This is a genomic window from Azospirillum sp. UENF 112521 (genome assembly GCF_058780665.1).
Genome location: NZ_JBSNCI010000002.1, coordinates 2,461,730 through 2,517,595, shown reverse-complemented (window position 1 = coordinate 2,517,595; position 55,866 = coordinate 2,461,730). Strand labels below are relative to the sequence as shown.

At 67.8% G+C, this 55,866-nt stretch carries 49 protein-coding genes, 1 other RNA gene and 2 pseudogenes (2 of these 52 only partly in view); 18 read left to right on the top strand and 34 right to left on the bottom strand.

What is annotated here, in order from left to right:
* Both ACWPN8_RS14310 and ACWPN8_RS14305 read left to right on the top strand, forming a co-directional pair.
* A protein-coding gene (locus ACWPN8_RS14310) for an ABC transporter permease (RefSeq protein WP_492241196.1) crosses the window boundary here: on the top strand, nt 1–622 show its 3' portion. 263 nt of this gene lie to the left of the window's left edge; 622 of the gene's 885 nt are visible here — the last part of the coding sequence; its start codon lies off the left edge, out of view; the stop codon is at nt 620–622.
* A gap of 25 nt (nt 623–647) precedes the next feature.
* Nucleotides 648–1,475: an ABC transporter permease gene (locus ACWPN8_RS14305; RefSeq protein WP_109448630.1), complete on the top strand. Its 828-nt coding sequence runs from the start codon at nt 648–650 to the stop codon at nt 1,473–1,475.
* Nucleotides 1,476–1,478: 3 nt separating this feature from the next.
* Here the strand turns inward: ACWPN8_RS14305 and ACWPN8_RS14300 are convergent, their stop codons facing one another.
* On the bottom strand, nt 1,479–1,724 hold the full coding sequence (locus ACWPN8_RS14300) for a hypothetical protein (RefSeq protein WP_014248877.1): 246 nt from the start codon (nt 1,722–1,724) through the stop codon (nt 1,479–1,481).
* A 192-nt stretch (nt 1,725–1,916) separates the two neighbouring features.
* Between ACWPN8_RS14300 and ACWPN8_RS14295 the strand changes: the two genes are divergently transcribed.
* Both ACWPN8_RS14295 and ACWPN8_RS14290 read left to right on the top strand, forming a co-directional pair.
* Complete coding sequence (locus ACWPN8_RS14295) at nt 1,917–2,384, top strand: acyl-CoA thioesterase (protein WP_492241195.1); 468 nt, start codon at nt 1,917–1,919, stop codon at nt 2,382–2,384.
* Between the two features lie 40 nt (nt 2,385–2,424).
* Nucleotides 2,425–3,756, top strand: a complete 1,332-nt coding sequence (locus ACWPN8_RS14290; RefSeq protein ID WP_492241194.1) for a class I SAM-dependent RNA methyltransferase — start codon at nt 2,425–2,427, stop codon at nt 3,754–3,756.
* A gap of 4 nt (nt 3,757–3,760) precedes the next feature.
* Here the strand turns inward: ACWPN8_RS14290 and recR are convergent, their stop codons facing one another.
* The 4 genes from recR to ffs form a co-directional block, all read right to left on the bottom strand.
* The gene (gene recR / locus ACWPN8_RS14285) at nt 3,761–4,354 is read right to left on the bottom strand and encodes a recombination mediator RecR (RefSeq protein ID WP_109448636.1); all 594 of its coding nucleotides are present in this window, start codon (nt 4,352–4,354) and stop codon (nt 3,761–3,763) included.
* 78 nt (nt 4,355–4,432) lie between these two features.
* Nucleotides 4,433–4,756, bottom strand: a complete 324-nt coding sequence (locus ACWPN8_RS14280) for a YbaB/EbfC family nucleoid-associated protein (RefSeq protein ID WP_063635355.1) — start codon at nt 4,754–4,756, stop codon at nt 4,433–4,435.
* 3 nt (nt 4,757–4,759) lie between these two features.
* On the bottom strand, nt 4,760–6,634 hold the full coding sequence (locus ACWPN8_RS14275) for a DNA polymerase III subunit gamma/tau (protein ID WP_492241193.1): 1,875 nt from the start codon (nt 6,632–6,634) through the stop codon (nt 4,760–4,762).
* A 104-nt stretch (nt 6,635–6,738) separates the two neighbouring features.
* An RNA gene (ffs, locus tag ACWPN8_RS14270) (signal recognition particle sRNA small type) lies at nt 6,739–6,836 on the bottom strand.
* Nucleotides 6,837–6,986: 150 nt separating this feature from the next.
* On the opposite strand from ffs, the gene ACWPN8_RS14265 reads away from it, so the two are divergent.
* A complete protein-coding gene (locus ACWPN8_RS14265) occupies nt 6,987–8,165 on the top strand; it encodes an AAA family ATPase (RefSeq protein WP_492241192.1) in 1,179 nt (392 codons plus the stop codon).
* Between the two features lie 63 nt (nt 8,166–8,228).
* Here the strand turns inward: ACWPN8_RS14265 and ACWPN8_RS14260 are convergent, their stop codons facing one another.
* On the bottom strand, nt 8,229–9,422 hold the full coding sequence (locus ACWPN8_RS14260) for a phosphoglycerate kinase (RefSeq protein WP_109448642.1): 1,194 nt from the start codon (nt 9,420–9,422) through the stop codon (nt 8,229–8,231).
* A 302-nt stretch (nt 9,423–9,724) separates the two neighbouring features.
* On the opposite strand from ACWPN8_RS14260, the gene ACWPN8_RS14255 reads away from it, so the two are divergent.
* Together ACWPN8_RS14255 and ACWPN8_RS14250 are read left to right on the top strand one after the other, a co-directional pair.
* On the top strand, nt 9,725–11,329 hold the full coding sequence (locus ACWPN8_RS14255; RefSeq protein WP_492241191.1) for a CYTH and CHAD domain-containing protein: 1,605 nt from the start codon (nt 9,725–9,727) through the stop codon (nt 11,327–11,329).
* 11 nt (nt 11,330–11,340) lie between these two features.
* The gene (locus ACWPN8_RS14250; RefSeq protein ID WP_109448646.1) at nt 11,341–11,964 is read left to right on the top strand and encodes a nucleotide-binding protein; all 624 of its coding nucleotides are present in this window, start codon (nt 11,341–11,343) and stop codon (nt 11,962–11,964) included.
* Nucleotides 11,965–11,971: 7 nt separating this feature from the next.
* On the opposite strand, the gene ACWPN8_RS14245 is transcribed toward ACWPN8_RS14250, so the two are convergent.
* From ACWPN8_RS14245 to ACWPN8_RS14220, 6 genes are all read right to left on the bottom strand, one after another.
* Entirely contained in the window at nt 11,972–12,667 is a 696-nt protein-coding gene (locus ACWPN8_RS14245) for a helix-turn-helix transcriptional regulator (protein ID WP_492241190.1), read from the bottom strand.
* A 27-nt stretch (nt 12,668–12,694) separates the two neighbouring features.
* Nucleotides 12,695–13,072, bottom strand: a complete 378-nt coding sequence (locus ACWPN8_RS14240; protein ID WP_109448650.1) for a VOC family protein — start codon at nt 13,070–13,072, stop codon at nt 12,695–12,697.
* Between the two features lie 109 nt (nt 13,073–13,181).
* Nucleotides 13,182–16,316 (bottom strand): error-prone DNA polymerase, encoded by a 3,135-nt coding sequence (locus tag ACWPN8_RS14235; RefSeq protein ID WP_492241189.1) that lies wholly within the window; start codon nt 16,314–16,316, stop codon nt 13,182–13,184.
* Between the two features lie 104 nt (nt 16,317–16,420).
* On the bottom strand, nt 16,421–16,942 hold the full coding sequence (locus ACWPN8_RS14230; protein ID WP_492241188.1) for a hypothetical protein: 522 nt from the start codon (nt 16,940–16,942) through the stop codon (nt 16,421–16,423).
* Nucleotides 16,943–16,969: 27 nt separating this feature from the next.
* Nucleotides 16,970–17,563, bottom strand: coding sequence for a hypothetical protein (locus tag ACWPN8_RS14225; protein ID WP_492241187.1), 594 nt, complete (start codon nt 17,561–17,563; stop codon nt 16,970–16,972).
* A gap of 128 nt (nt 17,564–17,691) precedes the next feature.
* Nucleotides 17,692–18,624 (bottom strand): GGDEF domain-containing protein, encoded by a 933-nt coding sequence (locus ACWPN8_RS14220; protein ID WP_492241186.1) that lies wholly within the window; start codon nt 18,622–18,624, stop codon nt 17,692–17,694.
* A gap of 364 nt (nt 18,625–18,988) precedes the next feature.
* Here ACWPN8_RS14220 and ACWPN8_RS14215 point away from each other — a divergent pair, with 364 nt between their 5' ends.
* Nucleotides 18,989–20,881, top strand: coding sequence for a potassium transporter Kup (locus tag ACWPN8_RS14215; protein WP_109448656.1), 1,893 nt, complete (start codon nt 18,989–18,991; stop codon nt 20,879–20,881).
* Between the two features lie 146 nt (nt 20,882–21,027).
* Here the strand turns inward: ACWPN8_RS14215 and ACWPN8_RS14210 are convergent, their stop codons facing one another.
* From ACWPN8_RS14210 to ACWPN8_RS14185, 6 genes are all read right to left on the bottom strand, one after another.
* Nucleotides 21,028–21,282 carry a hypothetical protein gene (locus ACWPN8_RS14210; protein ID WP_109448658.1) on the bottom strand — a complete coding sequence of 85 codons (255 nt, stop codon included), beginning with the start codon at nt 21,280–21,282 and terminating at the stop codon, nt 21,028–21,030.
* A gap of 87 nt (nt 21,283–21,369) precedes the next feature.
* Nucleotides 21,370–21,966 carry a hypothetical protein gene (locus ACWPN8_RS14205; RefSeq protein WP_492241185.1) on the bottom strand — a complete coding sequence of 199 codons (597 nt, stop codon included), beginning with the start codon at nt 21,964–21,966 and terminating at the stop codon, nt 21,370–21,372.
* Between the two features lie 113 nt (nt 21,967–22,079).
* Nucleotides 22,080–23,021: an Hsp33 family molecular chaperone gene (locus ACWPN8_RS14200; protein WP_492241184.1), complete on the bottom strand. Its 942-nt coding sequence runs from the start codon at nt 23,019–23,021 to the stop codon at nt 22,080–22,082.
* A gap of 168 nt (nt 23,022–23,189) precedes the next feature.
* Nucleotides 23,190–24,131, bottom strand: a complete 942-nt coding sequence (gene argF / locus ACWPN8_RS14195; protein ID WP_109448664.1) for an ornithine carbamoyltransferase — start codon at nt 24,129–24,131, stop codon at nt 23,190–23,192.
* Nucleotides 24,128–25,300, bottom strand: a complete 1,173-nt coding sequence (locus ACWPN8_RS14190; protein ID WP_109448666.1) for an aspartate aminotransferase family protein — start codon at nt 25,298–25,300, stop codon at nt 24,128–24,130. The genes argF and ACWPN8_RS14190 overlap by 4 nt, the downstream gene beginning before the upstream one ends.
* Nucleotides 25,301–25,426: 126 nt before the next feature.
* Nucleotides 25,427–26,230 (bottom strand): ABC transporter permease, encoded by an 804-nt coding sequence (locus ACWPN8_RS14185; protein ID WP_109051954.1) that lies wholly within the window; start codon nt 26,228–26,230, stop codon nt 25,427–25,429.
* A 183-nt stretch (nt 26,231–26,413) separates the two neighbouring features.
* Here ACWPN8_RS14185 and ACWPN8_RS14180 point away from each other — a divergent pair, with 183 nt between their 5' ends.
* Complete coding sequence (locus ACWPN8_RS14180; RefSeq protein WP_109448668.1) at nt 26,414–27,004, top strand: regulatory protein RecX; 591 nt, start codon at nt 26,414–26,416, stop codon at nt 27,002–27,004.
* Between the two features lie 259 nt (nt 27,005–27,263).
* Here the strand turns inward: ACWPN8_RS14180 and rpmB are convergent, their stop codons facing one another.
* The 10 genes and pseudogenes from rpmB to hisN all read right to left on the bottom strand — a co-directional run bounded on the left by rpmB (nt 27,264) and on the right by hisN (nt 39,125).
* Nucleotides 27,264–27,563 carry a 50S ribosomal protein L28 gene (gene rpmB / locus ACWPN8_RS14175; RefSeq protein ID WP_012973047.1) on the bottom strand — a complete coding sequence of 100 codons (300 nt, stop codon included), beginning with the start codon at nt 27,561–27,563 and terminating at the stop codon, nt 27,264–27,266.
* A 230-nt stretch (nt 27,564–27,793) separates the two neighbouring features.
* A complete protein-coding gene (locus tag ACWPN8_RS14170; protein WP_492241183.1) occupies nt 27,794–28,483 on the bottom strand; it encodes a hypothetical protein in 690 nt (229 codons plus the stop codon).
* 228 nt (nt 28,484–28,711) lie between these two features.
* Nucleotides 28,712–29,710, bottom strand: coding sequence for a methylmalonyl Co-A mutase-associated GTPase MeaB (meaB, locus tag ACWPN8_RS14165; RefSeq protein ID WP_492241182.1), 999 nt, complete (start codon nt 29,708–29,710; stop codon nt 28,712–28,714).
* 297 nt (nt 29,711–30,007) lie between these two features.
* Nucleotides 30,008–31,648, bottom strand: coding sequence for an ABC transporter ATP-binding protein (locus ACWPN8_RS14160; protein ID WP_492241181.1), 1,641 nt, complete (start codon nt 31,646–31,648; stop codon nt 30,008–30,010).
* Nucleotides 31,649–31,673: 25 nt separating this feature from the next.
* Nucleotides 31,674–32,759: an ABC transporter permease gene (locus ACWPN8_RS14155; RefSeq protein WP_109051958.1), complete on the bottom strand. Its 1,086-nt coding sequence runs from the start codon at nt 32,757–32,759 to the stop codon at nt 31,674–31,676.
* Complete coding sequence (locus ACWPN8_RS14150; protein ID WP_109445388.1) at nt 32,759–33,868, bottom strand: microcin C ABC transporter permease YejB; 1,110 nt, start codon at nt 33,866–33,868, stop codon at nt 32,759–32,761. Before ACWPN8_RS14150 ends, ACWPN8_RS14155 begins: the two co-directional genes overlap by 1 nt.
* Nucleotides 33,869–33,928: 60 nt before the next feature.
* Nucleotides 33,929–35,800: an extracellular solute-binding protein gene (locus tag ACWPN8_RS14145; protein ID WP_492241392.1), complete on the bottom strand. Its 1,872-nt coding sequence runs from the start codon at nt 35,798–35,800 to the stop codon at nt 33,929–33,931.
* 447 nt (nt 35,801–36,247) lie between these two features.
* Nucleotides 36,248–37,402 (bottom strand): annotated as a pseudogene (locus ACWPN8_RS14140) (extracellular solute-binding protein); the annotation flags it as partial.
* 417 nt (nt 37,403–37,819) lie between these two features.
* Nucleotides 37,820–38,332: a hypothetical protein gene (locus tag ACWPN8_RS14135; protein WP_492241180.1), complete on the bottom strand. Its 513-nt coding sequence runs from the start codon at nt 38,330–38,332 to the stop codon at nt 37,820–37,822.
* 10 nt (nt 38,333–38,342) lie between these two features.
* Nucleotides 38,343–39,125 (bottom strand): histidinol-phosphatase, encoded by a 783-nt coding sequence (gene hisN / locus ACWPN8_RS14130; protein WP_492241179.1) that lies wholly within the window; start codon nt 39,123–39,125, stop codon nt 38,343–38,345.
* 175 nt (nt 39,126–39,300) lie between these two features.
* On the opposite strand from hisN, the gene nudC reads away from it, so the two are divergent.
* On the top strand, nt 39,301–40,206 hold the full coding sequence (gene nudC, locus ACWPN8_RS14125; RefSeq protein WP_492241178.1) for an NAD(+) diphosphatase: 906 nt from the start codon (nt 39,301–39,303) through the stop codon (nt 40,204–40,206).
* Between the two features lie 119 nt (nt 40,207–40,325).
* Here the strand turns inward: nudC and ACWPN8_RS14120 are convergent, their stop codons facing one another.
* The 4 genes from ACWPN8_RS14120 to ACWPN8_RS14105 all read right to left on the bottom strand — a co-directional run bounded on the left by ACWPN8_RS14120 (nt 40,326) and on the right by ACWPN8_RS14105 (nt 43,204).
* On the bottom strand, nt 40,326–40,862 hold the full coding sequence (locus ACWPN8_RS14120; protein WP_492241177.1) for a DUF29 domain-containing protein: 537 nt from the start codon (nt 40,860–40,862) through the stop codon (nt 40,326–40,328).
* Nucleotides 40,863–40,953: 91 nt separating this feature from the next.
* Complete coding sequence (locus ACWPN8_RS14115) at nt 40,954–41,262, bottom strand: hypothetical protein (RefSeq protein ID WP_492241176.1); 309 nt, start codon at nt 41,260–41,262, stop codon at nt 40,954–40,956.
* Between the two features lie 238 nt (nt 41,263–41,500).
* Nucleotides 41,501–42,367 carry a prephenate dehydratase gene (locus tag ACWPN8_RS14110; protein WP_098739012.1) on the bottom strand — a complete coding sequence of 289 codons (867 nt, stop codon included), beginning with the start codon at nt 42,365–42,367 and terminating at the stop codon, nt 41,501–41,503.
* A 51-nt stretch (nt 42,368–42,418) separates the two neighbouring features.
* A complete protein-coding gene (locus tag ACWPN8_RS14105) occupies nt 42,419–43,204 on the bottom strand; it encodes a 3-deoxy-manno-octulosonate cytidylyltransferase (RefSeq protein WP_109445394.1) in 786 nt (261 codons plus the stop codon).
* A gap of 373 nt (nt 43,205–43,577) precedes the next feature.
* Here ACWPN8_RS14105 and ACWPN8_RS14100 point away from each other — a divergent pair, with 373 nt between their 5' ends.
* Nucleotides 43,578–44,117 (top strand): c-type cytochrome, encoded by a 540-nt coding sequence (locus ACWPN8_RS14100; RefSeq protein WP_109445395.1) that lies wholly within the window; start codon nt 43,578–43,580, stop codon nt 44,115–44,117.
* A gap of 119 nt (nt 44,118–44,236) precedes the next feature.
* Here the strand turns inward: ACWPN8_RS14100 and ACWPN8_RS14095 are convergent, their stop codons facing one another.
* Nucleotides 44,237–45,103: an NUDIX hydrolase gene (locus ACWPN8_RS14095; RefSeq protein WP_492241175.1), complete on the bottom strand. Its 867-nt coding sequence runs from the start codon at nt 45,101–45,103 to the stop codon at nt 44,237–44,239.
* A gap of 201 nt (nt 45,104–45,304) precedes the next feature.
* On the opposite strand from ACWPN8_RS14095, the gene ACWPN8_RS14090 reads away from it, so the two are divergent.
* From ACWPN8_RS14090 to ACWPN8_RS14070, 5 genes and pseudogenes are all read left to right on the top strand, one after another.
* Nucleotides 45,305–45,760: a response regulator gene (locus ACWPN8_RS14090; protein WP_247872910.1), complete on the top strand. Its 456-nt coding sequence runs from the start codon at nt 45,305–45,307 to the stop codon at nt 45,758–45,760.
* 955 nt (nt 45,761–46,715) lie between these two features.
* Entirely contained in the window at nt 46,716–48,662 is a 1,947-nt protein-coding gene (locus tag ACWPN8_RS14085; protein WP_098739016.1) for a PrkA family serine protein kinase, read from the top strand.
* Nucleotides 48,663–48,811: 149 nt separating this feature from the next.
* Nucleotides 48,812–50,105 (top strand): annotated as a pseudogene (locus ACWPN8_RS14080) (YeaH/YhbH family protein).
* A 79-nt stretch (nt 50,106–50,184) separates the two neighbouring features.
* Entirely contained in the window at nt 50,185–51,738 is a 1,554-nt protein-coding gene (locus tag ACWPN8_RS14075; RefSeq protein ID WP_109445398.1) for a SpoVR family protein, read from the top strand.
* A gap of 120 nt (nt 51,739–51,858) precedes the next feature.
* Nucleotides 51,859–52,746 carry an FkbM family methyltransferase gene (locus ACWPN8_RS14070; RefSeq protein ID WP_492241174.1) on the top strand — a complete coding sequence of 296 codons (888 nt, stop codon included), beginning with the start codon at nt 51,859–51,861 and terminating at the stop codon, nt 52,744–52,746.
* 30 nt (nt 52,747–52,776) lie between these two features.
* On the opposite strand, the gene ACWPN8_RS14065 is transcribed toward ACWPN8_RS14070, so the two are convergent.
* The gene (locus ACWPN8_RS14065) at nt 52,777–53,643 is read right to left on the bottom strand and encodes a hypothetical protein (protein ID WP_492241173.1); all 867 of its coding nucleotides are present in this window, start codon (nt 53,641–53,643) and stop codon (nt 52,777–52,779) included.
* A gap of 187 nt (nt 53,644–53,830) precedes the next feature.
* On the opposite strand from ACWPN8_RS14065, the gene ACWPN8_RS14060 reads away from it, so the two are divergent.
* Together ACWPN8_RS14060 and ACWPN8_RS14055 are read left to right on the top strand one after the other, a co-directional pair.
* Nucleotides 53,831–54,931 (top strand): serine hydrolase domain-containing protein, encoded by a 1,101-nt coding sequence (locus ACWPN8_RS14060; protein ID WP_492241172.1) that lies wholly within the window; start codon nt 53,831–53,833, stop codon nt 54,929–54,931.
* A gap of 174 nt (nt 54,932–55,105) precedes the next feature.
* Nucleotides 55,106–55,866, top strand: the 5' end (the start) of a protein-coding gene (locus ACWPN8_RS14055; RefSeq protein ID WP_109445402.1) for a long-chain-fatty-acid--CoA ligase. It continues 985 nt past the right edge of the window; the window shows 761 of its 1,746 coding nt (coding positions 1–761); the start codon lies at nt 55,106–55,108; its stop codon lies beyond the right edge, outside the window.

Genomic DNA, 55,866 nt, shown 5'->3' with positions numbered 1-55,866 from the left:
GCTGGCCGTCTGCTATCCGGTCGCCTACTATCTGGCGCAGGTGGCGCCGAAGCGGCGGCTGCCGCTGCTGATCCTGATGCTGGTCGTGCCCTTCTGGATCAACGAGCTGCTGCGCACCTTCTCCTGGTACATCATCCTGGCCTTCAACGGGCCGCTGAACGCGATCCTGCTGGGGCTGGGCATCATCGACGAGCCGCAGCAATTCCTGGGCGGCGACGCCGGGGTGATCGTCGGCATGGTCTATGTCTACATCCTGTTCATGGTCTTCCCGCTGTACAACGCCATCGAATCGCTGGACCGCAACCAGATCGAGGCGGCGCGGGATCTCGGCGCCGGCTGGCTGCGCATCCACCGCCGCATCGTGCTGCCGCACGCCAAGCCGGGCATCGCCGTCGGCTGCATCATGACCTTCATGCTGGCTGCCGGCAGCTATGCGGTGCCGGCCCTGCTGGGCGGGCCGAACAGCCGCTGGTTCACCGAGATCATCTACAACTGGTTCTTTGAAGGCGGGAACTGGAACCAAGGGGCGGCCTACGCCTTCATCCTGCTGGTGCTGTGCATCGGCTTCATCCTCGGCGCGATGCGGCTGTTCCGCGTCGGGCTGGCGGATATTGCGAAATGAGCCACCGCGAAGTGAGCCCGAAGCCATGACCGCTGCCCGCCTCCGCCGCCTGCTGACCGGCGCCTATCTGGTCCTGTTCTTCGGCTATCTGTTCCTGCCGCTGGGCATCATGGCGGCGGCGACCTTCAACAGCAGCCGTTTTCCCACCGTGACGCCCTGGATGGGCTTCACGCTCGGCTGGTTCCAGGCGCTGTGGGAGGATCAGCGCATGTGGGCGGCGCTGGGCACCAGCCTGATCGTCGGGGCGGGGGTGATCGCGCTGGCCGTGCCGCTGGGGCTGGCGGCGGCCCTGCTGCTCGACCGGCTGCACAGCCGGGCCAAGACCTTCCTCTACGCGCTGATGGTGTCGCCGCTGCTGACGCCGGGGGTGATCGTCGGCATCTCGACGCTGGTGTTCTGGCGGGAGTGGTTCGGGGTCAGCGGCGGGCTGTTCCTGACCGTGGTGGCGCAATCCAGCTTCATCGCCGCCTATGCCATGCTGCTGTTTTCGGCAAGGCTGGAGCGGTTCGACCCGGCGCTGGAGGAGGCCGCACTCGACCTCGGCGCCACCCATGGGCAGGTGTTCCGGCGCATCACGCTGCCGTACCTGACGCCGGCGATCCTGTCGGCGGCCCTGCTGGCCTTCCTGCAGAGTTTCGAGAACTACAACACCACGCTGTTCGTGCGCGGGCTGGACACCACACTGACCGTCTACATCGCGACCAAGGTGCGCACCGGCCTGACGCCGGCGGTCAACGCGCTGTCGCTGGTGCTGATCGCCCTGACCATCCTGGGCGCCGTCGCCTACGAGATCCTGCGCCGGCGCGAGGCGCGCCGGCAGGCAGGGTCCGCAGTGGCGTTGACGACGGCCTAGGCTTCAGTCCTCTTCCGCCTCGTCGGCGTCCGCCTCGATCTGGGCGGCGAGATCGCGCAGCATGTCGATGACGTCTTCGTGGCTGGTCTCGTCCACGGCGGCGTTCACGGCAGCCTCGATCATGGCGACGGCGATGTAGGGGCCGAGCGGGCCACCTTCCTTGATCGCCTCATCCAAGTGCTTTTCGGCGATCGACAGCGCCTTTTCGAACAGCGCCTCGGCCGTCTGGTTGGTGGTGTCCTTGCTCATCGTCCGGTCCGTTGCGGAGGGTTGGTCCGACTCCAATAACACGGCCAATCGGGGATTGGCGCGGGAATTCGCGGGCGACCCTGGAAATATGGCTGCGAACCGGGGCCGCAGGGCGCGAAGCCGGGCTTGCGCCGTTCCGGACCATACGCCACAGTCCGGAGATGCATTGACCTATACGGCAAGGAAGACGGCATGACCGGCACGCCCGACCTGAGCAAACCCGACCTGAGCAAACCCGACCTGAGCAAACCCGACCTGACGAGCCCCGATCTCTACCGCTTCTGGTGGGAAGAGCGCGTGCGCTTCAACGACCTGGATGCCGTCGGGCACGTCAACAACAACGCCCTCGGCGTCTATTTCGAACAGGCGCGCGTCGCCTTGATTCATCAGGTCGGCGGCTTCACCGATGAGGTTCCCTGGACCGTCGTCCTGGCGCGCAGCCTGATCGAATACAAGGCGGAGCTGCTCTATCCCAACACGGTGCGTATCGGCGCACGGATGCTGCGGCTGGGCACCAGCTCGATCACGCTGGGCTGCGCCATCTTCCTGGGCGACCGCTGCATCGCGACCCAGGAAGCGGTGGCGGTGATCGTCGACAAGGCTGCCCATCGCCCGACGCCGATTCCGGAACCGTTGCGCGCCAAGCTGCTGGAGGCGTAAAGGGAGGTCGCTCCAGACCCGCATCCAACGGACCCCCGACATGACGCGTCCCGCCAAGCGCCCCTTTGCCAAGGGGCGCCAGCCGACCCGCAAGACCGCCCCGCCGCCCCGTGACGTGCAGGAGATGGAGGTGTCCATCGCCGATGTCGGTGCGCGCGGTGACGGGATCGCCTTTGCCGAGGGGCTGCGCCTGTTCGTGCCCTACACGGTGACGGGTGACCGCGTGCGTGTCCGTGCCGCCGACGGCGATGGGAAGGGGGAGGGCGTACGGGCCGAACCGCTTGAGGTGCTCGAGCCCGGCCCCGGCCGCCAAACTCCGCCCTGCCGCCATTTCGGCCGCTGCGGCGGCTGTACGCTCCAGCAGATGGACGATCCGACCTACGCCGCCTGGACCGTCGGGATGGTGCGCGGGGCGCTGGAGCGGGTCGGGCTCGGCGATGTGCCGATGGAGCCGCTGGCGCGGACGCCCGCCGGTGCCCGCCGCCGCGCCCAATTCGCGGCGCTGAAGCGCGGCAAGCGGGTCTGGTTCGGCTTCAACGAGCGGCAGAGCCACCGGCTGGTCGATCTGGAGGAATGCCCGGTCCTGTCGCCCCGCCTGTTCGCGCTGGTGGAGCCTTTGCGGACCCTGCTGGCCGACCTGCTGCCGGACGGCGGCGATGCCGACGTGGTGCTGACCGATCTGGAGGGCGGGGTCGATCTGCTGCTGGTCGGGCCGCGCAGCCTGGACCGCGCGGCGCGCGAGGTGCTGGTCGGATTCGAGTTGGAGCGCATCGCCCGTATCGCCTGGCAGCCGACCGATCGCGCGGCAGCGGAGCCGGTGGCGAACCGCCGGCCGGCCTTCATCCGTTTCGCAGGCGTTCCGATCCAGCCGCCGCCCGGTGCCTTCCTCCAGGCGAGTGCGGAGGGCGAAGCCGCCCTGGTGGCGGCGGTGCGTGAGGGGGTGGGGCAGGCAGGCCGCATCGCCGACCTGTTCGCCGGCGTCGGCACCTTCTCCATTCCGCTTGCGCAACAGGCGGCGGTTCATGCGGTGGAGGGCGACGAGGCGGCGGTGGCGGCACTCGGCCGTTCGGTGCAGGGGCTGCGGCTGACGGCGGAGCGGCGCGACCTGTTCGAGAACCCTCTGAGCGCCAAGGATCTCAATCGTTACGATGCCGTGGTGTTCGACCCGCCGCGCGCCGGTGCCGCGGCCCAGGCGGCGGCGCTCGCCGGCAGCAAAGTGCCGCGGGTGGTGGGCGTGTCCTGCAATCCCGCCAGCTTCGCCCGCGACGCGCGGGTCTTGGTGGATGGCGGCTATCGTCTGGTGAAGATCTGGCCGGTCGACCAGTTCCTGTGGTCGGCCCATGTGGAACTGGTCGGGCTGTTCGAGCGGTAAAAGACTACAGCGGCCGCCGTGCCTTCAGCGCGGCGGTCAGGGTGCCGTCGTCGAGATAGTCCAGCTCGCCGCCGACCGGGACGCCGTGGGCGAGACGGGAGATCGACACGTCGGACTCGGTCAGGCGGTCGGTCACCACATGGGCGGTGGTCTGGCCGTCGACGGTGGCGTTCAGCGCCAGGATGATCTCGCGCACCGCCGGATCCTTGGCACGCTCGGCGAGGCCGGCGATGTTAAGGTCGTCGGGGCCGACGCCCTGGAGTGCCGACAGCAGGCCGCCCAGCACATGATAGGTGCCGCGGAAGGCGCGGGTGCGTTCCAGCGCCCACAGGTCGCCGGCATCCTCCACCACGCAGATGACCGAGCGGTCGCGGGTGGGATCGGAGCAGACGGTGCAAGGGTCGCGGCTGTCGAGGTTGCCGCAGACGGAGCAGGCGCGGATCGATTCGCCGGCCGCCGCCATCGCTTCCGACAGCGGGATCAGCAGGCTGTCCCGCCGCTTCATCAGATGCAGCGCCGCCCGCCGCGCCGACCGGGGGCCTAGTCCCGGCAGCTTGGACAGCAGCTGGATCAGGCGTTCGATTTCAGGTCCGATCATCGATGTGCAAATCCGCCTCTCCCCTCCGGGGAGAGGGGACTTTCACAAAAGACTGTCAGGCACAAAAGACTGTCAGAATCAGAACGGCAGCTTGATGCCCGGCGGCAGCTTCAGGCCGCCCATCATCTTCGAGGTTTCCTCGGCGACGTGCTGCTCGACCTTCTTCTTGGCGTCGTTGAAGGCGGCGACGATCAGGTCCTCCAGAACCTCGACGTCCTCGGGATCGACGACGGACTTGTCGAGCTTGACCTTCTTCATCTCGCTCTTGCCGTTGACGGTCACGACGACCATGCCGGCGGCGCTCTGGCCGGTCACTTCGACCTGCTCCAGGCTCGCCTGCATTTCCTGCATCTTGGCCTGCATCTGCTGGGCCTGCTTCATCATGTTGCCGATATTCTTCATCGGTCAGTACTCTCCTTCGTCGTCGAGGGGGTAATAGACCCCGTCGTCCTGCTGCTGAATCATGAAATCGGGTGTCTCGCCGTCATCCGCAACCGCTGCACTCTCCGCCGCGGCAACTTCGGCAAGATCGCGGATGTCGATGATCTTCGCTCCGCTGAAGGTGTCGAGCACGGCGCGCACCACCGGGTTGGCTTCCGCCTCCGCCCAGGCACGGTGCTTTTCGGCCTTGTCCTGTTCGGCCAGCGTCGGCTGGGCCGGACCTTCGGAGAGCGCGACGATCCAGCGCTGGCCGGTCCATTCGGTCAGGAGTTGCCCGACCTTGGCCGGCAGGGTCGGCGGGGCGGCCGGGCGGAGTTTCAGCTCCAGCGTGCCCGGCTCCATGCGGACCAGCTGAACCGTTTCCATCAGATAGCCGTAGAGCGCGCCTTCGCGCCGGTCGGAGAACAGCTGCACCAGCGCACGGAAGTCGTGCGGCATCGGCGACAGTTCCTCGCCATCCGGGATGGCGGCCGGGGCGGCCATGGGGGCGGGTGCCGCCTGCGCCACCGGGGCGCTCTGCGGCTGAGCGGAGCCCATCGAACGGGCAACGGCGTGAGTGGACTGGCTGGCGACCGCGACCGGTCCGCCACCGCCGCCGGGACCGCGGCCCATCGGCGCGCCGGCCCCGCCACCATTCGCCTGCTGGGCCTGGAACTGGCGGATCAGCTCGCCCGGGGTCGGCAGGTCGGCGGCGTAGGACAGGCGGACGATCACCATCTCCAGCGCCTGTTGCGGCACCGGGGCGGCCTGCACCTCGTTCAGCCCCTTCAGCAGAAGCTGCCAGGCGCGGGTCAGCGCCGGCATGCCGAGCTTGGAAGACAGGCTGGCGCCGCGTGTGCGCTCGGCCTCGGGCAGTGAGGGATCATTGGCGCTGTCGGGCACCACCTTCAGGCGGGTCAAATTGTGGACGAGGTCGAGCAGATCCTGGAGGATCACCACCGGATCGGCGCCGACCCGGTGCAGGTCGGACAGGATGTCCATCGCCTCTGCCGGCTTGGCGGAGACGGCGGCCTCGAACAGGTCGATGACGCGGGTGCGGTCGGCCAGACCCAGCATGTCGCGCACCTGCTGCGCGGTGACGGTGCCGGCGGCCAGCGCGATGGCCTGATCGAGCAGCGACAGCCCGTCGCGCACCGACCCGTCGGCGGCGCGCGCGATCAGCGAGGCGGCGTCGCCTTCGATATTGGCGCCTTCCATGGCGGTGACGCGGGTGAAATGCTCTTTCAGCACCTGGGCGTCGACGCGGCGCAGGTCGAAACGCTGGCAGCGCGACAGCACCGTCACCGGCACCTTGCGGATCTCGGTGGTGGCGAAGACGAACTTCACATGGCTCGGCGGTTCCTCCAGCGTCTTCAGGAGCGCGTTGAACGCGCTCTTGGACAGCATGTGGACCTCGTCGATGATGTAGAGCTTGTAGCGGGCCGAGACAGGCGAGTAGCGCACGCCGTCGATGATCTCGCGGATGTCGTCGACGCCGGTGTGGCTGGCGGCGTCCATCTCCATCACGTCGACGTGGCGGTCCTCGGCGATGGCGCGGCAATTGTCGCAGACGCCGCAGGGGCTGACCGTCGGCCCGCCGGTGCCGTCCGGTCCGGTGCAGTTCAGTGCGCGGGCGATGATGCGGGCGGTGGTGGTCTTGCCGACGCCGCGCACGCCGGTCAGCATGAAGGCCTGGGCGATGCGGCCGGACTGGATGGCATTGGTCAAGGTGCGGACCAGCGCGTCCTGGCCGATCAGCTCGTCGAAGGTCTTCGGCCGGTATTTGCGCGCCAGCACCCGGTAAGCCTGCCCGGTGGCAGGAGCGGAAGCGGCGGTGATTTCGGCGGTTGTATCGGTCACGCGGCTGGCCTGTCGAAACGACGGGAGGGGAGTTTCGGGCCGCAGGATAGCGTCCCGGCACCGCGCTGTCGCCGTCTGTTTCGTGCTGGCAATTTTTGCTGAGGGTGGGAGACTGGACGAACGACCCGAGCCGTAACTCGTTGCGGCTGCTTCCTTCCGGACCTGACCGGGTTGGCGAGGGACTCGTCCGACGCCAGTCTCCCGCCGCTTTTATGACCATTCGTGTGGGCGGATGCAAGGGGAAACGGTTGGTGCGCACGGGTCGTTGCGCAGTCCGCAGCGGACTATTGACGATTATTTTTCAGGACATAAATTATGGTTCATTCCATAATTGGTCCTAATGAGGCCGCCCGTGCCGTCCCACCCTGCCTCCACGCCTGCACAGAAGTTCCTGTTTCACCGCCCGAAGCTGGCGGCGGCGCTGGCCGACATCGTGACGGGGGACGCGCCGATCGGGGCGGAGCCGACGCTCTGTCTGGCAGCACCGCGGCGGACCGGCAAAAGCACCTTCCTGCGCCACGATCTGGGGCCGGAGCTTGAAGGGCGCGGCGTCCTGTCGGTCTATGTCGATCTGTGGTCGGACATGGCGGCCGATCCGGCCCATCTGATCACGGAGGCGTTGAAGGCCGAGCTTCGCCGGGCCGATAGCCTGCCGGTCAAGGCGGCGCGGGCGGTCGGACTCAGCAAGCTGGGCATGGGCGGCGTCTCGGTCGACATCGACCGGATCGGGCAGGCGCAGGGAGCCACGCTGGCCGACGCGCTGGAGGCCCTGCTGGAGCGCACGCACAAGCGGATCGCCCTGCTGGTGGATGAGGCGCAGCACGCCCTGACGACGGAGGCCGGGCTGAACGCCATGTTCGCGCTGAAGGCGGCGCGCGACCGGCTGAACACCCGCGACGATGCCCGCGACGGGCCGAACCTGATGATCGTGCTGACCGGATCTCACCGCGACAAGCTGAGCCGACTGGTGCTGAACCGTGACCAGCCCTTCTTCGGAACCAGCGTCCGCAGCTTTCCACTCCTGGACCGCGCCTATACCGACGCCTACACCACTTGGATCAACGAGCGGCTGGCCGAGGGCAACCGGTTCGACGCGGACGATGTCTTCACGGCCTTCGACGCGGTAGGGCGGCGGCCCGAGGCCCTGATGCGGATCCTGTCGGATGCGGCGCTGCTGGTCGGCGATGCCGGCGATCTGAAACGTACGTTGGCGGACGGCGCGACCGAGCTTCGCCAGCGGGTGTGGGAAGACTACGAGTCCGCATGGTCGGGGCTGACGCCGTTGCAGCAGGCGGTGGTCGAACGGCTGGCGCTGGAGGGGCCGCAATCCGCTCCCTTCTCCGCCCCGGCTCTGCAAGCCTATGCCGATGCGGTCGGGGAGACGGTGGAGCCGCCGGCCGTGCAGGCGGCCATCGAGGCGCTGCGGCAGAAGAACATCCTGTGGCGGTCGGCACGCGGACAATATGCATTGGACGATCAGGGCTTGGCGGAGTGGCTGAAGATGAGGGCGGAACGGGTTGGACAGGGGTGAGACGGCAAAAAGGCTCCGGGCCGAAATCCGGAGCCTTTCGCGTCTGCGATCCTGCGGAGCTGCTTACTTTTTCAGCGCCGCCACACCCGGCAGCTCCTTGCCTTCCAGCCATTCCAGGAAGGCGCCGCCGGCGGCGGAGACGTAGGTGAACTTGTCCTCGACCCCGGCATGGGCCATCGCCGCGACGGTGTCGCCGCCGCCGGCCACCGACAGCAGGCCGCCGGCTTCGGTGCGGGCGGCGACCAGACCGGCCACCGCGTTGGTGCCGGCGTCGAAGGGCTGGATTTCGAAGGCGCCGAGCGGGCCGTTCCAGACGACGGTCTTGGCGCCCTGCAGCTTCACGCCGAGGAACTCGACGGTGGCCGGGCCGACGTCCAGCGCCATCTCGTCAGCACCGATGGCGTCGAAGGCGACGACGCGGTTGGCCGCACCGGCCTTGAACTCCTTGGCGACGACGAAGTCCTTCGGCAGCAGGATCTCGCAGTTGGAGTCCTTGGCGGTCGCCATGATGGCGCGGGCCTGGTCGGCCATGTCCTTCTCGCACAGCGAGGCGCCGACATCGGTGCCCTGGGCGAACAGGAAGGTGTTGGCCATGCCGCCGCCCAGCACCAGCAGGTCGACCTTGCGGACCATGTTGCCGAGCAGTTCCAGCTTGGTGGAGATCTTCGCACCGCCGACGACGGCGGCGACCGGGCGCTCCGGCTTCTCCAGCGCCAGCGTCAGGGCCTTCAGCTCGGCTTCCATCAGGCGGCCGGCGGCGTTCGGCAGCAGGCGGGCGACACCCTCGGTCGAGGCATGGGCACGGTGCGCGGCGGAAAAGGCGTCGTTGACGTAGATGTCGCCCAGCGCGGCCATTTCCTTGGCAAAAGCCGGGTCGTTCTTTTCCTCTTCAGCGTGGAAGCGGGTGTTCTCCAGCAGCACGATGGCGCCGTCATGCACCTTGGCGATGGCGTCCTTGGCCTTCTCGCCGACGCAATCCTCGGCGAAGGCCACCTTCTGGCCGACGGCGGCGCTGAGGGCGTCCAGCACGTTGCGCAGGGAGTTCTTGGCGTCCGGACCGTTTTTCGGGCGACCGAAATGCGACAGGACCACGACCTTGGCACCCTTGGAGGACAGCTCCTTCAGGGTGGGGGCGAGGCGGTCGATGCGGGTGGTGTCGGACACTTTGCCGTCCTGCATCGGAACGTTCAGGTCGGCGCGCACCAGCACCGTCTTGCCGCTCACCTCAAGGTCGTCGATCGTGTTGAAATCGGTCATCGTCGCACTTCCCCAATGATGGCCGGTCCCAACGGGACAGGCCGTTTCAGTTTGCGGGAACCCAACCACAGGCCTGCACGCTTTGCAACGCCCCAAGGGTGGGGTGAAATGGGGCATAATGACCCTGCAACGTCCTGGTTAAAGCCATGGCCGAACGCCAGGAACCGGCGGCGGACGTACAGCCGGCGGGTGCCGCAACCGCAGGCTTCTGCAACATTTCCGTAACTTGACCCTGTCCATTGGCTGTGCAAACACCCAACTGTAGGCCAATGGGCCGCAAAACGGGGGTTGAAGCGCAGGCGATGGCTGAGGCCGAGATCAACCGCGAGACGGAACTGAAGCTGGCAGCGAAGCCGGAAGACTTCGACAGGCTGCGCGCCGCTTCCGCCATCGCAGACCGGGCCACCGGTCCGGCGGCGACACGCACCCTGGAAAGCACCTATTACGACACCGAGGAGCGCCGGCTTGCCGCGCGCAAGGTGACGCTGCGGGTGCGCAAGACCGGCGACGGCTTCGTCCAGACGGTCAAGTCGGCCCCCGACGAGGATGGGCTGGGCCGCGGCGAGTGGGAATGCGCGGTGACCTCCGCCGCCCCCGACCTGACGCTGATCGCCGATGCCGAGGCCATCGAGCTGCTGGGATCGCTCAGCGACTCGGAACTCCGGCCGATCTTCACCTCCATCGTCGAGCGCACCACGCAGGACGTGACGCTGGGCGAGGGCGACGGTGCCGCCGTGATCGAGGTCGCCTTCGACCGTGGCCGGATCGAGCTGCCCGACGGGCGGTCCACCGACCTCTGCGAGGTGGAGCTGGAGCTGAAGAGCGGTACGCCCGCGGCACTCTACGATCTGGCGCAGGAACTGACGCAGGCCGCCCCGCTGCGGCTGGAGATGCGCACCAAGGCGGAGCGCGGCCATGCGCTGGCCAACGGCACGGCCGACAAGGCGCTGAAGGCCGAAAAGCTGGTGCTCGACCCTGAGACGACGGTCGAGGGGGCGGTGGCGCGCATCGTGCGCGCCTGCATCGCCCACATGGTGGCGAACGAGGCGGTGACGCTGGCTGGCGAGGATCCGGAGGGCGTGCACCAGATGCGCGTCGCGCTGCGCCGGCTGCGCTCGGCCACCGCGCTGTTCCGGCCCTTCATCCCGGCCGCGCAATATCTGTGGCTGGTCGGCGAGATCAAGTGGCTGGCCGGCAGCCTGGGGCCGGCGCGCGACTGGGACGTGTTCGGCGAGGAGCTGCTGGCGCCGGTGCGCGACGCCTTCCACAAGGCCGACGGCCATGGCCGCTCGGCGGTGGAGGATCTGGACGCGCTGGCGGCGGCGGCCGAGGCCAAGCGGCTGCGCGCCTATGAGGGCGTGCGCGAGGCGATCCGCTCCGACCGCTACACCGCCTTCCTGCTGGGCGTCGGCAGCTGGGTGGAGAAGCGCGGCTGGCGCGACCAGCCGGTCAGCGAGGAATCGGTGCGGCTGTTCCAGCCGGTGATCGGGCTGGCCGACCATCTGCTGAACAAGCGCCACAAGAAGGCCAAGCGGGCCGGCCACGGCTTCGCCCATCTGCCGGTGGCCCAGCGCCACCAGCTGCGCATCGCCTTGAAGAAGCTGCGCTATGCCGTGGAGTTCTTCCGCAGCCTGTATGACGACAAGCCGGTGCGCCGCTACATCCAGCAGATGGCCGCCTTCCAGGACGCGCTGGGGCATTTGAACGACGTGGCGACGGCGACCCGGCTTCTGCACGAGCTGCACGACGACGGCAGCCGCTCGGCCCCCGGCGAGCCGCGCGCCGCCGGCATCGTCATCGGCTGGCATGCCCGTGGCGTGGCCGACACCGAGGCGGCGCTGGTCGCCCTGTGGCATGATTTCATCGACACCAAGCATTTCTGGTCGAAGCCGGACGCCGGGGTGTAGAGTCCACGGCCATGCTCACGATCCTCGTCGCCAACATCAAGGGCGGCTGCGGCAAGACGACCGTCGCCACCCACCTCGCCGCCGCGTCCGCCGCGGCCGGCCTGCCCACCGTGCTGGCCGACGTGGACCGTCAGCGCTCCTCGCTCGGCTGGCTGGAGCGCCGGCCGGAGAAGGCGCCGGCGCTGGTCGGGCTCGATTGGGCCAAGGACTTCACCGACACGCCGCGCGGCATCAAGCGGCTGGTCATCGACGCGCCCGCCGCGCTGAAGACCAAGCAGATCGAGGATCTGGTGAAGATGGCCGACATCGTCGTGCTGCCGGTGCTGCCCGGCGCCTTCGACGAACAGGCGACCCAGCGCTTCCTGGTCAAGCTCGACGAGCTGAAGCGCATCGCCAAGAAGAAAACCACGGTGGCAGTGGTCGGCAACCGCATGCGCGCCCGCACCAAGGCCGCCGACCGGCTGGACCGCTTCCTGGGCGGGATCGGCCATCAGGTGGTGACGCGGCTGCGCGACAGCCAGATCTACGCCGACGCGGCGGAAAGCGGCCTCAGCCTGTTCGACATGCCGGGCAAGCGCGCCGCCGAGCATCGCGGCGACTGGCAGCCGCTGCTGAGCTACATCGACGGGGTTTGACGGGAGTTCACCCCTGCGGGCAGCCCTCCTTGCGCCAGAGGGCGAGATAGTCGTCCAGGCCGCGGCCGGGGATCTCGTCGAACCGGCGCTCCAGGGGCAGCAGGGTTTCCATGCGGTCGATGCGGAAGCTGCGGAACTCCCCGCGCAGCTCGCACCAGGCGCCCAGCGTCCACACCCGGCCCCAGAAGAACAGGCCCAGCGGCTGGACCGCGCGGGCGGAATGGGTGCCGTCCTGGCGCCGGTAGTCGAACATCACCACGCGCCTGGCGTTGATGGCGCAGCGCAGCACGTCCATCCGGTCGCGCAAGGCGGCGGGGAAGGAGAAATCGGGGACGAAGACGCGGCTGTCGGCCAGTTCGCGCCGCCGCGCCTCTGGAACCACCGCCTCCACCTTGTCGAGCGCGCGGGCGGCTGCATCGGCGAGCGCGCCGCCGACCCAGGCACGGGCGAGGCGGGCGCCGACCACCAGCGCCTCGACCTCGTCCTGGGTGAACATCAGCGGCGGCAGGTCGTAGCCGTCGCGCAGCAGATAGCCGACGCCGGCCTCGCCCTCCACCGGCACGCCGGAGGAGGCGAGGTCGCGCATGTCGCGGTAGACGGTGCGCTCCGACACCTCCAGGCACCGCGCCAGTTCGGCAGCCGTCACCAGCCGCCCCTTGCGGAGATGCTGGACGATCTGGAACAGGCGGTCGGCGCGGCGCATGGCGGCGGCTCCGGCGGGCTGGCGGGGTCAGTGCATCGAATAGAGGCCGACGCGGTTGCCCTCGCTGTCGATGAACTGGGCGAAATAGCCGATTTCGGGGGTGATCAGCGTCTTCGGCACGACGATGCGGGCGCCGGCCTGCTCGGCACGGGCCAGCGGGGCGGACAGGTCGTCGCCGCCGTTCAGATAGACGGTGGTGCCGTCGGCGCTCGGCTTGCAGGCCTCATGCTGGATCAGGCAGCCCTTGACGGCGGTGCCCTCGGCCGGGAAGACGGCCATGGTCATGCCGCTGGGGCAGGGCTCCTGGACCATCTTGGCGGCGAAGACGGTCTCGTAGAAGGCGACGGCGCGGGCGAGGTCGGTGACGGGAATCTCGAACCAGGTGACGACGTGCGGGATGTTCATCGGAGTGGCTCCTGACAGCGAGTGGGGTGGATGTTCGTGGTTCGTGCCGGCACGCCCTCTTGATAGCACGCCCCTCCTGACAGCGTGATGTCAGGAGCAATCGGCTCCCTCAATGAAAATTGCGGCCCTTGGGGAAGGGGCCTGCCGACGGGCGATCCTCGCCGGTCAGGTCTGACAGCCGGTGGGACAGGTCGATCAGCGATTCCACGCGCAGATGCACCACCCCCTCGTGGTTCTGCACCCGGCCGGTGGCGGCCATCAGCCGGGCGGTCATGATCGGGCGGCGGAAGGTCTCAAAGGCGTCGGGCATGACGACGAGGTTGGCGACCCCGGTTTCGTCCTCCAGCGTGATGAAGACGACGCCCTCGGCACTGCCCGGCCGCTGGCGGACCAGGACGAGGCCGGCGGTGGTCAGGCGGCGGCCGTCGCGCGTCTGCGCCAGCCGCTCCGCCGGGGTGATGCCGGGCAGGCCGTCGCGCAGCAGCGACAGCGGGTGGGCCTTCAGCGACAGGGACAGGCTGCCGTAATCCATCACCACATGCTCGCCGAGCGCCATGGCGGGCAGGGGGGCTTCCGGCTCCTCGGCCATCGGCCCGTCCAGGCGGGCGAACAGCGGCAGCGGCTGGTCGCCCAGCGCCCGCACCGCCCACAGCGCCGCCCGGCGGTCGAGCCCGACGGAGCGGAAGGCGTCGGCCTTGGCGAGCTTCTCCAGCGCCACGACCGGCAGGCGGGCGCGGCGCCACAGGTCGTAAGGGTCGCTGTAGCCGCCGGCACGGGAGAGGACAACCGAGTCGGCGTGGGCTTGGGTGAAACCCTTGATCAGGCGGAGACCCAGGCGGAGGGAGGACGGATCGTCCACCGCGCAATCCCAGCCCGACAGGTTCACGTCCGGCGGCAGCACCGTCACGCCATGCTCCCGCACGTCGCGGACGATCTGGGCGGGGGCGTAGAAGCCCATCGGCTGGCTGTTCAGCAGGGCGGCGGCGAAGATGGCGGGGTGGTGGCGCTTGATCCAGGCGGAGACATAGACCAGCAGGGCGAAGCTGGCGGCGTGGCTTTCCGGGAAGCCGTATTCGCCGAAGCCTTCGATCTGCTGGAAACAGCGCTCGGCGAAGGCGGGGTCGCAGCCGTTGGCGATCATGCCTGCGATGAACTTGTCGTGGAACAGCTGGACCTTTCCGGTCTTGCGGAAGGCCGCCATGGCGCGGCGCAGTTGGTCGGCCTCCTCGGCGCTGAAGCCGGCGCCGACCATGGCGACCTTCATCGCCTGTTCCTGGAACAGCGGCACGCCCAGCGTTCGGTAAAGGACCGGTTCAAGCGCCGGCATCGGGTAGGTGATGTCCTCCGCGCCGCTGCGGCGGCGTAGGTAGGGATGGACCATGCCGCCCTGGATCGGGCCGGGGCGGACGATGGCGACCTCGATCACCAAATCGTAGAATGTCTTCGGCCGCAGCCGCGGCAGCATGCTCATCTGCGCGCGGCTTTCGACCTGGAAGACACCCAGGCTGTCGGCCCGCCCCAGCATCTCGTAGACCGCGGGGTCGTCCTGGGGCAGGCTGGCGAGCGTCCAGCGTTGCCCATGCACCTGTTCGATCAGGTCGAAGGCGCGATGGATGCAGGTCAGCATGCCCAGCGCCAGCACGTCGACCTTCAGGATGCCGAGAGCGTCGATGTCGTCCTTGTCCCACTCGATGGTGCTGCGGTCCGCCATCGCCGCGTTGGCGACCGGGCAGAGATCCGACAAAGGGCCGCGGGTGATGACGAAGCCGCCGACATGCTGCGACAGGTGGCGGGGGAAGCCGATCAGCTCCTGGGCAAGCTCCAGCGTGCGCTTGAGCCTCGGGTCGTCGGGATCGACGCCGAGCGAGCGGGCGCGCTCCTCATCCACCCCCTGGCCGCTCCAGCCCCAGATCGAACCGGTCAGCCGCGCCACCAGATCGGCCGACAGCCCCATCGCCTTGCCGACCTCGCGGAGCGCGCTGCGGGCGCGGTAGCGGATGACGGTGGCGGTCAGGCCGGCGCGGGCGCGGCCGTATTTCCTGTAGAGGTACTGGATCACCTCCTCGCGCCGTTCATGTTCGAAATCGACGTCGATGTCCGGCGGCTCGCCGCGGGCGGAGGAGATGAAGCGCTCGAACAGCAGGTCGACTTCGGTCGGATCGACCGAGGTGATGCCCAGGCAATAGCAGACGGCGGAGTTGGCGGCGCTGCCGCGGCCCTGGCACAGGATGTCCTTCTTCCTGGCGAAGCGGACGATGTCGTGGACGGTCAGGAAATAGGGGGCAAAGCGCTGCTCGGCGATCAGGGCCAGTTCGCGCTCCACCGTATGGCGCACCGCATCGGGGATGCCGCCGGGGAAGCGGTCGGACGGATAGCGCTTGGCCGCCCCGTCCCAGGTCAGGGCGACCAGGGTCTCCTGCGGGTCGCGGCCCTCCGCCACCTCGTCGGGATACTCGTACCGCAGATCCTCCAGCGAGAAGCGGCAGGCCTCGGCGATCTCCAGCGTCCGGGCGACGGCGTCGGGATGGTCGCGGAACAGGCGCATCATCTCGACGGCCGGTTTCAGGTGCCGCTCGGCATTGGCGGACAGCCGCCAGCCGGCCTCGTCGATGGTGGTGTGATGGCGGATGCAGGTCATCACGTCGGCCAGAGCCCGCCGCCCGGCGCCGTGATAGAGCACGTCGTTGGTGGCGACCAGCGGCACCCCCTCCGCCTCCGCCAGTCCGGCGAGCCAGCGCAGCCGGCGGGCATCGTCGCCCTGGTAGCGGTGGCTGGCGGCCAGATAGAGCTGTCCGCGCGCCAGCCCGCCGCGCCAGGCGCGCAGCTCGCGCAGCAGCGTCTCGTCGCGCCGGTCGGGGCGCCGGTCGGGGCCGAGCAGCAGGAACAGCATGCCCTCGGCATGGGCCAGCACGTCGGTGCGGGCGATGAAGCACTCGCCCTTCGGCGCCCGCATCTTGCCCAGCGTCAGCAGCCGCGACAGCCGCGCATAGGCGGCGCGGTCGGTCGGGTAGGCCAGCAGGCTGTCGGCGTCGGTCAGGTCCAGCCGGCAGCCGATCAACGGCCGGATGCCCGCCTTCTTCGCCGCCACATGCATCTGCACCACGCCGGCCAGCGAATTGCGGTCCGTCACCCCCACCGCCGCCAGCCCCAGCGCCGCCGCCGTCATCGCCAGCTCGTCAGGGTGCGACGCCCCCTCCAGAAAGCTGAAGTTGGTGGCGAGCTGCAACTCGGCATAACGGATCATGGCAGGGCTCCCCGGCGCTGGCACATGGGTGCGCACGGGGATGATAATCTGAAAATGGGACTTATGTCATCATTAAGGCAGGTTGCGGCTTTCCTGCCCTGCTCTCACTCGATATAGGATTCAACGCCCATGACGGTGAAGCCCTTGTTCTCCGGGAAGCGGGCGTTGACCTTTTCGCGGGCCTTCTTCTCGTCGAGCGCCCAAACGAGGAACCGGCGGCCGCGCTTCCAGCTGTCGAGCGCGGTGGAGATGAGGGTGGGATTGACGCGGGTGGCGTATTCGATGTTGACCACCCGCAGGAGCCAGCCCTGGTCCTTCTGTGTGCGGCGGTCGTCCAGCACATAGATGCGGCGGTCATTGGCGCCGGCCGCCTTCAGGCGCTGCTCCAAATCCTCGCATCCCAGCTCGGCCATCGCCTTGCGGCGGCGGGCGTCGCGCAGGTCGCGGGCCTGCTGGAGCGTGACGCGGGCGATCTTCTTGATCCGCTCTACCTGCGCCTGCTTGCGCGAAACCGCGGTGGCGATCCGCTCCTCCGACGTCTTCAGGCGGCGCAGCGCCAGCAGCAGCGACACCGCCAGGGAGGCGAGGCCGACCAGACCGGAAAAGATGTAGGGCATGGTGTCCATGGCGGGTCCGGCTTTCGATTGGGGGGCTCAGCTGGCCTTGGCGACGGGGGTGTCGGCGGACAGGAATTCCTGCATCCGCGTCACGGCATAGCCGAAGGCTGGAGGGTAGCGCCGTTCGATCTCCGTCCGCGCCTCCGCCATCGAGCGCGCCCACACCTCGATCATCTGCGGCTGCGCCCAACTGGGATCGACCAGCGAATGCTGGCTCTGCTGGACGGCGCTGGTGCCGACATATTTGTTCACCAGCATGGCGACGTAGCAGGGGCTGCCCTGGACCTCCTCGCCGATCAGGCGGACCAGCCGCTCGCCGGACTGGCGTGCCTCCTCGATCTGGCGTTCCATCACCTTGCGGCGGCGCAGCACATCCTCGGCCGCACCGTCCAGATCCTTCAGCTCGCGGATGCGGTCGCCGCGGCGGGCCTCCAGTTTCGTCTCCAGCTTGGCGCGGCGGGCGATGATGTCGCGCACCCCCTCCGACCCGTGGCGGCGTTCGATCGCGCGTTCGCCCAGCACGATGACGAGCTTGCCGATGCCGAACCCCAGTCCGGCCAGTCCGAAGGCGGTCATCAGCGCGTTGGTGTAGTCCTGCCACATGTGCGAACCCCCGATCGGAAATGACATACGCCAAGATGTTTCCAACGATAGGAGTAACCCTTGGCTTGTCGTCGTTCAATCGCGGCGCTGAAACGATATTACACAGTCGCCATGCCGGAAGGCCGGGGGCGGCATGATTTTACCCCGGCACGATTTTACCCCGGCGCGCGTTCGACCCGGTTGCGGCCGGCCTGCTTGGCGGCCTGCAAGGCGTGTTCGGCGCGGTGCAGGGTCTGTTCGACGCCGGGCTCATCGGGAAGCCAGTTGGCGACGCCGATGCTGGCGGTGACGGGGATCGCGCGCTCCTCCACCGGGATCGGGCTGTCGGCCAGGGCGGCGCGCACCCGTTCCGCCACAACGGCGGTGCCGGCGACGTCGGTTTCCGGCAGAAGCACGACGAACTCCTCTCCGCCCGACCGCGCGATGTGATCGGAGATGCGGAGCGCCGCCCGGATCCGCTTCACCACCGCGCGCAGCACCGCGTCGCCGACGGCATCGCCATGGGCGTCGTTGACCGTCTTGAAGCCGTCGAGGTCGAGCAGGAAGACGCCGAGGGGCCGGCCATAGCGCCGTGCCCGCGCCAGCTCCGCCGCCGCCAGTTCCAGGAAGCGGCGGCGGGTCCACACGCCGGTCAGCGGGTCCAGCGTCGCCATGCGGTTGAGGCGGACGGTCGCCTCCTCCAGCGCGCGGCCGCGTTCGGCAAGCGCCCGTTCCAGGGCCGCCAGATCGGCATAGGCGCGCAATGCCGTCACTACGCTGGTGAACAGCCGGCGCGCCGTCAGCTCGGTCTTGGCGGTGTAGCCGTCGATCTCATAGGCGAGGACCAGATCCTCCTCCGGCACGCGGGCCGGCTGGCCTGTGCGCAGGACGATGCGGATGGCGCGGTTGCCCAGATCCTCGCGGATGCGGCGGGCCAGCCGCAGGCCGGCATCCTCGGTCTCCATCACCACGTCGAGCAGGATGACGGCGATGTCCGGGGTGTCGCGCAGGATGCGTTCCGCCTCCGCCGCACTGGTGCAGTCGAGCAGGCGGACGGGGCGGCCGCGGAAGCGCAGCCGGGCGAGCGCCAGCCGGGTGACGGCATGCACCTCCGGCTCGTCGTCGGCGACCAGAACCAGCCAGGGCGGAGCGGCAGGGTCGCTGTCGCCGGTCCCGCCGGCCCCGCCGGAAAGATCCTGCGGGGGGAGACTTGTCCGAGGCGAACAGGAAATCGTTGGACATGGCTGCCGGCTCGGAACTGCCCACGGTGCACGCAGGAATGGAAGCACGGCCCCGGCCCCGATGCAACGGTGCCGAGTGCCGCGCCGGCGCTATGGTGTCCCGAACCCGTCGGGATGAAAATCACCGGGGATCGGTCGTGCCGGTGGCGCGTTTCGCCATTCGGTGCTTGCACGGTCACGCCAAGCCACCTTAGGCATGGCTGTGCATGGAAACGATCGGAGCGGACCGGGTATGGAAGCAAGCATGGATGGGCGGGAGCATGCGGCCAAGCTGCGCGCGCTCGCGCTGGGGGCGCTGGGTGTCGTCTATGGCGACATCGGCACCAGCCCGCTCTACACGCTGCGCGAATGCCTGACCGAGGGCGGCGGCTTCCCGCTGACGCCCGAAGTCATCCTGGGGGTGCTGTCGCTGATCTTCTGGGCGCTGATCATCACGGTGACGGTGAAATACGTCATCTTCATCATGCGCGCCGACAACCAGGGCGAAGGCGGCATCCTGGCGCTGACCGCGCTGGCGTTGCGCGGCATGCGCCCGGGGCACCGGCGGACCGGGGTCGTCATGGCCATCGGCGTGATGGGCGCCTCGCTGTTCTACGGCGACAGCCTGATCACCCCCGCCATCTCGGTGCTGAGCGCGGTGGAGGGCCTGCATGTCGTCGCCCCCGCCCTGGACAGCTATGTCATCCCGATCACGCTGACCATCCTGGTCGGACTGTTCGTGCTGCAGCGATTCGGCACCGAGAAGGTCGGCAAGCTGTTCGGACCGGTGATGATGGTCTGGTTCCTGACGCTGGCAGTGCTGGGTCTGGGGCAGATCATCCGCTATCCCGGCGTGCTGGGCGCGGTGTGGCCCGGCCATGCGGTGGAGATGCTGTTCAACCATGGCTGGCACGGCTTCCTGCTGCTGGGTGCGGTGGTGCTGGCGGTGACCGGGGCGGAGGCGCTTTATGCCGACATGGGGCATTTCGGCCGCAAGCCGATTCGTGGCGCCTGGTACACCATCGTGCTGCCGTCGCTGCTGCTGTGCTATTTCGGCCAGGGCGCCCTGCTGCTGCACGAGCCGGAAGCCATCGAGAACCCCTTCTTCCATCTGGCGCCGGACTGGGCGCAGGTGCCGCTGCTGCTGCTGGCCACCGCCGCAACCATCATCGCCGGGCAGGCGGTGATCTCCGGTGCCTATTCGGTGACCTTGCAGGCCATGCATCTGCGCTATCTGCCGCGGATGGAGGTGATGCACACGTCGGAGCATGAGAAGGGCCAGATCTACATGCCGCAGCTGACCTGGCTGCTGCTGGCCGGCGTCATCCTGCTGGTGCTGACCTTCCAGACCTCCAGCAATCTCGCCGCCGCCTACGGCATTGCGGTGACCGGCACGATGGTGGCGACCACGCTGCTGGCCTACAAGGTGGCGCGCTCGCTCGGCCGCTGGAAGCTGTGGCAGGCGGTGCTGGCGCTGGCGGTGTTCCTGACCGTCGACATGGCGCTGTTCCTCGCCAATCTGGTGAAGGTGGAGGAGGGTGGCTGGTTCCCTCTGGTGGTGGGTGCGGCTGTCTTCCTGCTGATGGCGACGTGGCGGCGCGGGCGCGAGGTGGTGCGCAAGCGGCTGGCCGAGGATGCGCTGCCCTTCGACATGCTGCTGGAGCGGCTGAAGAGCGGGTCGGTGCAGCGGGTGCCGGGCACCGCGGTGTTCCTGACCGGCAACCCGCGCGGCCTGCCGCCGGGGCTGCTGCACAGCATGAAGCACTACAAGGTGCTGCATCAGCGCGTCGTGCTGCTGACCGTCGACATCGAGGACGTGCCGCATGTGCCGGACGAGCAGCGCTTCGAGTTGAAGGCGCTGTCGGCCGGCTTCTTCCGGCTGATCGTCCATTTCGGCTTCAAGGACGAACCGGACATCCCGGTGGCGCTGGAAAGCAAGCGCATCCCGGGATTGCCGTTCGAGCCGATGGAGACGACCTATTTCGTCAGCCGCGAGACGCTGATCCGCAGCCATGGCAAGTCCGGCCTGCCGCGCTGGCAGGAACCGCTGTTCATCTTCCTGTCGAAGCTGTCGTCCAGCGCGTCGGAGTATTTCTGCATCCCGCCCAACCGGGTGGTCGAGCTGGGCATGCAGCTGGAAATCTAGGGCAGGCTTTGCCGGACAGGGTCTTGACCGCCGAATTTACCGGCCGAACGTGCCGATGAGGGCGGCGGGCGGGGGCAGTTTCTGCCGCCCCCGCCAGAAGGCCACTCGCCTCATGCCGTTAGCGGACGGTCAACACCGGACAGCCACTACCAGACAATGGACACCGGCGGTTTGTAGGCGGAGGCGGCGAACATCTGCCGCACCGCCAGTTCCAGCTTGATCTGCGCCTCCGACTTCTTGACGAAGGACAGGTCTATGTCGCCCAAGGACTTCACCATGCAGCCGGAGCGGCTGAGGTTGCGGAGCGCCGCCTGGGACGACTGCTGTTTTTCTTCGGGGATGGCTGTGATCGTGGCCGATCCCTCCGGCGGCCGGACGACATAGAGGTCGAATTTCGGCATGGGCACCCTCCGTTCTGACGAAACGTCGGGTGCCTCACCGCAAAGGCCGGGCCAACTCTTGCGCCCGGCCAACTCCTGCAAAAAAAGTCAGCGCCGGACCATCGGCGCCAGATCCTTGCGGATGCCGGCATCCAGGCGGGCGTTCAGATCGTCCATCATCCGGCGGGTCATCTCCAGGAAGGTCGCCTCGCGGTCGGCCAGCGAGATGTTCTCCGCCACGGTGGTGGAATGGGTGACGGTGGAGCGGGTCACGCCGCGGAAGCCGCCATTGCCGGTGTCCGGCACCTCGCCAGCGATCTCGACCTCGATCCGGCCGTCATAGCGCTGGGCCTGGTCGTTGGTGAAATAGCCGGTGATGCCCTTCTTGGTGGGCAGCGCCACCTCGACGATGCTGGCGTCGCGGATGGTGACGCGCACGCGGCCCGTCCCGCCGGCCGCCTGCAACCGCTCCGCCGCCCAGCGCCGCACCGCCTCGGCCGGCGGAACCGCGGAGCGGCCCTCCACATGCTTGGCCCCGACCGGACGGTAGGCGTCGACCACGTCGACGGTGCCGGCATTCAGAACGATCGGCCCGAAATTGGAAAAGTCGACCGGACGGGGCGCCGGCCGCGGCGGCGCGCTCTGGCAGGCGGCAAGCAGGAGGGTGGCCATTCCGGCGGCGAGGGTGAAGCGGCGCGACAGCATGGGGGCTCCGGTTCTTGGGCTGCTTTCGGCAACCTGGGTTGCTGGGAAAGAAAAGGGGCGCGGCGCGGACGCCGCGCCCCCATGAACGCGTTCGTGTCGGACCCTATTCCCCGTTAGGAGGCAGGGCCATACACGCGGTCGAGATCCGCGTCGGTGAAGTGGTAGTCGGTCGAGCAGAACTGGCAGGTCACCTCGACCCGGCCGTCGTCGATCTTCAGCTCCTGCACCTCGTCGCGGGGCAGACCGCGCAGCATGGTCTCCACCCGCTCGCGCGAGCAGCGGCAGCCGAAGCGCAGGGCGTTGCCCTCATAGACCCGCACGCCGTCCTCGTGGAACAGGCGGTAGAGCAGGTCGGCGGCCGGCAGGTCGGTCGACAGCAGCTCGTCGCCGGACACGCTGGCCATCAGCGCCATGGCGCGGCGCCAATCGTCCTCGTTGTCCGACGCGGTCAGCCCCTGCTCCTGCGGCAGGCGCTGGACCATGATGCCGCCGGTCCGCCAGGGGCCGAAGGAGCCGTCCGGCAGCGCCGCGCGGTCGACCGAGACGGTCAGGCCGGTGTCGATCTGCTCCGACTGGCGGAAGTAATGCTGGACGCAGTCGGTCAGCGTCTTGCCGTACAGCTCGACGATGCCCTGGTAGCGGTCGGTGTCGGGGCCCTGGTCCACCGTAAAGGCGATGTAGCCCTTGCCCAGCAGGGCGGCGGCCGGGGCGATATCGACGTCCCGCTCCGCCTTGGCCAGCGCTTCCGGATCGAACTGGGCATAGGCGCGCACGTCACCGACCGAGGTGACATCGGCCACCATCAGGCGGATCGGGCCATCGCCCTTGGTCTGGAGCGTGAAGATGCCCTCGTACTTCAGCATGCTGGCGAGCAGCACGGCGAGCGTCGCCGTCTCCGCCAGGAAGCGGGCGACGGTGGGCGGATAGTCGTGGCGGGTCAGGATCTCGTCGATCGCCGGTCCCAGCTTGATGATGCGGCCACGCAGGCGCGACGCCTCGATCTGGAACGGCAGGACGAAATCATCGGTGAGCGGGCGGACGGACGGATCGTCCATAGGGCAGATTCCTTAAGTACAGAGACCGGTTATGCAGGCGTAGGGCCGAAGATCGGGGTGCGTAGGGGCCGAATCAAGGCCGGTAGGGCACCCATGCGAATTTGGCCCTCTCCCGGGGTGGGAAGAGGGCCAATCGAAGCGTTGAATGCAGGGATCGGGCGCGGAGGGTCAGTCCAGCACGCCCATGCACCAGCCGAGGATGGCCTTCTGGGCGTGCAGGCGGTTTTCCGCCTCGTCCCAGACCACCGAATGGCGGCCGTCGATCACGCCGTCGGTCACTTCCTCGTTCCGGTGGGCCGGCAGGCAGTGCATGAACAGCGCCTCGGGGTGCGCGTGCGCCATCAGCGCCTCGTTCACCTGATAGGGGGCGAGGATCGCCGCGCGCTCGTCCACATCGGTGTTGTGCATCGAGGCCCAGGCGTCGGTGATGACGCATTCGGCCCCACGCACCGCCTCTTCCGGGCTGTCGGTGACGACCAGGCGGCCGTTGCCCTCGCGCTCGGCCCAGGCCAGCAGCTCCGGCGACGGGCCGTAGACGGTCGGGCAGGCCAGACGCAGCTCGAAGCCGAAGCGCACGGCGGCATGCGCCCAGCTGACCGCGACGTTGTTGCAGTCGCCGATCCAGGCGACGGTCCGGCCGGTGATCGGACCGCGATGCTCCTCGAAGGTCATCAGGTCGGCCATGATCTGGCAGGGGTGGGTCTGGTCGGTCAGGCCGTTGATGATCGGAATGCTGGCATGGGCCGCCAGCTCATGCACCCGCTCCTCGCCGGTGGTGCGGACCATCACCGCATCGACGAAGCGCGACAGCACGCGGGCGGTGTCGCCGATGGTCTCGCCGCGGCCCAGCTGCATGTCGTCGGGCTTCAGCACCACGACGTTGCCGCCGAACTGCTGCATGCCGACCTCGAACGACACGCGGGTGCGGGTCGAGGGTTTCTCGAAGATCAGGGCCAGCGAGCGGCCGGCCAGCAGGGTGGAGTGGGCCAGCCGGTCCGTCTTCAGGTCGGCCTTGATGCGCACGGCATGGTCGAGCAGGCGGCGCAGGGTGGCGCCGTCCATCCGGTCGATGTCGAGAAAATGCCGGACTGTCTTGTTGTCGCCGCTCATCCCACGCACTCCTGCGCCGTCCGGTCGAGAATCCCGACGGCTTCGTTCACTTCGGCTTCGCCGATGGTCAGGGGCGGCAGCAGCCGCACCACATTCTCGCCGGCCGGAACCGACAGCAGGCCGTTGGCGCGCAGCTTCGCCACCACCTCGCCGACCGGCTGGCCCAGCTTGAGGCCCAGCATCAGGCCCTGGCCGCGCAGTTCCAGGAACATCGACGGATGCTTGGCGATCAGCTCCTCCAGGCGGCCGCGCAGCAGGATCGACGTCTTCTGCACCTCGTCCAGGAAGCCCGGCGCCAGCATGACGTCCAGCACGGCGTTGCCGACGGCGGTCGCCAGCGGGTTGCCGCCATAGGTCGAGCCGTGGGTGCCGGCGGTCATGCCGGACGCCGCACGCTCGGTCGCAAGGCAGGCGCCGAGCGGGAAGCCGCCGCCGATGCCCTTGGCGACGCACATGACGTCCGGCGTGATGCCGGCCCATTCATGGGCGAACAGCTTGCCGGTGCGGCCCATGCCGCACTGGATCTCGTCGAGGAACAGCAGCAGGCCATGCTCGTCGCACAGCGCGCGCAGCCCGCGCAGGAACTCCACCGAGCCGGCGCGGATGCCGCCCTCGCCCTGGATCGGCTCGACGCAGATGCCGCCGGTCTGGGGCGTGATCGCGGCGCGCACGGCGTCGAGGTCGCCGAACGGCACTTGGTCGAAGCCGTCCAGCAGCGGGTCGAAGCCATGCACCAGCTTCTCCTGCTTGGCGGCCGAGATGGCGCCCAGCGTGCGGCCGTGGAAGGCCTGCTCGAAGGTGATGATACGGTTCTTCTGCGGGTTGCCGCTGTCGTAATGGTACTTGCGGACGGCCTTGGCGCCGCATTCCCAGGCTTCCGCACCGGAGTTCGTGAAGAACACCGTGTCGGCGAAGGTCACCTCGGTCAGGCGCTTGCCCAGGCTCTCCTGCCCGGCGACCCGGAACAGGTTGGAGGTGTGCCACAGCTTCTGCGCCTGCTCGGTCAGCTTCTCGACCAGATAGGGATGCGCGTGACCCAGGGCGTTCACCGCGACGCCGGCGGCGAAGTCGAGGAATCGTCGCCCGTCGGTCGCGTAGAGATACGGACCTTCACCGCGCTCGAAAACGACATCGGCGCGGGCGTATGTGGGCATAACGACGGGGATCACGGCCTTGGTCTCCCAAAAAAGGAAAATCCGGCGGCCAATGCCTGACCGCCGGGAACGGCAAATATCCGGAGATTGATGGGTTCTGTCAACGGACAGGGGTGAAAAAGCGCTGTTTTCGCAGCGTCTTCACGCCTTAAGCTTGTAGCCGGTCTTGAACATGCGCCAGGCGAGCCACCACAGGCCGGCATTCACGCCCAGCATCACCGCCACGCCCAGCCAGCGCGCCCCGTCGGACACCCCGATGAAGCCGTAGCGGAAGCCGTCGATCATGTAGAAGAACGGGTCGAAATGCGCGACCCACCAGAAGACCGGCGGCAGGGTATCGACCGAATAGAAGGTGCCGGACAGGAAGGACAGCGGCGTCACCACGAAGTTGGTCACCGCGGCGATGTTGTCGAACTTCTCCGACCAGACGCCGCCGACCAGACCCAGCAGCGACAGCAGCATCGACGCCATCACCGCATGGAACAGGACGAAGCCCGGATGCGGCATGTGCATCGGGATCACCGCCCAGATGGCGAGGCCCGTCACCAGACCGACCACGATGCCGCGGGTGACGCCGCCCAGCACGAAGCCGCTGACCAGCTCCATCGGCGACAAGGGCGGCATCAGGATGTCGACGATGTTGCCCTGGACCTTGGCGATCACCACGGAGGAGGAGGTGTTGGCGAAGGCGTTCTGCACCATCGCCATCATGATCAGGCCGGGAGCCAGGAACTCCAGGTAAGGTGTTGCGCCGACCATCCGCACCGCCGACCCCAGCGACAGGGCGAACACCGCGTAATAGAGCAGCGTCGTCACCACCGGCGCCCAGACGGTCTGCTGGTGCACCTTGATGAAGCGCCGCACCTCGCGTGCATAGAGCGTCCACAGGCCGATCCAGTTGACGGAACCGACATTGCGCGGCATGGGAGGAAGGGGAAGGGTCATCGCGTCACGATCTGCCTTTTGGGAACCGGCACCTGTGGTTTCGGCGCCCTTGGGGGGAGCCGAGTGAGGGCCGGAACTGTTTCGCCAGGAAAGGGCGCCGGGTGGGTCACGGACCGCCAGTAAGGCCACGGACTGTACGTGCGGCCTGCCCGTCCGGCAACCGCCGCCGCCGAAGGGACTGCCATGAACACCGACGACAAGCGTTCCGTTCCCCCCGCCCGCTCGCCGGCGAGGAAGCCGCCGAAGCGGGTCACGCCGCAATATCTGGAGAACGCGGCGCTGCATTATCTGGAGCGCTTCGCCAGTTCGACATCCAACCTGCGCCGGGTGCTGATGCGCAAGGTCGACCTGTCGGCCAAGGCCCACGGCACCGACCGCGAGGAGGGGGCCCGCTGGATCGACGAGCTGCTGGCGCGCTATGTCCGCAGCGGCCTGCTGAACGACGAGACCTATGCCCGGATGCGCACCGAAAGCCTGCACCGCCGTGGCGCCTCCACCCGGCTGATCGCCCAGAAGCTGGCCGGCAAGGGCATCGGCCGCGACGAGGCCGACAAGGCGCTGGACAGCCTGCGCGAGGATGTCGGGCCGGACTTGGACCTGACGGCGGCACTGGCGCTGGCGAAGCGGCGGCGGCTGGGCCCCTACCGGCGGCCGGAGCAGCGCGAGTCGCAGCGGGAGAAGGACATGGCGGCGCTGGGCCGCGCCGGCTTCGGCTATGAGATCGCCCGGCGGGTGGTGGATGCCGAGGATCCGGACGGGCTGCTGGAGGAGTAGGGCGGCGGCCGATGGAGCATTGACGATGGAACGGCGTGGAACATCTTTCGGGAGATGTTCCATGGTTCACATCGCAAGAAATGAGAGGCCCGGAAACAGCAGGCCCTGAAACGACGAAACGCGCGGCACCCTTTCGGATGTCGCGCGCCGCTCTCTTACCGGGAGTCGGAATCGTCCTGTACGCGTCCTAAACTTCTTCAGCGGAGCGGCAAGCGCCCCACGTCAGCACACCAAACGCGCCCCAGAATCGGGGAAGCGATCAGGCCGCGGCCTGCTGCTTCTCCTGCGCCTTGGAGATCCGGCGCTTGATGCGACGGGCATCCAGGCTCAGCACCGCGTCCTTCGCATCGAGCAGGAAGGCGTCGAGGCCGCCCTTGTGCTCGATCGAGCGGATCGCGTTCACCGAGAGGCGCAAACGCACCAGCTGACCCAGGCTGTCGCTGAGCAGCGACGTTTCCTGGAGGTTCGGCTGGAAGCGGCGACGATTCTTGTTGTTGGCGTGGCTGACGTTGTTGCCAAACTGCGTGCCCTTGCCGGTCACGGAGCACCGACGTGCCATCGGACTGTTCCTTTATTTTAGCAAATGAAACCCGGTAACGGACGGCCTGCCGCCCGAAGGAGGCCGCTATATAGTCGAACAAAAGCGCCGTCGTCAAGCCTGTCGTCAAGCCGGGAACCGCGATGAAACCGTTAAAGCCCGAGTCGTCGCGGGATTGTGGAGAGTCGAAGCGCGGCGGCCTCTTCGATCCGACGAAGAGACGCGCCGCGCCAGTCTTGCGCCGACCGGTGTCAGTTCACGGTCGGGGAGGTCTTCGACGCCGGCTTGGCGGCCAGCGGCTTGGCGGGGCGGCGCTGCGCCGGCTTGGCCACCGCCTTCGCCTCGGCGGCGATTGCCGCGGCGGGGGCGGCCGTCTCGGCCTTCACCGTCTCGACCAGTTCCTTCACCGGAACCTCGACCGGGTCGGCGGCCGGAGCGGCAACCGGGGCGGTCTCGGCAGCCACGGCCGGAACCGGGGCAGCGGCCTCGACCTTCGGGGCCTCGACCTCCGGCGCCGGGGCAATCACCAGGGCTGCCGCCGGCGCCGCCTTCGGAGCCTCGGCCTTCGGGGCCGGGGCAGCGACGGGGGCCGCGGTGGGGGCAGCCTCCGCGGCCGGAGCCGGCAGGGTGGTGATCTCGGCGGCGATCTTGCTGGAGACGTCCAGGAAGCCCTGCACGCTCTCGGTCACGCGGGCCTGGGTGGTGGACAGCCAGTCGCGCTGAAGAGCGGCCAGATCGGCGGCGTTGCGGGCCTTGCCCAGCCCGGCGGCCAGGCGGCTGGCGTCGTTGACCGAGGCGGTGACGCCGTCGAACCAGCGGCGGTAGCCGTCCTGCACCAGCGTGGCGACGCGGGCGGACTTGGCGGCGGCGGTGGCGGCAGTGGTCTGGGCGTTGGTCTTGAACAGGTTCAGGACGTTGGCGGGGGTCGGCTGAGCGGTCATGGCGTTGTCTCCCGTAGAGCAAGGCATATTGGCGGAAACGGAAAGGCCGCTCCGGCGTAACCCCAGGAGACCGCGGGCACCCCGGCCCAAGCAACGGAGGCTGATCGACAAAGTCGAATCGGCGCACGTCGCCCCTTTCCCGCCCGGTGCAGAATAGCCCTACGGTTGGTGCGGTGCAACGGATTTGTTGCGGTGCAACATAAGCTGAACGGTTTATGCCCCGTTGGATCAGGTGGTTTCCGTCCGGTCGAGGAAGCGCCCAAGAAGGGTGTGGGCCGCCGCCGCGGGGATGGTGGTTCCGGCGGTCACCTCCGCCTCGAGTCGCGCCAGATCGGCCCGCACCGCCGGGTGGGCGCGGAACCGGTCGATCAGCGTCTCGCGGATCTCGCTCCACAACCAGGCGCGGGCCTGCTCCGCCCGGCGGGTGGCGCGGGCGCCATTGGCCTCGGTCAGCGCCTTGTGCTCGCCGATGGTGTCCCAGATCGTGTCGATGCCGATCTTCTTGAAAGCGGAGCAGCTGAGAACCGGCACCCGCCAGTCGCCGTGGCGCAGCAGGGTCAGCGCGTGGCGGTAGTCGGCGACGGTGTGGCGGGCGGTGGCGGCGAGGTCGCCGTCGGCCTTGTTGACGACGACGAGGTCGGCCAGCTCGACGATGCCCTTCTTGATGCCCTGCAGCTCGTCGCCGCCGGCCGGCAGCAGCAGCAGCATGAACAGGTCGACCATGTCGGCGACCGCGGTCTCCGACTGGCCGACGCCGACCGTCTCCACCACGATCACGTCGAAGCCGGCGGCTTCGCAGACCAGCATCGCCTCGCGCGTGCGGCGCGCCACGCCGCCCAGCGTCGCACCGGCGGGGGAGGGGCGGATGAAGGCGGCGGGATCGCGCGACAGGTCGACCATCCGGGTCTTGTCGCCCAAAATCGAGCCGCCGGTGCGCTGCGACGACGGATCGACCGCCAGCACCGCGACCTTGTGCCCCAGCCCGATGACATGCAGCCCGAACGCTTCGATGAAGGTCGATTTCCCCACCCCCGGCACGCCGGAGATGCCGAGTCGCACCGAGTTGCCGGTATAGGGCAGCAGCGCCTCCAGCAGCGCTTCGGCGGTGGCGCGATGGTCGGCACGCGTCGATTCGATCAGCGTGATCGCCCGCGCCAGTGCGCGGCGGTCGCCAGAGCGGACAGCTTCGGCGAGGCGGGCGGCGTCTTGCAGGGCGGTGTCGGTCATGGCGGCGGCGTCGGTCTGTGCGAAGGGAGCGGTACCCTACCCGAGGGAGCGGTTCGGGATAAAGCCCTTGGCGTGGTGGCAGGTCGTCCCGGACGCTGTGGTTTCGGTGGGCGGGCCTTCCACGGATTTCACGGATTTAGACACGGATTTCACGGATTTTTTTGAACTTGGCGGCGCTTCGGCCCTTCACGAAGGGGTGCGGCCTTGGGCCGCGACATCCGTGAAATCCGTGTCCCAATCCGTGAAATCCGTGGAGATCTTGTCGACAACTCCCGCGCCCTGGGGATCACGCCCGCCCTACGTCCGCACCGCCGGCGACTCCACCGCCTCCAGGTTCAGCGCGGCGGCGAGCAGGGCGCGGGTGTACTCCTCGCGCGGCTCCTCGAAGATGCGCTGGGTCGGCCCCTGTTCGACCACCTTGCCGTCCTTCATCACCATGACGTGGCTGGACAGCGCCCGCACCACCCGCAGATCGTGGCTGATGAACAGATAGGCGAGGTTGTGGCGGGCCTGGATGTCGCGCAGCAGGTCGACGATCTGCGCCTGCACCGACATGTCGAGCGCCGAGGTCGGCTCGTCCAGCACGACGAATTTCGGCTTCAGCACCAGGGCGCGGGCGATGGCGATGCGCTGGCGCTGGCCGCCGGAGAATTCGTGCGGGTAGCGGTTGCGCGCCTCGGGCGGCAAGCCGACCTCCTCCAGCGCGCGGGCGACCATCGTCTCGCGTTCCTTGGCGTCGCCGATGCCGTGGATGCCCAGCCCTTCGCCGATGATCTGGCCGACCGACAGGCGGGGCGACAGGCTGCCGTAGGGGTCCTGGAAGACGATCTGCATCTCGCGGCGCAGGCCCCGCAGGCGCTTCGGCTGCCAGCCCTGGATGTCGGTGCCGTCGAAGCGGATGGCGCCCTGGCTGGCGTGCAGGCGCAGCAGCGCGAGGCCCAGCGTCGTCTTGCCCGACCCCGATTCGCCGACGACGCCGACGGTGTGGCCGCGGCGGACCGCGACATCGACGCCGTCCACTGCCTTGATGTGGCCGACGGTGCGGCGCAGCAGGCCCTTCTTGATCGGGAAATGCACCTTCAGCCTATCGGCGGCCATCACCTCCGCCGCATCCTCGGGCGGCGACAGCGGGTTGCCGCGCGGCTCGGCCGACAGCAGCTTCTTCGTGTAGGCGTGGCGCGGGCGGATGAACAGGTCGTCGACCTTGGCCTGCTCGACGATCTCGCCCTGGTTCATCACGCAGACGCGGTCCGCCATCTTGCGCACCACCCCCAGATCGTGGGTGATCAGCAGCAGCGCCATGCCGAAGCGGCTTTGCAGATCCTTCAGCAGCGCCAGGATCTGCGCCTGGATAGTGACATCGAGCGCGGTCGTCGGCTCGTCGGCGATCAGCAGGTCGGGCTCGTTGGCGAGCGCCATCGCGATCATCACGCGCTGGCGCTGGCCGCCCGACAGCTCGTGCGGGTAGGCGGTCAGCCGCTTTTCCGGGTCGGGCAGCCCGACGAGGCGCAGCAGCTCCAGCGTGCGGGCGCGGGCGGCGGCGGTCGACAGGCGCTTGTGCAGGAACAGGGTCTCGTTGATCTGCCGCTCGATGCTGTGCAGCGGGTTCAGCGAGGTCATCGGCTCCTGGAAGATCATGGCGATGCGGTTGCCGCGCACCTGCCGCAGGGTCTTCTCCTCGGCACCCAGCAGCTCGGTGTCGCGGAAGCGGATCGAGCCGGCGGGGTGGTGCGCCATCGGATAGGGCAGCAGCTGCAGGATCGACAGCGCCGTCACCGACTTGCCGGAGCCCGATTCGCCGACCAGCGCCAGCGTCTCGCCCTTCTGGATGTCGAAGGACACGCCCTTGACGGCCTGCGTGGCACCGGCGCCCGAGCGGAAATCGACGCGCAGACCCCGCACGGACAGCAGGTCGGGGTTGGGGGGCATCAGGCTCATGTCGGGCTCTTCACGGTCGTCATCGTCATTCCGCCGCTTCCTTGCGCGCCGCGGTGGCCGCGGCGGCCTCGCCGGGCAGCGCGGTGGACATCTGGGCAATGGTCTTGCGCGGGTCGAAGGCGTCGCGCACCGCCTCGCCGATGAAGATCAGCAGGCTCAGCATGATCGCCAGCACAAAGAAGGCGGTCAGGCCGAGCCAGGGCGCCTGGAGATTGGCCTTGCCCTGGGCCAGCAGCTCGCCCAGCGACGGCGATCCCGGCGGCAGGCCGAAACCGAGGAAATCCAGCGCGGTCAGGGTGGTGATGGAGCCGTTGAGGATGAAGGGCATGAAGGTCAGCGTCGCCACCATGGCGTTGGGCAGCACATGGCGCACCATGATGGTGACGTCGCCGGCCCCCAGCGCCTTGGCGGCGCGCACATAGTCGAGGTTGCGCGCCCGCAGGAACTCCGCCCGCACCACATGGACCAGCGCGGTCCAGGAGAACAGCAGCAGCAGCCCCAGGAGCCACCAGAAGGTCGGCGTCACCACGCTGGCCAGGATGATCAGCAGGAACAGGGTGGGAAGCCCCTGCCAGATCTCGATGAAGCGCTGGAACAACAGGTCGGTCAGCCCGCCGAAATAGCCTTGGACCGCGCCGGCCGCGACACCGATGACCGAGGAGAAGACGGTCAGCACCAGCCCGAACAGCACCGAGATGCGGAAGCCGTAGATCAGCCGCGCCACCACGTCGCGCCCCTGGTCGTCGGTGCCGAGCCAGTTGTCGGCGGACGGCGGGGCGGGTGCGGGGACCGGCAGGTTGTAGTTGATGGTGCGGTAGCTGTAGGGGATCGGCGGCCAGACCATCCAGCCCTTGGCGGCGATCAGGTCGCGGACATAGGGATCGCGGTAGTCGGTTTCGGTCTCGAACTCGCCGCCGAAGGTGGTCTCCGGGTAGGTGTGGAAAACCGGCCAGTAATAGTGGTTCTCGTATTCGATCAGCAGCGGCTTGTCGTTGGCGATGAACTCCGCCCCCAGCGAGACGGTGAACAGCACCAGGAAGATCCAGAAGGACCAGAAGCCGCGGCGGTTCGCCTTGAAATTGGCCAGCCGGCGCCGGGTCAGCGGAGTCATCACACCCTCCGCGAGTCGAAGTCGATGCGGGGATCGACCATCACATAGGTGATGTCGCCGACCAGATTCATGATCAGCCCCAGCAGCGTGAAGAAATAGAGCGTTCCGAACATCACCGGATAGTCGCGGTTGATCGCCGCCTCGAATCCGAGCAGCCCCAGCCCGTCGAGCGAGAAGATCACCTCGATCAGCATGGCGCCGGTGAACAGGATGCCGATGAAGGCGCCGGGGAAGCCGGCGATGACGATCAGCATGGCGTTGCGGAAGACATGGCCGTACAGCACGCGGTTCTCGGTCAGGCCCTTGGCCCTGGCGGTGATCACATACTGCTTGCCGATCTCCTCCATGAAGGAGTTCTTGGTCAGCATGGTCAGGCCGGCGAAACCGCCGATCACCATGGAGAACACCGGCAGCGCCATGTGCCAGAAGTAATCGAGCACTTGGCGGTACCAGGGCAGGCTGCCCCAATTGTCCGAGACCAGACCGCGCAAGGGAAACCAGTCGAGATAGCGCCCGCCGGCGAACACCACGATCAGCAGCACCGCGAACAGGAAGCTGGGGATGGCGTAGCCGACGATCACCACGCCGGACGTCCAGACGTCGAAGGGCTGGCCGTCGCGCACCGCCTTGGCGATGCCGAGCGGGATGGACACCAGATAAACGATCAGCGTCGTCCAGATGCCGAGCGAGATCGACACCGGCATCTTTTCCAGCACCAGATCGACGACGCGGCGGTCGCGGAAGTAGCTGGTTCCGAAATCGAACACGATGTAGTTCGACATCATGTGGATGAAGCGTTCGTGCAGCGGCTTGTCGAAGCCGAACTCCTTCTCCAGCTGCTTGATGAAGGCGGGATCCAGCCCCTGGGCGCCGCGATACTTGCCGCCGCTGTCGCCGCCGGTCTGGTTCTGGCGCTGGGCGGCGTTGGCGTCGCCGCCGGCGCTGCCGCCGATGCGCGAGGTCGCCTCCACCGCGGTGCCCTGGACGCGGGCGATCATCTGCTCGATCGGGCCGCCGGGGGCGATCTGCACGATCAGGAAATTGATCACCATGATCCCGAACAGGGTGGGGATGATCAGCAACAGGCGGCGGATGATGTAGGCCAGCATCGCGGGTGTCCCGACCCTCCCCAATCCTCAAGGAAACGACAGCTTAGACCAGAGCGTGGTTCACGGTCCCGTGCGGCGTGCGCTGTTGGCGAGCTTCGCGTTCTTGTCCGCGTCGATCCACCAGCTGTCCGGGAAGCCCAGGCCGTACTTTGGGGCAACCGTGGGATGGGAGAAACGGTTCCAATAGGCCACGCGGTACACCGTGTCGTGCCAATGCGGGATGACGTACCAGTTCCACAGCAGCACACGGTCGAGCGCCCGAGTGGCGGCGATCAGCGACGGGCGGTCGGGGGCGGCGATCAGCGTCTCCACCAGCTTGTCGATGGCCGGGTTCTTGATGCCGATCGAGTTGCGGCTGCCGGGCTGGTCGGCACGCGAGGATTCCCAGTAGTCGCGCTGTTCGTTGCCGGGCGACAACGACTGCGGGAAGCGCTCGATGATCATATCGTAATCGAAATTATCGGTGCGGTTCTGGTACTGCGCGCTGTCGACCACGCGGATCTGCGCCTCGATGCCGGCGCGCTCCAGATTGCGGACGAAGGGCTGGACGATGCGTTCCATGTCGGCCTGGACCAGCAGGAACTCGAAGCGGAAGGGCTGGCCCTGCGCATTCACCAGCTTGCCGTTCTTCAGTTCCCACCCGGCGTCCTTCAGCAGGCCCAGCGCGGTGCGCAGGTTGCCGCGGATGTTGCCGCTGGCGTCGGTCTTCGGCGGCTCGTAGGGCTTGGTGAACACCTCGTCCGGGATCTGGCCGCGGAACGGCTCCAGCAGCTTCAGCTCCTCGGGCGAGGGCAGGCCGGTGGAGGCCAGTTCGGTGTTGGCGAAATAGCTCTTGGTGCGCTGGTACAGGCCGTAGGACAGGTTGGCCCGCGTCCATTCATAGTCGAACAGGTAATTCAGCGCCTCGCGCACACGGCGGTCCTGGAAGACCGGGCGGCGGATGTTGAAAACGAAGGCCTGCATGCCCTGCGGGTCCTCGTGCTTGATCTCCTCCTTGATGATCTGGCCGTTCTGCACCGCCGGGACGTTGTAGCCGGTGGTCCAGTTCTTCGACGAGTTCTCCAGCCGGAAATCGAAGGCGCCGGCCTTGAACGCCTCGAAGGCGACGTCGAGGTCGCGGTAATAGTCGTAGCGGATGCGGTCGAAATTGTAGCGGCCGCGGTTGATCGGCAGATCCTTCGCCCACCAGTCCTTGACCCGCTCATAGGTGATGGCGCGGCCGGGCTGCACGTCCACCGCCTTGTAGGGACCGCTGCCGATCAGCGGCTCCAGCGTCGTGGTGGCGAAATCGCGGTTGGCGAAGGCATGCTTGGGCAGCACAGGCAACTGGCCCATGATGACTGGAAGCTCGGGATTGTTGCCATCCCGGAACGAGAATTTGACCGTGCGCTCGCCGGTCTTCTCCGCCTTCGTTACGTCAGCGTAATAGGTGCGGTAGAGCGGGTGGCCCTTTTCCTTGAGCGTGTCGAAGCTCCAGATCACGTCATCCGCCGTGACCGGCTGGCCGTCGTGGAAGCGGGCCTCCGGCCGCAGGGTGAAGGCGACCCAGGTGCGGTCCGGAGCGACCTCGATGCTTTCGGCCAGCAGGCCGTATTCGGTGATCGCCTCGTCGCCGTTGCTGGTGGTCAGGGTCTGGAACACCAGCCCGGCCCCGGCGGCGGCCTGTCCGCGCAGGATGAAGGGGTTCAGATTGTCGAAGCCGCCGAAGGCCATCAGCTTGACCTCGCCGCCCTTCGGGGCGTCGGGATTGGCATAGTCGAGATGCTGGAAGTCCGGCCCGTATTTCGGCGTGCCGTGCAGGGCCAGGGCGTGGCTGCCCCCGGTCTTGCCCTGGTCCTGAGCCGCGGCCGGGGATGCCGGCAGAAGCGCTGCCGCCATCATCACCGCTGCCGCCGCCATACCGGTGCCCAGCCACCGCATCCGACCCGTCATGCCCGATCCCCTCCTTCGCTTGTTTTCTCGAAAAGCGTTCAGACTTATGGAGTTAGCCCCGCAATGGGGCGTCATCAAGGCTGCGCCGCCTTGCCGGCCGGATCGACCCACCAGGTCGCCGGGAAATTGGTGCTGCGATAGTCCTGGTCGTATTTCGGCCAGACCGCGGGATGGGCCAGCCACGCCTTGTGGGCGATCCAGCTTTCCGGGTTGTGCCATTGCGGCACCATGTAGAACCCCCACAGCAACACGCGGTCGAGCGCGCGGGTGGCGGCCTGCACCGAGTTCGAGATCCTTGGCCCCCAGCGCCTTTTCGATCAGCGCGTCGGCCACCGGGTCATGGATGCCGGAATAGTTGGCCGATCCCTTGAGGCCGGCGGCGGCCGAGCCGAAATAGCCGCGCAGCTCGGTGCCCGGCGGGGTGAAGAAGGCGAGGTTGACGATGATCGAGTCGAAATCGAACTCGTCCAGCCGTGCCTGATACTGCGCGGTATCGACCAGACGCAGGGAGGCGTCGATGCCGACGCGGCGCAGGCTCTCGACATAGGGCTGGATGACGCGGGTCAGCGCGCCGGTGCCGTCGAGGAACTCGATCGCCATCACCTCGCCGGTCTTGCCGTTGGTCAGCTTGCCGTTGCGGACCTCCCAGCCGGCCTCCTTGAACAGGCGGGTCGCCTCGCGCACCTGGGCGCGGTTGTTGCCGCTGCCGTCGGTGGTCGGCAGGGTGAAGGGCTGGGTCAGCAGCCGCTCGGACAGCTGCGCCTTGAAGGGTTCCAGCAGCGCCAGCTCCGCCGGGCCGGGCGGTCCCTTGGCGCCGAAGTCGGAGTTGGGGAAGTTGCTGAGCGTCCGCTTGTACTGGCCGTACAGGATGTTCTTCTGGATCCAGTCGAAATCGAACAGCAGGGCCAGCGCCTCTCGCACGCGCGGGTCGGCGAACTTGTCGCGGCGGGTGTTCAGGCGGAAGCCCTGGGCGCCCAGCGGCAACTCGCTCGGCACCTCCAGCGTCTTGACGCGGCCGTCCTTCATGGCGGGGAAGTCGTAGCCGGTGGTCCAGCGCTGCGCCCGGTATTCGCCGCGGAAATCATAGGCGCCGGCCTTGAACGCCTCGAACATCACGTCGTCGTCGCGGTAGAAGTCGTCCTTCACGGTGTCGAAATTGTAGAAGCCGCGGGCGGTCGGCAAATCCTTCGCCCACCAGTCAGCGACCCGCTCGTAGGTGATGGAGCGGCCGGCATCGACCGTCTTGATGCGGTAGGGACCGCTGCCCAGCACCGGCTCCAGCGTCGTCTTGGAGATGTCGCGCCCCTGCGCCGTCCACCAATGCTTTGGCTGCGGCGAGAAGGTGGTGGCGAAGTCGATGATCGGCTTGATCTCCCCCGTGCCGGTCAGGGTGATCTTGAAGCGGCGGTCGTCCAGCGCCTCCACCTTGGCGGTGCGGTCGAGGAAGGACTTGATGAAGGGCGCGCCATGGGCCTGGATCGCATCCCAGGTGAAGACCACGTCGGCGCTGGTGATCGGCGTGCCGTCATGCCACTGGGCGCCCTGGCGCAGCGTGAAGATCGCCCAGCCGAAATCGTCCGGCACCTCGACGCTTTCCGCCATGTGGGCGTAGGCGGCGTCCAGCTCCCAGCCGGACCCGACCATCAGCGTGTCGGAGATCAGCCCCAGCGTGCGCGGACGCACCCCGCGCAGGATCAGCGTGTTCAGGCTGTCGTAGGTGCCCGGCTGCGATTCGGCCAGCCCGACCGACCCGCCCTTGGGCGCGTCGGGATTGACGTGGGGGAAATGGGTGAAGCCGGGCTGGAACTGCGGCTCGCCGAACTGCTTCAGCGCGGTGACGGTCCGGGTGGCGGCCTGCGCTGGCGCCAGGATCGCCGATGTCGACAGCGTCAGGATCGTGGCGGCAAGGACGAGAAGGCGGCGCATCGGCGGTCCTGTGTGGGGTGCGGACGTTCTGGTTAGATTGCCACGCCCGCGCCCCGGTCAAGCGCAATTCCGGGCGCAATTCCGGTTCTCAGGTCAGTTGCTTCGCGCCGCGCGCCAATGGTCGGCCATGCGGTCCATCAACTGGCGATAGCGGCGGTCGGTCCGCATCAGCTTGCGCACCGACTTTCCGTTGCGCGGGTCAGCCAGCATCCAGGCCTCCGCCGCCGCCTGATGTTCCGGATGGATCGACAGCAGATAGATCGCCGCCTGTTCCGGGGACGCGATGACCGTCTCCTGCATCCCTTCCAGGATGGCGCCGACATAGAGCGGCAGGACCTTGCGGAAATCCTCCGGCCCGCCGTCGGTCTTGCCCTCGGCCTCGGCGAGATCGGGGGAGGCGCCGCCGTTGGCCATCAGGGCGCTGCGTTCGGCCGCCGGCAGGGCGAAGAAGGCATCGAGCCCCAGCAGCAGGTCGCAGACGGTCTTTTTGCGCACCATCCAGTTCGACCCGCCCGACACCCGCGCCGCCAGCCCTTCCAGGAAGGGCCGCAGCTTTTCAGGGGACGTTTCAAAAACGGAACGGGCGGGAGGGGAGATGGCGGTCATGGCGCTTCCCTCAACCGGCCAGCGTCGCCATGGCGTCGCGGTGGGTCTGCGGATCGCCGGCGGCGATCACCCGGCCGGTGGAGTTGGCGTCGAGCGGCTTGCCCTCCCAATCCGTCATCAGCCCGCCGGCCCCAGTCACCACCGGCACCAAGGCCGCGAAATCGTACAGCTTCAGCCCCGACTCGACGACGAGGTCGTAATAGCCGGACGCCAGCAGGCCGTAGCTGTAGCAGTCGCCGCCGTAGGACGCCGTCTTCACCTTGGCGGCGACGCGGCGGTAGGCCTCGTAATCGCTGCCGGGGAACAGGTCGGGCGAGGTGGTGCCGAACATGGCGGCAGGCAGCCCGCCGGGGCAGGGGCGCACGCGCACCGTCTGGCCGTTGTGGGTGGTCGGGCGGCCATCGACGCCGATCCAGCGGTCGCCGACGATGGGCTGGTCGATGATGCCCAGCACCGGGCGGCCATGGTGCAGCAGGGCGATCAGCGTGCCGAAGATCGGCCGGCCGGTGATGAAGGACTTGGTGCCGTCGATGGGGTCGATCACCCACACCCATTCGGCGTCCAGGTTCTTGGTGCCGTGCTCCTCGCCATAGATGCCGTCGTCGGGGCGCTGGCTTTCGATGATGGTGCGGATGACGTGCTCCGCCTCGCGGTCGGCGATGGTGACCGGCGAGGCGTCGGCCTTGTCGTCGATGGCGACCGGAGTGCGGAAATAGCGGCGGACCACGCTGCCGCTGGAGTCGGCCAACCGCTGGGCGAGCGCCACCATCGGGGCGGGGCAGGGTTCGGTCATGGTCGCTCCTTGAGACTTCTGTCGATAGGGTTGCCGCATCCTAACGGCGTGTGCCCGCCCCGGAAACCCGAAAGCGCCCCGGCTCTGCTTGAGGAGAGGCCGCGGTTTCCGCCGGGCAGCTCCTCCGCCGGCAGGGCTTTGCGCCCGGCCCGGCTTGTGGCAGCCTCGACGGGCCATGACGAACCGACCCAACATCTACGCCGCCGCGCCCATCGACCGCGCCTCCCTCCGCCGCAAGGACGAGGATTGGCTGACGGAGGCCTGGCTCGCCCCCGCGTCCCGCGTCCTGCCGATCTGGCAGACCAAGAGCTTCGTCGCCGGTCCGGAGGATGCGCCCCGCGCCGTCCTGCTGCCGGCGGAGGGGCTGGACGCGGTGCCGATCTTTCTCGGCCTGATGGACGGCACGCCGGTCTTCACCGTCGACCTGTCGATGGTCGAGGACCCGGACGCGCTGCCGGCCTTGCGCGGCCATGGCCGGTTCGAGGATCTGCGCGCCACCGGCCCGCTGATGCCGGAAGGCGAGGCGGCGCTGTGCGCCTATGCCCGCGGCATGGTGTGGTGGAATGCCCGCCACCGCTTCTGCGGCGTCTGCGGCTCCCCGGCGGCGACGGCGGAGGGCGGACATGTGCGGCTCTGTACCAACCCCGGCTGCGCCACCCACCATTTCCCGCGCACCGACCCGGCGGTGATCATGCTGGTCCATGACGGCGGCGACCGGGCGGTGCTGGGCCGGCAGAGCCGGTTCCCGCCCGGCATGCATTCGGTGCTGGCCGGCTTCCTGGAGCCGGGCGAAAGCCTGGAGGACACCGTCGCCCGCGAGGTGTTCGAGGAGGTCGGGCTGACGGTGACGGACATCCGGTACCGCTCGTCGCAGCCCTGGCCCTTCCCATCCTCGCTGATGCTGGGCTTCACCGCGCGGGCCACCAGCTTCGACATCGACACCGGCAACGACGAGCTGGAAAGCGCCCGCTGGTTCGACCGCGACTTCCTGCGCAGCCACACCCCGGACGAGACTTTCCGCCTCGCCCGGCCCGACTCGATCGCCCACCGCCTGATCCGGGAATGGATGGCGGAGGGGTGAGGGATCAGTGGATGAACAGCTTCACGAAGATGCCGATCTGAAAGGCAAGCACGAAGCCGAGCATCCGCTTCATCAGGGGCATGTCGGACTTCAGACTGCGATCTTCGGACCTCGGCATGTCAGTCGAGGTTCGGATGCGGGCCGGGGCCGGGCCAGTAACGCTCGTCCAGCGCCTCCCTGCCATAGGGACTGACCGTCGGGAAGGTGCCGGCGGGCAAGCCGGTTTCCAGCGATGCCTTTTGGACGGCCCGCTTGTAGAGCTTCGCATCCTCCAGCAATTCGGCAAGCAATGGGCGCAGGCTCGGGCTTTCCTCCACCACGTCTTCGATGCGATGGCGCTGTTCACCGATGGTTCCAAGCCAACTGCCGGTGCGCATGCCCGGCTGAAACTGGTACTTGAGGAGATGGGTGAGCAGCACTTCAAGCCGGTTGCGCAGTTCCTGCCGCTTGGCCTTACCCATATCCTCCAGCTCTTCGGCGAGGTTGGCGCGATCCAGTGCGGTAAGTGTACCCGAACGAAGCAGCGCCGCCTGACGTTCGATCCAGGCGACGAAGTCCTCGTCGTAAAGTCCGCTGTCCGGCGGGTCGGATGCGAGCTTGGTCGCCGGAGCGGGTGGCTCCGGACGCGGCGTGGACATGCCTCGGATGATGCGCATGGTCGGCCTGACGTAGAGCAGGAATTGAGATATTGCCAAGCGTAGCACACGATGTCAGGCCGGTCATCCTGGGCAAGGGTGGACACCCTTCCTAATGCCGCTGCTGCACCCCCACCGCACGCGTGGGGGAGCGGCGGCGGTCGAAGGGGTTGGGGTGGCGGGTGCAGGTGTCGTTGTAGAGCATCATCAGGGAGGCCGATTCGGCCGCGCTGCGGCAGGTGGCGCAGCACAGGTTGTCCCAGACCATCTGGCGGACGGCGGCATCGCCCCAGGGTTCATGCAGAAGCGAGGCGCCCTTTTCCAGCGCGGCCATGAAGGGGATATGTTCGTGGGCGGCGATCTGCGCCACCTCGTCCGCCTCCAGATCGGCCAATCCCAGACAATCTTCCATCGTGAGCATGGCAACCTCCATCCGTGGCGCCATGGCCGTCGGCGGGGTCTCACCCGTCAGCCGCCGTGGTGTTTGTTGTAATCGGACCCTTGTGGAACCGGCGCTTGCCGGTGCTTCCTGTATAACAACTTCAGCTAATCTTGCCCAGCGCCGGCCGGACGCGGCCAAGGCTAAGTTGCGTCACTGCGGCGGAATGACGCGTGACTTGCGGCAACTGCGAAAAGACTTGCGGCGTTGCGGGAAAGCGTCAGTCCTCGCCGACGCGCTGGCTTTCCTGATAGCGGAAAGGGTTGGCCGGATAGACGCCCAGGATCTTCACCTCGCGGGCGAAGAAATCCAGCTCCTCCAGGGCGAGGCGCAGCGGGCGTTCGTCGGGATGGCCCTCGACGTCGGCGTAGAACTGGGTCTGGGTGAAGTGGCCGCCGACCATGTAGCTTTCCAGCTTGGTCATGTTGATGCCGTTGGTGGCGAAGCCGCCCAGCGCCTTGTAGAGCGCGGCCGGCACGCTGCGGACACGGAAGACGAAGGTGGTGATCGTCTTGCAGGAGCCCAGCGCCGGCAGCTTCGGCTCGCGCGCCAGGATCAGGAAGCGGGTGGTGTTGTGGGTGGCGTCCTCGATCCCGCTCTTCAGGATGTCGAGGCCGTAGATCTCGGCGGCCAGCGAAGAGGCGATGGCGGCATGGCGCGGGTCGTTCATCGCCGCGATCTCTTTCGCGGCGCCGGCCGTGTCGGCATGGTTGATCGCTTGCAGGCCCAGGCCGCGGATGGCGGTCTGGCACTGCGACAGCGCCTGGATGTGGCTGCGCACGGTCTGGATGCTGTCCAGCGTGGCGCCCTTCGGCGCCAGCAGCTGGTGGTTCACCCGCTGGAAATGCTCGCCGATGATATGCAGGCCGCCTTCCGGCAGCAGATAGTGGTTGTCGGCGACGCGGCCGGCGATGGAGTTCTCCACCGGGATCATCGCCAGCGACGCCCGCCCGTCGCGCACGGCGGAGAAGGCGTCCTCGAAGGTGGCGCAGGGCATCGTCGTCATGGTCGGCCGCGCGTTGCGGCAGGCCAGATCGGAATAGGCGCCGGGGAAGCCCTGGAAGGCGATGATGTTGGACGTGCCCATGAGCGGAATTCCCCCGGCGGATCTTGAATAAAAGACCGACTGTGTCGGATGTCAGCCGGCTTGACGGCTGGAGAGGAGGGCGCAGGCGCGCTCCAGGTCGGCGGGAGTATCGACACCCAGCGGAACCGCGTCAACGACCGCCGCGTCGATGCGCATGCCGTTCGACAGGGCGCGCAGCTGCTCCAGCCGCTCGCGCTGCTCCAGCACCGACGGCGGCAGCGACACGAACCGCTCCAGCGCCGCCCGGCGGTAGGCGTAGAGACCGATGTGGTGGTAGAGCGGCCCGTCGCCGGTCGGCGCGGTGGCGCGGGTGAAATAGAGCGCGCGGCCCTGGCGGGCTCCGGCCGGCAGCTCCAGCACCGCCTTCACCACATTGGGGTTGGTCCGCTCCTCCTCCCGCGTGATCTCGGCCACCAGGGTGGCGATGTCGACCTCCGGGTCGGCCAGCGGGGCGAAGGCGGCGCGCACGCTCTCCGGCTCGATGGTCGGCAGGTCGCCCTGCACATTCACCACCGCATCGTGCCGCCCCTCCGGGTCGATCAGCTGCAGCGCCTCGAAGATGCGGTCGGAGCCCGAGGGATGGTCGGGGCGCGTCAGCACCGCGGTGCCGCCGGCGGCCTCGACCGCGCGGGCGATCTCAGGCTCGGCGCAGGCGACCACCACCGGGCCGATCTCCGCCTCCATGGCGCGGCGCAGCACATGGACGATCATCGGCGCGCCGAGGATGTCGGCCAGCGGCTTGCCGGGCAACCTGACGGAGGCCATGCGTGCCGGGATCACCACGACCGGGTTAGCCGGGCGGGCGACGGAGATGCTGGCGGGGGCGGCGGTCGGCATGGCGCGGAAACTCCGGTGGGAAGGTCCGGTGGGTCAGGGAATCGGGACGCTTGGATTCGTGACGCTTTTCTGGCGCGGGTGAACCACGGACGCCGGGGCGGCGTCAAGGGGCGGCATCGGGCGATGGCATGTCGGACGGTGCGAGAGCCGCCAGGGGGCCGCAGCGCCTGCCTTCCGGCTGTTTTGCGATGCAGCGTAATGCGCAAGCAAATTAAGTGGTTGGTGACTGCGACAAATTTGTATGCGACCTTTTTTCGCGGTCCGCCGGGCTATGAGAAGCTTCGGACCGCGGGCTATGGTAGCCGCGGCGCGTTCAGCCGCGGGCGGGAGAAACGCCGAGTGTACTGAAATTAGGGAACAAAGGGGCTCATCAATGAGCATGGAGTGGAACAAGGTTTTCGGCGCCGTGCTGCTGGCCGGGCTGATCGCGATGCTGGCCGGATTCGCGTCCAAGGTGCTGGTTCATTCTAAGCCGCTCGAAAAGAGCGTCTATGTCGTCGCGACGCCCGAGGGGGCCAGCGCGCCCGCCGACAAGGGTGCCGCTCCCACCGGTCCGGCGCCGATCGCGCCGCTGCTCGCCGCCGCCAGCCCGGAGGCCGGCCAGAAGGTGGCCAAGGCCTGCGCGGCCTGCCACAGCTTCGACAAGGGCGGCGCCGCCAAGGTCGGTCCGAACCTGTTCGGAATCGTCGGCGGTCCGAAGGGCCACATGCAGGGCTTCGCCTACTCCGACGCGCTGGTCAAGACCGGGGGTACTTGGACCTATGACGAGCTGAACAAGTTCCTCTATGACCCGAAGGGCTATGCTCCGGGCACCAAGATGACCTTCGCCGGCCTCAAGAAGGATGACGACCGCGCGGCCGTCGTCGCCTACCTGCGCTCGCTGGCCGACAGCCCGCAGCCGCTGCCCCAGTAACCGCCTCCAGTACCAGGGTACCGGGCGCCGCCGCGGCCGGAAGAAAAAAAGCCCCGCTCTCGCAAGAGGCGGGGCCTTTTGTTTGTCCGGATCGGCACCCGGCCGGCGAAGCGCCGGGCTTACCGCCGCAGGCTGCGGGCGATCTCCAGATAGTCGGGATCGTTTTCCGGCGTCAGCCGGCCATGGCGGATCAGGAAATCGGCCACCACAAGGGTCACGTTGAACTTCCACTCGCCGCTGCCGCGCACCGACTCCGCCACCTTGTCGAGCGGCCAGAGTTCGAAGCTCTCCACCTCGCCATCCGTGTTGACGGGGGTGAGGCCGGGCGGAAGCTCCAGATCGTAGACGAACAGGCGGTCGCGCTTCAGCCCGGCCGCCGTCTCCATGGTGTAGCTGATGGCGCCGACCGGCACGGCGCGCCGCGCGGTCTCGGCGTCGAGCCCGGCCTCCTCCGCCGCCTCCTTCTCCAGATTCTCGGCCAGGCTCAGGCCGATGGGCTGGCCGCCGGCGATCAGGTTGTCGAGCTGGCCCGGTGCCACCTCGCGGTCCTTGGCGCGCCGGCCGACCCATAGCAGAAGTCCGCCGGCCCCATTACCGGCGGAGTCGTCGCGGACGAAGCCGTTGATGTGCAGGCCGTAGGCCTCGATCCCGAAGGCACCGACGGCGGCACGGTCCAGCCGGGCCAGCGGCTCCGCCCCCCAGCGCGGCAGGACCGGGTAATATTCGCCGCGCAGCGCCTTGACCGTTCCCTGTTCCACCAGATAGGCGGCGGCATGGTCGAGCAGGGTGGAGCGCGCCTCGAAATCCCGGATCTCGGGCGCGATGGTCAGCCGGTTGGCGGTGACGACGAAGCCGGGATCGACCCCGGGCAGCGCCTCGGCCAGGGCATGGCGCACCCAGCCCACGGTGTGGCCGTCCAGCTCGAACGGGCGGAAGCCGGACAGGTCGTGCGCGTTGCACGCGCGGATGTGATCGAGGAAGCTCATGCCGTCCATCTAAGCGGGGCGGACGGGCCGGTGCAACCGCTCATCCAGAGCATGGGCCAGGGCATGAGCCAGGGCCGTGTGCACCCTCGTATATTTGGACATCTTGCGCGTCCCTGGTTGCCATCGTACACAGGTCGGGTCACGAAATGACCGTCGGCAGCATTCCGCCGGCCGGTCGCTCAAGCGAAAGGGCGGGGCGTGATGACTGACCGGTCGGCTGAGAGCGCTGCGGCAGGCAAGACGTCAGGCGAGACGGGGACGCCGTTCGGCGCCCTGTCGGTCCTGGTGGTCGAAGACGAATCCTTCACCCGCATGGTGCTGGCGAAGATGCTGGGCACGCTGGGCGTCAAGGCGGTCCATCAGGCCGCCGACGGCGAGTCGGGACTGGCGGTGGTCGCCGCCCACGCGCCCGACCTGGTGCTGTGCGATGTGGAAATGCAGCCGATGGACGGATTCGGTTTTGTCCGCGCTCTGCGCACCAGCGGCGAGTCGCGCCACAGCAGCCTGCCGGTCGTGTTCATGAGCGGCCGGGTCGACGACGACCGCAAGGCGCAGGCGCGCGACAGCGGCGCCCACGCGGTGCTGGCCAAGCCCGTCACCCCTGCGACCCTGCGCGAGGCGTTGAGCATCGGGGTGAAGGGCTGGCAGCCGGCCTGAGAGGCCATGCTGAGAGGCTGTCCGGCGGAAGGGCTGCCGGCACCGTGCGAAACTCCGGCTTGCCGCCGGAGATTGCTGCCGCCACTGGGGGCAAGCGGGGGCCGCAGGCCTGCCTTTAAAATTTCCCACCCCGTGGCAAGCGTGCCAAGCCATTGAAACAATTCGGTAATCCAGCGGTAACCCTCCACCGTGCCGCGTTGACGCCCCATCCTCACCCAATTTCCGCCTTGTTGATGGGCACGATTGGGACGCAACATGACCTCAAGGAAGTGTTGGGGGATTTGTTGCGAGGCCGTGGCCGACACTGCGGCAGACCGCAAGTCTCTCAACCGGATATTGTTAAGGTTTGGAGTTCAGTATCGACGGTAAATCCCTGCGCCGTGCTTGGTCGAGGCGGCGCGTCTGCTTGAGGAGGCCGATGGCGTGACAAGGAGCGCCCGATGGAACCCGCTTGGGTCGCATCGCACTGGGCAGTTCTTCCCGATCGGACGGGCAACGACGATTGCCGCCGGTTCCACGCCGTCACCTTCCGACACCGTCACACCTCTTTCCCCGAACCTTCCGACGCATGCGCGGCCGATACGCGCGTGGGTTGAGCAGGTGCGCTCGCCGCACCCACACCGGCCGCAGGACCTAGGTCCTATGGCTGAGGCCAGCTTCACCGCGGGCTTTCCGGCTATGGAGCCTGAGTGCCTGGAAAGCTCCAGGTGGAGCATTACATTCAAAAATGACTCGTTCGGGGGTCGCCGCGTCACGAGACGGACCTCTCCCGGCCTTCACAGGACCGTTCCTTACACCAGACCGCTGGCTTCTATCGCTGAGCGGGGAGGCTGCGGACCCTGCGCGGTCCGCGCCTTCCCTGGAGTGCCCCTTGGATCGCGGCATGCGCCGCGCCCTGCCGCCGCAGCCACCGGCGGCCCCCCGGCGCATCGGACCAGATAAGACGGAGCGACGAATGTTCCCGGCCGACGAACTGTTCACGCGCTACACGCAGAATTACGAGACCCGCCGCGAAACCGAGATGTCCTTGATGGACTATCTCCAGCTGTGCCGCGACGACCCGATGTCCTACGCCTCGGCCTCCGAACGCATCCTCGCCGCCATCGGCGAACCGGAGGTGGTCGACACGGCCCGCGACCCGCGCCTGGGCCGCATCTTCATGAACCGGACCATCAAGGTCTATCCCGCCTTCTCCGAGTTCTACGGCATGGAAGAGACGATCGAACGGATCGTCGGCTTCTTCCGGCACGCAGCACAAGGGCTGGAGGAGCGCAAGCAGATCCTCTACCTGCTGGGCCCGGTCGGCGGCGGCAAGTCGTCGCTGGCGGAACGGCTGAAGTCGCTGGTGGAGAAATGCCCGATCTATGTGCTGAAGGCCGGCAAGGAGATCAGCCCGACCTTCGAAAGCCCGCTCGGGCTGTTCAACCCGGACGAGATCGGCGACGAGCTTGAGGAGCGCTTCGGCATCCCCAAGCGCCGCCTGACCGGGCTGATGAGCCCGTGGGCGGTCAAGCGCCTCGACGAGTTCGGCGGCGACATCAACCGCTTCAAGGTGGTGAAGCTCCACCCCAGCAAGCTGCGCCAGATCGGCGTCACCAAGACCGAGCCGGGCGACGAGAACAACCAGGACATCTCGTCGCTGGTCGGCAAGGTCGACATCCGCAAGCTGGAGATCTACAGCCAGAACGATCCCGACGCCTACAGCTTCTCCGGCGGCCTGAACCGGGCGACCCAGGGCATGCTCGAATTCGTCGAGATGTTCAAGGCCCCGATCAAGATGCTGCACCCGCTGCTGACCGCGACGCAGGAGGGCAACTATGTCGGCTCGGAGAACATCGGCGCCATTCCCTTCCAGGGCGTGATCCTGGCCCACTCCAACGAGGCGGAGTGGCAGACCTTCAAGAACAACAAGAACAACGAAGCCTTCATCGACCGCATCTGCGTGATCAAGGTCCCCTACTGCCTGCGGGTGGCGGAGGAGCAGAAGATCTACGAGAAGCTGGTCAACGGCTCCGACCTGTCGACCGCGCCCTGTGCGCCGGCGACGCTGGAGATGCTGGCGCGCTTCTCGGTGCTGTCGCGGCTGCGCGAGCATCCGAACAGCAGCGTCTACAGCAAGATGCGGGTCTATGACGGCGAGAGCGTCAAGGAGACCGATCCCAAGGCCAAGTCGATGCAGGAGTACAAGGACCAGGGCGGCGTCGACGAGGGCATGGGCGGCATCTCCACCCGCTTCGCCTTCAAGGTGCTCGCCTCGACCTTCAACTACGACTCGACCGAGATTTCGGCCGATCCGGTGCATCTGATGTATGTGCTGGAGCAGGCGATCCGCCGCGAACAGTTCCCGGAGGAGACGGAGAAGAAATACGTCGAGTTCATCAAGGCCGAACTCGCCCCGCGCTACGCCGAGTTCATCGGCAACGAGATCCAGAAGGCCTATCTGGAATCCTACTCCGACTACGGCCAGAACCTGTTCGACCGCTATGTCGATTATGCCGACGCCTGGATCGAGGATCAGGACTTCAAGGATCCCGACACCGGCCAGCTGATGAACCGCGAGCTGCTGAACCAGGAGCTGACCAAGATCGAGAAGCCGGCGGGCATCGCCAACCCGAAGGACTTCCGCAACGAGGTGGTGAAGTTCGCGCTGAGGGCGCGGGCGGCCAACTCCGGCCGCAACCCGTCCTGGACTTCCTACGAGAAGATCCGCGAGGTGATCGAGAAGCGGATGTTCAGCCAGGTCGAGGACCTGCTGCCGGTCATCAGCTTCGGCTCGAAGAAGGACGGCGACACCGAGAAGAAGCACACCGAGTTCGTCTCGCGCATGATGACCCGCGGCTACACCGAGCGGCAGGTCCGCCGGCTGGTCGAGTGGTACATGCGGGTGAAGCAGGCGGGCTGAGGCCGGCGGGTCGGGACAGCTGGACCGGGGGGGACGCTTAATTGCCGCGGGGCGGGGTGTTGCAACGCCCCGCGGCAACCCCACTGTCATAGAAAGCTGTCAGGATCCTAAGGCCGCGTGACGAAACGGGTGGGAGGGCCAGCCCCTTGATGAACATCATCGACCGTCGCCTGAACCCGCAGGGCAAGAGCCTGGCCAACCGCCAGCGTTTCCTGCGCCGTGCCAAGGAACAGGTTGTCAAGGCGGTCCGCGACGCCTCGGGAAAACGGGGCATCCAGGATATCGAGAACGGCGAGAAGGTGACGATCGCCGCCGGCGGCGTGCGCGAACCGTCCTTCCACCGTGCTGCCCAAGGCGGGGTGCGCGACTATGTCGTGCCCGGCAACAAGGAATATGTGGAAGGCGACACCATCCAGCGCCCGGACGGCGGCGGCGGTGGCCGCGGCAGCGAGGGCAGCGCCGACGGCGAGGGCGAGGACGAGTTCCGCTTCGTCCTGTCGCGCGACGAGTTCCTCGACATCTTCCTGGAGGATTCTGGAGCTTCCCGATCTGGTGAAGCAGAAGGTCAAGCAGTCGGAATCGCACACGCTGACGCGGGCCGGCTATTCGGTGTCGGGGTCGCCCGCCAACCTGAACCTGGTCCGCACCATGCGGAACAGCCTGTCGCGCCGCATCGCGCTGAAACGCCCGAAGCGCGACGAGATCCGCGAACTGGAGGAGATGCTGCGCGAGGCCGAGGAGGCCGGCGAGGACGCCACGCAGATCCAGGCGTTGCGCGAACAGCTGGAACACATCGTCCTGCGCTCGCGCCGGATTCCCTTCATCGACCCGATCGACGTCCGCTACAACCGGTTCGAGACGGTGCCGAAGCCGATCGCCCAGGCGGTGATGTTCTGCCTGATGGACGTGTCCGGCTCGATGACCGAGCACATGAAGGATCTGGCCAAGCGCTTCTTCATGCTGCTGTATCTGTTCCTGCGGCGGCGCTACCGGTCGGTCGACATCGTCTTCATCCGCCACACCCACGAGGCCAAGGAGGTGGACGAGGAAACCTTCTTCTATTCCACCGAGACCGGCGGCACCGTGGTGTCCACCGCGCTGGAGGAGATGCAGAAGGTGGTGCAGGAGCGCTACCCGCACAATGAATGGAACATCTATGCCGCCCAGGCGTCGGACGGCGACAACATGTCGTCGGACAACGCCAAGTCGGCGACCCTGCTGCGCGACGTGATCCTGCCGATGTGCCAGTATTTCGCCTACATCGAGGTGGCGGCGGAACACAACATGGGCCTGTCGGCGCTGGGCCGCGAAACCGAGCTGTGGCGCACCTACAAGCAGGTGCAGAGCCCGGAACGCCCGCTGGCGATGCGCCGCGTCCGTTCCCGCCGGGAAATCTTCCCGGTCTTCCGCGAGCTGTTCGCCCGCGAGAAGGCGGGAGCGTAAGGGGCGCCTGAGGGGATACAGGGAAATCACCGCCCTCATCCCCCACAGGGGGCAGAGGGGCGGCAGGGGGAGATCGAGAATGACCGCTGTGATCACCAGACCCGAGGCGCTGCTGTATGACGGCGTCGAGTGGGATTACGACAAGATCAAGCGCGTCTATGACGCCATCGAGCACATCGCGCTGAAGGAGATGGGCCTCGACGTCTATCCCAACCAGATCGAGGTCATCACCGCCGAGCAGATGCTCGACGCCTATTCGTCCATCGGCATGCCGCTGATGTACAAGCACTGGTCCTTCGGCAAGCATTTCGCCCGCGACGAGATGATGTACCGCAAGGGCTATCGCGGCCTGGCCTATGAGATCGTCATCAACTCCAGCCCCTGCATCAGCTACATCATGGAAGAGAACACCATGACGATGCAGACGCTGGTGATCGCCCACGCCGCCTTCGGCCACAACCATTTCTTCAAGAACAACCAGCTGTTCCAGCAATGGACCGATGCCCAGGGCATCCTCGACTATCTGGAATTCGCCAAGACCTACATCGCCCATTGCGAGGAACGCTACGGCCATGCGGCGGTGGAGCGGGTGCTGGACGCCGCCCATGCGCTGATGAGCCAGGGCGTGCACAAATACCCGAAGAAACGGTCCGACCTGCGGACCGAGCAGCGGCGCGAGCGCGAGCGGCAGGAATATCAGGACCAGACCTTCAACGATCTATGGCGCACGGTGCCCAAAACCGCCGCCGGCCCGCGCCCGGCCAAGTCGGTGTCGGAGCGCAAGAAGCTGCTGGGCCTGCCGGAGGAGAACATTCTCTATTTCCTGGAGAAGAAGGCGCCGCGGCTGGAGCATTGGCAGCGCGAGCTGTTGCGCATCGTCCGCCACATCTCGCAATATTTCTATCCGCAGAAACAGACCAAGGTGATGAACGAGGGCTGCGCCACCTACGTCCATTACCAGATCATGAGCCGCCTGCACGAGACCGGCCAGATCAGCGAGGGCGCCTTCCTCGAATTCCTGCACTCGCACACCTCCGTCGTGTTCCAGCCGGAATTCGACGACAAGCGCTTCTCCGGCCTGAACCCCTATGCGGTCGGCTTCGCGATGATGCAGGACATCGCCCGCATCGCCGAAAAGCCGACCGACGAGGACCGCCAGTGGTTCCCCGACCTCGCCGGCCGCGGCGACGGCATGGCGGCGGTGCGCGAGGCCTGGGCCAACTTCCGCGACGAGAGCTTCATCCTCCAGTATCTCAGTCCGCACCTGATGCGGAAGCTGAAGCTGTTCAGCGTGCGCGACGACGCAGAAGACCCCTATCTGCTGGTCGATCACATCCACAACGAGCGCGGATACCGCGACATCCGCAAGAAGCTGGCCCGCCAGTACGATTTGGGCTACCTGGAGCCGGACATCCAGATCGTCGACGTCGATCTCGCCGGCGACCGCAAGCTGATCCTGCAGCACCGCGTCACCAACGGCGTGCTGCTCGACGAGAGCGACGCCAAGGCGGTGCTGCGCCACATCGCCAATTTGTGGGGCTACGAGGTGCAGCTGATCGAGGTGTCGGCGATCTCCGAGGCGATCCTGAAGGAGCATGCCGTCACCGCGCCCAGCGGGATCGGCGTAGGCTGATGCCTTGCCCTCTTCCCCGGCCGCCGCGGGCCGGGGAGGGGGGCCGCGTGGCTCCGGCGGACGCGACCTTTGCATCGGGCTCCGCTACACTTCCGGCCGATGGAGCGGCGGGGGGAGGCGATGGCGGACGATCTGCTGGGTGGAGAGGGTCCGGTCGGGCTGGTGAAGGCGCGGCACGGCTTGATGATGTACCGGCGCACCGACAGCGTCGTCGGCCGGTCGCTCGGCTATTACGCTGAATATTTCGAGCAGGAGGTCGCCCTGTTCCGCCAGTGCGTCCGGGCCGGCGACCGGGTGATCGACGTCGGCGCCAACATCGGCGCCCACACGGTGGCGCTGGCGCGGCTGGTCGGCCCCGCCGGCCGGGTGCTGGCGCTGGAGCCGGTCGATGCCAACCACCGGCTGCTCTGCGGAAATCTTGCGCTGAACGGGCTGGACTGGGCCGACGGCGTGCTGGCCGCCGCCGGGGCTGCCGACGGCATGCTGCACCTCGCCGCGGTGGCGATGGACAGGGACGGCAATTACGGGGCGCTGTCGCTCGACGCGCTGGCGGGGGACCGGCCGGTGCCGGTGCACCGGCTGGACGGGCTGTGCCGTGAGGGGGCGGGCCGCATCCGCCTGGTCAAGATCGACGTCGAGGGCATGGAAGCGGAGGTTCTGGAGGGCGCCCGTGGCCTGATCGCCCGCGACCGGCCGGTGCTGTATGTGGAGAACGACCGTCCCGACAAGTCGACCGCGCTCATCCGCCTGCTCGGCGAGCTTGGTTATGCCTGCTACTGGTATCTGCCGGCCTTCCACAATCCGGCCAATTTCGCCGGGCGGTCGGAGGCGATCTTCGGCTATGGGCTGGTCGACACCGGGACGGAGATCCACGGGCTCGGCATGGGGATCAACCTGTTCTGCCTGCCGGCGGAAGCGGGGGCGCGGATCAACGGCCTGCTGCCGGTCGCCGGCCCGGACGAGCATCCGCTGGTGCGCGGCCACAACCGGCGCTTCGTCGGTGGCTGACGGCGCGGTGCGGGCGCGAGGACGGCCGCATCAGTGCTCCGGTTCGGGCTTGATGCCGGCGTCCTTCATGGCGTGCATCAGGTCCAGCATCACGGTGCTGATGTCGGGAAAGGACAGGGCCACCGCGTGGCGGTCGGGATCGAGGCGCACCACATGGGCGATCTGCCGGCCGCCGACCCGATGGCCGGATTTGTCCGGGCGGCTTGTTTCCGGGTTGGCCGTTTCCGGGATGTCCGGGCAATGCAGTTCCAGCCGCAGCTTGCCGCCGACGGCATGAGCGAACTCCCCCGGCGGCAGATCGACCAGCAGGCCGCGGGTCGACCAATTGATCGTGGTGCAGCGCCGGCCCTCCGCCTCCACCGCCAGGACCGGGTCCATGTAGCGGATGGCACGGCGGCGTTCGATCCCGTTCGGCGGCTTGGCGCCGACATCGTGCTGGTCGAGCTTGCGTTTGGCCGCCTGCTTGGTGCGCTCGTCCACCCCGTCCTTGCTGGTCATCAGCGTCGCCTGCACGCGCCGTTCGACGCCGTGGCGGAACTCGTCGTCGGCACCGAACCGCAAGGCCTTGGCGAAATGGTCCTTCGCCTGGGTCAGCAGCGCGTTGCGCCCCTTCTCGTCGCCGCGATGGCCGCAGCGTTCGGCCTGGACCAGCAGCGAATCGACGCTGCGCTGGTAGGCGCCGCGCTGGTAGACGCGGGACAGCTCGCGGAACTCGGCGGCGCGCAGGCTGGGGAATTCCCGGGTCTTCAGCAGCCCGGCCAGCCCCTCCGCCAGCGAGTCGACATGGGCGGGATCGCCGGTTTCCGCCTCCCGGCGCAGGATCCGCACCGCCTCCTCCGCCTTGCGAAGCAGCTGATCTTCCAGTTTGCGGCGCTGGTCGGCGTCCATCACGGGCATGGCGCGGCCCTCCACAGGGGCGGTCTCAACAGGATAGCTCAACTCGTGGGATGCGTCAGCGGCCGGCTATGGTTAACGGGACAGTTGAGGGGCGCCCCAGTAGGATCGGACCGGATTTTCATTTGCCGGCCGACGGCCTTCTTATCTGTGAGGACAAACGGAATCGGCGGCGGGGAGCGGACAGGCGATGGGGAAGGACAGGAACGGGGCGGCCGGGGCGGATCCCGAAGTGGCGGTGCTGACCGTGGCGCTCGCCGGCCTGCTGGAGGAGGACAGCGCAAGCCCGGCCCCGGCGTCCACGGCGCTCGTCGCCATCGCCCGCGGCCGGGGCGCCGATGCGGAACCGGTGCGGACGCTGGTGCTGCGGCGGAAGGGGAGGCACAGCGGGGCGGCGGGCGAGGATTTGGCCGACCGGCGCGCCCTGGTCTACAGCCTGACCAAGACCATTCTCGCCGCAGCCGTGCTGCGGCTGGTCGCCCGCGGCGTTGTCGAGCTGGATGGGCCGGCGGAGCGCTGGCTGCCGGAACTGGCCGGACGGCAGGGATCGGTCACCGTGGCGCAGATCCTGACCCACCGAGCCGGACTGCCGGATTATGGCGGGCAGGCCGACTATCACGCCGCCGTCGCCGCCGGTGCGACGCCTTGGAGCGGCGACGAGTTCCTGGCCCGCTGCGGCGTTGCCAGGGGGGAGGGACCGCCGGTCGGCAGCTTCGCCTATTCCAACATCGGCTATCTGCTGATCGGCCGGCTGCTGGAGCGGGCGGGCGGCGCTCCGCTGGCGGAGATTCTGGGGCGCGAGGTCTTCGCGCCGCTCGGCCTCGCCAGCGCGTCGCTGCTGCGTGACCGCGCCGACCTCGACGGGCTGTTCTTCGGGCCGAGCCCGGCCTTCGGCGGGGCTGCGGTGGCGGAGGCCTATCATCCCGGCTGGGTGTCGCATGGGGTGGTGGCGATGACGGCGGCGGACGCCTGCCGCCTCATTCATGGTCTGGCCGAGGAGTATCTGCCGGGCCCGTTGCTGCGGCGCATGCGCGATGGGCTGCCGGTCGGCGGGCCGATGGGCGGGCGGCCCTGGGTCGAGCCGTCCTATGGGCTGGGGATGATGGTGGAGCTGGACCCGGCGGCCGGTCCCTATTGGGGCCATACCGGCGGCGGTCCGGGGGTGACGCCGGCGGCCTACCATGCGCCGGGGCCGGTCCCGGTCTCCGTCGCCGTCCTTCTGGATGGCGAGGACGGGGCGCTGGCCGAATGGATGGCGGTGGAGGTGCTGCACCGGCTGCGCAGTCGTTAAGGGAGCGCGCGCTACAGCCTCCGCTTGTTCATCTCCCGCTTGTTCATGGGGGTCGCGATCCCATCTCCTCTCCAGGGGACAATTCCCCGCTTCCCGGCGTAGGCTCGGGGGAGAAGACGGTGCCGGACGAAACCGGCAACCGGGAACAGGAACCAATGGGGGAGGAACCGCGCGATGGGAGATGCCGCCCGCAAGCTGCCCGATTATCCATGGCTGGCCTCGTACCCGCCGACGGTGGACTGGGCGATGCCGATCCCGGTCCGGCCGCTGACCGAACTGCTGGAGGGGGCGGTCGCCCGCCATGGCGACAAGCCCTGCCTGAATTTCCTCGGCAAGCGCACCAGCTACCGCGAGTTGGGCCGGCTGGTCGACCGCGCCGCCCGCGGCTTCCAGGCCATCGGGGTGGGCAAGGGGACGCGGGTCGGGCTGTTCCTGCCCAACACGCCCTATTACGTCGTCGCCTTCTTCGCCATCCTGAAGGCCGGCGGCACGGTGGTGAACTTCAACCCGCTCTATGCCGAACGCGAACTGGTCCACCAGATCGGCGACAGCGACATCGACCTGATGGTCACGCTGGACCTGAAGCTGCTGTATGACAAGATGGCGCGGATGCTGGCCGAGACCGGGCTGAAGCGGCTGGTGATCTGCCGCATGGCCGACATCCTGCCCTTCCCGAAGAACTGGCTGTTCCCCATCGCCAAGAAGGCGGAGATCGCGGCGATCCCGCGCGACGACCGCCACATCCCCTTTGCCAGGCTGATCGCAAATGACGGCCGGCCGAGCCCGGTCGTCCTCGATGCGCGGGAGGACGTGGCGGTGCTGCAATACACCGGCGGCACCACCGGCGTGCCGAAGGGCGCGATGCTGACCCACGCCAACCTCTACGCCAACACCATCCAGTGCGCGACCTGGTACGCGGCGAAGGAGCGCAAGCC

Excerpts from the sequence above, each read along its gene's own strand:
- recR (WP_109448636.1), bottom strand. The coding sequence starts at position 4,354 with ATGATCGGACCTGAAATCGAACGCCTGATCCAGCTGCTGTCCAAGCTG.
- ACWPN8_RS14205 (WP_492241185.1), bottom strand. The coding sequence starts at position 21,966 with ATGCTGTCGCGCCGCTTCACCCTCGCCGCCGGAATGGCCACCCTCCTG.
- ACWPN8_RS14120 (WP_492241177.1), bottom strand. The coding sequence starts at position 40,862 with ATGCGCATCATCCGAGGCATGTCCACGCCGCGTCCGGAGCCACCCGCT.
- hisN (WP_492241179.1), bottom strand. The coding sequence starts at position 39,125 with ATGACCGAACCCTGCCCCGCCCCGATGGTGGCGCTCGCCCAGCGGTTG.
- ACWPN8_RS14225 (WP_492241187.1), bottom strand. The coding sequence starts at position 17,563 with ATGTCATTTCCGATCGGGGGTTCGCACATGTGGCAGGACTACACCAAC.
- ACWPN8_RS14215 (WP_109448656.1), top strand. The coding sequence starts at position 18,989 with ATGGAAGCAAGCATGGATGGGCGGGAGCATGCGGCCAAGCTGCGCGCG.
- nudC (WP_492241178.1), top strand. The coding sequence starts at position 39,301 with ATGACGAACCGACCCAACATCTACGCCGCCGCGCCCATCGACCGCGCC.
- ACWPN8_RS14155 (WP_109051958.1), bottom strand. The coding sequence starts at position 32,759 with ATGACTCCGCTGACCCGGCGCCGGCTGGCCAATTTCAAGGCGAACCGC.
- ACWPN8_RS14290 (WP_492241194.1), top strand. The coding sequence starts at position 2,425 with ATGACGCGTCCCGCCAAGCGCCCCTTTGCCAAGGGGCGCCAGCCGACC.
- argF (WP_109448664.1), bottom strand. The coding sequence starts at position 24,131 with ATGAGCGGCGACAACAAGACAGTCCGGCATTTTCTCGACATCGACCGG.
- rpmB (WP_012973047.1), bottom strand. The coding sequence starts at position 27,563 with ATGGCACGTCGGTGCTCCGTGACCGGCAAGGGCACGCAGTTTGGCAAC.
- ACWPN8_RS14210 (WP_109448658.1), bottom strand. The coding sequence starts at position 21,282 with ATGCCGAAATTCGACCTCTATGTCGTCCGGCCGCCGGAGGGATCGGCC.
- ACWPN8_RS14260 (WP_109448642.1), bottom strand. The coding sequence starts at position 9,422 with ATGACCGATTTCAACACGATCGACGACCTTGAGGTGAGCGGCAAGACG.
- ACWPN8_RS14230 (WP_492241188.1), bottom strand. The coding sequence starts at position 16,942 with ATGGACACCATGCCCTACATCTTTTCCGGTCTGGTCGGCCTCGCCTCC.
- ACWPN8_RS14245 (WP_492241190.1), bottom strand. The coding sequence starts at position 12,667 with ATGCGCCGCGCCGACCGCCTGTTCCAGATCGTCCAGCATCTCCGCAAG.
- ACWPN8_RS14070 (WP_492241174.1), top strand. The coding sequence starts at position 51,859 with ATGGCGGACGATCTGCTGGGTGGAGAGGGTCCGGTCGGGCTGGTGAAG.
- ACWPN8_RS14160 (WP_492241181.1), bottom strand. The coding sequence starts at position 31,648 with ATGAGCCTGATGCCCCCCAACCCCGACCTGCTGTCCGTGCGGGGTCTG.
- ACWPN8_RS14110 (WP_098739012.1), bottom strand. The coding sequence starts at position 42,367 with ATGGGCACGTCCAACATCATCGCCTTCCAGGGCTTCCCCGGCGCCTAT.
- ACWPN8_RS14100 (WP_109445395.1), top strand. The coding sequence starts at position 43,578 with ATGAGCATGGAGTGGAACAAGGTTTTCGGCGCCGTGCTGCTGGCCGGG.
- ACWPN8_RS14255 (WP_492241191.1), top strand. The coding sequence starts at position 9,725 with ATGGCTGAGGCCGAGATCAACCGCGAGACGGAACTGAAGCTGGCAGCG.
- meaB (WP_492241182.1), bottom strand. The coding sequence starts at position 29,710 with ATGACCGACACCGCCCTGCAAGACGCCGCCCGCCTCGCCGAAGCTGTC.
- ACWPN8_RS14145 (WP_492241392.1), bottom strand. The coding sequence starts at position 35,800 with ATGACGGGTCGGATGCGGTGGCTGGGCACCGGTATGGCGGCGGCAGCG.
- ACWPN8_RS14065 (WP_492241173.1), bottom strand. The coding sequence starts at position 53,643 with ATGCCCGTGATGGACGCCGACCAGCGCCGCAAACTGGAAGATCAGCTG.
- ACWPN8_RS14060 (WP_492241172.1), top strand. The coding sequence starts at position 53,831 with ATGGGGAAGGACAGGAACGGGGCGGCCGGGGCGGATCCCGAAGTGGCG.
- ACWPN8_RS14200 (WP_492241184.1), bottom strand. The coding sequence starts at position 23,021 with ATGGACGATCCGTCCGTCCGCCCGCTCACCGATGATTTCGTCCTGCCG.
- ACWPN8_RS14235 (WP_492241189.1), bottom strand. The coding sequence starts at position 16,316 with ATGATCCGTTATGCCGAGTTGCAGCTCGCCACCAACTTCAGCTTTCTG.
- ACWPN8_RS14170 (WP_492241183.1), bottom strand. The coding sequence starts at position 28,483 with ATGACCGCTCAGCCGACCCCCGCCAACGTCCTGAACCTGTTCAAGACC.
- ACWPN8_RS14075 (WP_109445398.1), top strand. The coding sequence starts at position 50,185 with ATGACCGCTGTGATCACCAGACCCGAGGCGCTGCTGTATGACGGCGTC.
- ACWPN8_RS14105 (WP_109445394.1), bottom strand. The coding sequence starts at position 43,204 with ATGCCGACCGCCGCCCCCGCCAGCATCTCCGTCGCCCGCCCGGCTAAC.
- ACWPN8_RS14090 (WP_247872910.1), top strand. The coding sequence starts at position 45,305 with ATGACTGACCGGTCGGCTGAGAGCGCTGCGGCAGGCAAGACGTCAGGC.
- ACWPN8_RS14305 (WP_109448630.1), top strand. The coding sequence starts at position 648 with ATGACCGCTGCCCGCCTCCGCCGCCTGCTGACCGGCGCCTATCTGGTC.
- ACWPN8_RS14295 (WP_492241195.1), top strand. The coding sequence starts at position 1,917 with ATGACCGGCACGCCCGACCTGAGCAAACCCGACCTGAGCAAACCCGAC.
- ACWPN8_RS14150 (WP_109445388.1), bottom strand. The coding sequence starts at position 33,868 with ATGCTGGCCTACATCATCCGCCGCCTGTTGCTGATCATCCCCACCCTG.
- ACWPN8_RS14135 (WP_492241180.1), bottom strand. The coding sequence starts at position 38,332 with ATGACCGCCATCTCCCCTCCCGCCCGTTCCGTTTTTGAAACGTCCCCT.
- ACWPN8_RS14180 (WP_109448668.1), top strand. The coding sequence starts at position 26,414 with ATGAACACCGACGACAAGCGTTCCGTTCCCCCCGCCCGCTCGCCGGCG.
- ACWPN8_RS14085 (WP_098739016.1), top strand. The coding sequence starts at position 46,716 with ATGTTCCCGGCCGACGAACTGTTCACGCGCTACACGCAGAATTACGAG.
- ACWPN8_RS14280 (WP_063635355.1), bottom strand. The coding sequence starts at position 4,756 with ATGAAGAATATCGGCAACATGATGAAGCAGGCCCAGCAGATGCAGGCC.
- ACWPN8_RS14300 (WP_014248877.1), bottom strand. The coding sequence starts at position 1,724 with ATGAGCAAGGACACCACCAACCAGACGGCCGAGGCGCTGTTCGAAAAG.
- ACWPN8_RS14250 (WP_109448646.1), top strand. The coding sequence starts at position 11,341 with ATGCTCACGATCCTCGTCGCCAACATCAAGGGCGGCTGCGGCAAGACG.
- ACWPN8_RS14185 (WP_109051954.1), bottom strand. The coding sequence starts at position 26,230 with ATGACCCTTCCCCTTCCTCCCATGCCGCGCAATGTCGGTTCCGTCAAC.
- ACWPN8_RS14115 (WP_492241176.1), bottom strand. The coding sequence starts at position 41,262 with ATGCTCACGATGGAAGATTGTCTGGGATTGGCCGATCTGGAGGCGGAC.
- ACWPN8_RS14095 (WP_492241175.1), bottom strand. The coding sequence starts at position 45,103 with ATGAGCTTCCTCGATCACATCCGCGCGTGCAACGCGCACGACCTGTCC.
- ACWPN8_RS14240 (WP_109448650.1), bottom strand. The coding sequence starts at position 13,072 with ATGAACATCCCGCACGTCGTCACCTGGTTCGAGATTCCCGTCACCGAC.